The 57,306-nt window shown below is 52.6% G+C and carries 57 protein-coding genes (1 of these 57 only partly in view); 45 read left to right on the forward strand and 12 right to left on the reverse strand.

All coding sequences use genetic code 11. The features are described from left to right. From AB8516_RS00005 to AB8516_RS00050, 10 genes are all read left to right on the forward strand, one after another. The coding region (locus AB8516_RS00005) for an N-acetylmuramoyl-L-alanine amidase (protein WP_369156839.1) at positions 1–950 on the forward strand (950 nt) is incomplete at its 5' end. Between the two features lie 51 nt (positions 951–1,001). Then, positions 1,002–2,837: a DNA mismatch repair endonuclease MutL gene (gene mutL, locus AB8516_RS00010; RefSeq protein WP_369156841.1), complete on the forward strand. Its 1,836-nt coding sequence runs from the start codon at positions 1,002–1,004 to the stop codon at positions 2,835–2,837. 49 nt (positions 2,838–2,886) lie between these two features. Next, on the forward strand, positions 2,887–3,807 hold the full coding sequence (gene miaA / locus AB8516_RS00015; RefSeq protein ID WP_369163202.1) for a tRNA (adenosine(37)-N6)-dimethylallyltransferase MiaA: 921 nt from the start codon (positions 2,887–2,889) through the stop codon (positions 3,805–3,807). Between the two features lie 176 nt (positions 3,808–3,983). Next, on the forward strand, positions 3,984–4,256 hold the full coding sequence (hfq, locus tag AB8516_RS00020; RefSeq protein ID WP_369156843.1) for an RNA chaperone Hfq: 273 nt from the start codon (positions 3,984–3,986) through the stop codon (positions 4,254–4,256). Between the two features lie 111 nt (positions 4,257–4,367). Further along, entirely contained in the window at positions 4,368–5,651 is a 1,284-nt protein-coding gene (gene hflX, locus AB8516_RS00025; RefSeq protein WP_369156845.1) for a ribosome rescue GTPase HflX, read from the forward strand. A 170-nt stretch (positions 5,652–5,821) separates the two neighbouring features. Then, entirely contained in the window at positions 5,822–6,973 is a 1,152-nt protein-coding gene (gene hflK, locus AB8516_RS00030; RefSeq protein ID WP_369156847.1) for an FtsH protease activity modulator HflK, read from the forward strand. Next, positions 6,973–7,839 (forward strand): protease modulator HflC, encoded by an 867-nt coding sequence (hflC, locus tag AB8516_RS00035; protein WP_369156849.1) that lies wholly within the window; start codon positions 6,973–6,975, stop codon positions 7,837–7,839. The genes hflK and hflC overlap by 1 nt, the downstream gene beginning before the upstream one ends. A gap of 235 nt (positions 7,840–8,074) precedes the next feature. Next, positions 8,075–8,260 (forward strand): DUF2065 domain-containing protein, encoded by a 186-nt coding sequence (locus AB8516_RS00040; protein WP_369156851.1) that lies wholly within the window; start codon positions 8,075–8,077, stop codon positions 8,258–8,260. 11 nt (positions 8,261–8,271) lie between these two features. Beyond that, positions 8,272–9,453, forward strand: a complete 1,182-nt coding sequence (locus AB8516_RS00045) for an ATP phosphoribosyltransferase regulatory subunit (protein ID WP_369156853.1) — start codon at positions 8,272–8,274, stop codon at positions 9,451–9,453. Positions 9,454–9,536: 83 nt separating this feature from the next. Next, complete coding sequence (locus tag AB8516_RS00050) at positions 9,537–10,832, forward strand: adenylosuccinate synthase (protein ID WP_369156855.1); 1,296 nt, start codon at positions 9,537–9,539, stop codon at positions 10,830–10,832. A 186-nt stretch (positions 10,833–11,018) separates the two neighbouring features. Here AB8516_RS00050 and AB8516_RS00055 read toward each other — a convergent pair whose 3' ends face one another. After that, positions 11,019–11,459 carry an RDD family protein gene (locus AB8516_RS00055; protein WP_369156857.1) on the reverse strand — a complete coding sequence of 147 codons (441 nt, stop codon included), beginning with the start codon at positions 11,457–11,459 and terminating at the stop codon, positions 11,019–11,021. A gap of 156 nt (positions 11,460–11,615) precedes the next feature. Between AB8516_RS00055 and AB8516_RS00060 the strand changes: the two genes are divergently transcribed. The 9 genes from AB8516_RS00060 (at position 11,616) to AB8516_RS00100 (ending at position 22,387) form a co-directional block, all read left to right on the forward strand. Continuing rightward, positions 11,616–12,011: a PilZ domain-containing protein gene (locus AB8516_RS00060; protein WP_108292344.1), complete on the forward strand. Its 396-nt coding sequence runs from the start codon at positions 11,616–11,618 to the stop codon at positions 12,009–12,011. A gap of 346 nt (positions 12,012–12,357) precedes the next feature. Next, on the forward strand, positions 12,358–14,907 hold the full coding sequence (locus AB8516_RS00065; protein WP_369156860.1) for an ATP-binding protein: 2,550 nt from the start codon (positions 12,358–12,360) through the stop codon (positions 14,905–14,907). Between the two features lie 2 nt (positions 14,908–14,909). After that, a complete protein-coding gene (locus AB8516_RS00070) occupies positions 14,910–15,545 on the forward strand; it encodes a response regulator transcription factor (protein WP_108292340.1) in 636 nt (211 codons plus the stop codon). Between the two features lie 36 nt (positions 15,546–15,581). Further along, entirely contained in the window at positions 15,582–16,835 is a 1,254-nt protein-coding gene (locus AB8516_RS00075; RefSeq protein ID WP_369156863.1) for an MFS transporter, read from the forward strand. 49 nt (positions 16,836–16,884) lie between these two features. Next, positions 16,885–17,622, forward strand: coding sequence for a carboxy-S-adenosyl-L-methionine synthase CmoA (gene cmoA / locus AB8516_RS00080; protein ID WP_369156865.1), 738 nt, complete (start codon positions 16,885–16,887; stop codon positions 17,620–17,622). Further along, positions 17,619–18,593, forward strand: coding sequence for a tRNA 5-methoxyuridine(34)/uridine 5-oxyacetic acid(34) synthase CmoB (gene cmoB / locus AB8516_RS00085; protein WP_369156867.1), 975 nt, complete (start codon positions 17,619–17,621; stop codon positions 18,591–18,593). Before cmoA ends, cmoB begins: the two co-directional genes overlap by 4 nt. A 99-nt stretch (positions 18,594–18,692) precedes the next feature. Beyond that, the gene (locus AB8516_RS00090; protein WP_369156869.1) at positions 18,693–19,136 is read left to right on the forward strand and encodes a secondary thiamine-phosphate synthase enzyme YjbQ; all 444 of its coding nucleotides are present in this window, start codon (positions 18,693–18,695) and stop codon (positions 19,134–19,136) included. Positions 19,137–19,824: 688 nt separating this feature from the next. After that, positions 19,825–21,987 carry a catalase/peroxidase HPI gene (gene katG / locus AB8516_RS00095; protein WP_369156871.1) on the forward strand — a complete coding sequence of 721 codons (2,163 nt, stop codon included), beginning with the start codon at positions 19,825–19,827 and terminating at the stop codon, positions 21,985–21,987. Positions 21,988–22,237: 250 nt separating this feature from the next. Further along, positions 22,238–22,387, forward strand: a complete 150-nt coding sequence (locus tag AB8516_RS00100; protein WP_369156873.1) for a hypothetical protein — start codon at positions 22,238–22,240, stop codon at positions 22,385–22,387. Between the two features lie 507 nt (positions 22,388–22,894). Here AB8516_RS00100 and AB8516_RS00105 read toward each other — a convergent pair. After that, positions 22,895–23,083, reverse strand: coding sequence for a hypothetical protein (locus AB8516_RS00105; RefSeq protein WP_369156875.1), 189 nt, complete (start codon positions 23,081–23,083; stop codon positions 22,895–22,897). 51 nt (positions 23,084–23,134) lie between these two features. Here AB8516_RS00105 and AB8516_RS00110 point away from each other — a divergent pair, with 51 nt between their 5' ends. The 7 genes from AB8516_RS00110 to AB8516_RS00140 all read left to right on the forward strand — a co-directional run bounded on the left by AB8516_RS00110 (position 23,135) and on the right by AB8516_RS00140 (position 28,414). Next, the gene (locus AB8516_RS00110; protein ID WP_369156877.1) at positions 23,135–23,992 is read left to right on the forward strand and encodes a tyrosine-type recombinase/integrase; all 858 of its coding nucleotides are present in this window, start codon (positions 23,135–23,137) and stop codon (positions 23,990–23,992) included. Continuing rightward, positions 23,985–25,115 (forward strand): IS91 family transposase, encoded by a 1,131-nt coding sequence (locus AB8516_RS00115; RefSeq protein ID WP_369156879.1) that lies wholly within the window; start codon positions 23,985–23,987, stop codon positions 25,113–25,115. The genes AB8516_RS00110 and AB8516_RS00115 overlap by 8 nt, the downstream gene beginning before the upstream one ends. Positions 25,116–25,465: 350 nt before the next feature. Further along, entirely contained in the window at positions 25,466–26,122 is a 657-nt protein-coding gene (locus AB8516_RS00120; RefSeq protein WP_369156881.1) for a DUF5343 domain-containing protein, read from the forward strand. Beyond that, complete coding sequence (locus tag AB8516_RS00125; RefSeq protein ID WP_369156883.1) at positions 26,122–26,718, forward strand: Swt1 family HEPN domain-containing protein; 597 nt, start codon at positions 26,122–26,124, stop codon at positions 26,716–26,718. The genes AB8516_RS00120 and AB8516_RS00125 overlap by 1 nt, the downstream gene beginning before the upstream one ends. A 91-nt stretch (positions 26,719–26,809) precedes the next feature. Next, on the forward strand, positions 26,810–27,040 hold the full coding sequence (locus tag AB8516_RS00130) for a hypothetical protein (protein WP_369156885.1): 231 nt from the start codon (positions 26,810–26,812) through the stop codon (positions 27,038–27,040). Between the two features lie 39 nt (positions 27,041–27,079). Further along, positions 27,080–27,532, forward strand: a complete 453-nt coding sequence (locus AB8516_RS00135; protein ID WP_369156887.1) for a hypothetical protein — start codon at positions 27,080–27,082, stop codon at positions 27,530–27,532. A gap of 93 nt (positions 27,533–27,625) precedes the next feature. Then, the gene (locus tag AB8516_RS00140; RefSeq protein ID WP_369156890.1) at positions 27,626–28,414 is read left to right on the forward strand and encodes a hypothetical protein; all 789 of its coding nucleotides are present in this window, start codon (positions 27,626–27,628) and stop codon (positions 28,412–28,414) included. Between the two features lie 102 nt (positions 28,415–28,516). Here AB8516_RS00140 and AB8516_RS00145 read toward each other — a convergent pair whose 3' ends face one another. Then, a complete protein-coding gene (locus tag AB8516_RS00145) occupies positions 28,517–29,665 on the reverse strand; it encodes a GGDEF domain-containing protein (protein WP_369156892.1) in 1,149 nt (382 codons plus the stop codon). A 454-nt stretch (positions 29,666–30,119) separates the two neighbouring features. Between AB8516_RS00145 and AB8516_RS00150 the strand changes: the two genes are divergently transcribed. After that, on the forward strand, positions 30,120–30,491 hold the full coding sequence (locus AB8516_RS00150; RefSeq protein WP_108340947.1) for a hypothetical protein: 372 nt from the start codon (positions 30,120–30,122) through the stop codon (positions 30,489–30,491). 352 nt (positions 30,492–30,843) lie between these two features. Here the strand turns inward: AB8516_RS00150 and AB8516_RS00155 are convergent, their stop codons facing one another. The 3 genes from AB8516_RS00155 to AB8516_RS00165 form a co-directional block, all read right to left on the reverse strand. Next, positions 30,844–31,134, reverse strand: coding sequence for a GIY-YIG nuclease family protein (locus tag AB8516_RS00155; RefSeq protein WP_108292326.1), 291 nt, complete (start codon positions 31,132–31,134; stop codon positions 30,844–30,846). Between the two features lie 112 nt (positions 31,135–31,246). Then, positions 31,247–31,639 (reverse strand): OsmC family protein, encoded by a 393-nt coding sequence (locus AB8516_RS00160; RefSeq protein ID WP_369156895.1) that lies wholly within the window; start codon positions 31,637–31,639, stop codon positions 31,247–31,249. Between the two features lie 13 nt (positions 31,640–31,652). Continuing rightward, complete coding sequence (locus AB8516_RS00165) at positions 31,653–33,059, reverse strand: dihydrolipoyl dehydrogenase (protein WP_369156897.1); 1,407 nt, start codon at positions 33,057–33,059, stop codon at positions 31,653–31,655. A gap of 83 nt (positions 33,060–33,142) precedes the next feature. On the opposite strand from AB8516_RS00165, the gene AB8516_RS00170 reads away from it, so the two are divergent. Further along, positions 33,143–33,280 (forward strand): hypothetical protein, encoded by a 138-nt coding sequence (locus AB8516_RS00170; RefSeq protein ID WP_369156899.1) that lies wholly within the window; start codon positions 33,143–33,145, stop codon positions 33,278–33,280. 48 nt (positions 33,281–33,328) lie between these two features. Then, entirely contained in the window at positions 33,329–33,784 is a 456-nt protein-coding gene (locus AB8516_RS00175) for a hypothetical protein (RefSeq protein ID WP_369156901.1), read from the forward strand. 104 nt (positions 33,785–33,888) lie between these two features. Here AB8516_RS00175 and AB8516_RS00180 read toward each other — a convergent pair whose 3' ends face one another. The 3 genes from AB8516_RS00180 to AB8516_RS00190 all read right to left on the reverse strand — a co-directional run bounded on the left by AB8516_RS00180 (position 33,889) and on the right by AB8516_RS00190 (position 36,768). After that, on the reverse strand, positions 33,889–34,170 hold the full coding sequence (locus AB8516_RS00180; protein ID WP_369156903.1) for a hypothetical protein: 282 nt from the start codon (positions 34,168–34,170) through the stop codon (positions 33,889–33,891). Between the two features lie 73 nt (positions 34,171–34,243). After that, positions 34,244–35,311 carry a glycolate oxidase subunit GlcE gene (glcE, locus tag AB8516_RS00185; protein ID WP_369156905.1) on the reverse strand — a complete coding sequence of 356 codons (1,068 nt, stop codon included), beginning with the start codon at positions 35,309–35,311 and terminating at the stop codon, positions 34,244–34,246. Then, positions 35,311–36,768, reverse strand: coding sequence for an FAD-linked oxidase C-terminal domain-containing protein (locus AB8516_RS00190; RefSeq protein ID WP_369156907.1), 1,458 nt, complete (start codon positions 36,766–36,768; stop codon positions 35,311–35,313). The genes glcE and AB8516_RS00190 overlap by 1 nt, the downstream gene beginning before the upstream one ends. Before the next feature lie 321 nt (positions 36,769–37,089). Here AB8516_RS00190 and AB8516_RS00195 point away from each other — a divergent pair, with 321 nt between their 5' ends. The 9 genes from AB8516_RS00195 to AB8516_RS00235 all read left to right on the forward strand — a co-directional run bounded on the left by AB8516_RS00195 (position 37,090) and on the right by AB8516_RS00235 (position 46,353). Further along, positions 37,090–39,180, forward strand: coding sequence for a TonB-dependent copper receptor (locus AB8516_RS00195; protein ID WP_369156909.1), 2,091 nt, complete (start codon positions 37,090–37,092; stop codon positions 39,178–39,180). Between the two features lie 273 nt (positions 39,181–39,453). After that, positions 39,454–40,356, forward strand: coding sequence for a prenyltransferase (locus AB8516_RS00200; RefSeq protein ID WP_369156912.1), 903 nt, complete (start codon positions 39,454–39,456; stop codon positions 40,354–40,356). A gap of 77 nt (positions 40,357–40,433) precedes the next feature. Continuing rightward, on the forward strand, positions 40,434–40,937 hold the full coding sequence (locus AB8516_RS00205; RefSeq protein ID WP_369156914.1) for a hypothetical protein: 504 nt from the start codon (positions 40,434–40,436) through the stop codon (positions 40,935–40,937). Positions 40,938–41,337: 400 nt separating this feature from the next. Then, on the forward strand, positions 41,338–42,321 hold the full coding sequence (locus AB8516_RS00210; RefSeq protein ID WP_369156916.1) for a CoA ester lyase: 984 nt from the start codon (positions 41,338–41,340) through the stop codon (positions 42,319–42,321). After that, on the forward strand, positions 42,318–43,493 hold the full coding sequence (gene sucC, locus AB8516_RS00215) for an ADP-forming succinate--CoA ligase subunit beta (protein ID WP_108294394.1): 1,176 nt from the start codon (positions 42,318–42,320) through the stop codon (positions 43,491–43,493). The genes AB8516_RS00210 and sucC overlap by 4 nt, the downstream gene beginning before the upstream one ends. Next, positions 43,490–44,359 (forward strand): succinate--CoA ligase subunit alpha, encoded by an 870-nt coding sequence (sucD, locus tag AB8516_RS00220; RefSeq protein WP_108294396.1) that lies wholly within the window; start codon positions 43,490–43,492, stop codon positions 44,357–44,359. The genes sucC and sucD overlap by 4 nt, the downstream gene beginning before the upstream one ends. A 77-nt stretch (positions 44,360–44,436) precedes the next feature. After that, positions 44,437–44,928: a hypothetical protein gene (locus tag AB8516_RS00225; protein ID WP_369156919.1), complete on the forward strand. Its 492-nt coding sequence runs from the start codon at positions 44,437–44,439 to the stop codon at positions 44,926–44,928. 13 nt (positions 44,929–44,941) lie between these two features. Further along, positions 44,942–45,463 carry a TlpA family protein disulfide reductase gene (locus AB8516_RS00230; protein ID WP_369156921.1) on the forward strand — a complete coding sequence of 174 codons (522 nt, stop codon included), beginning with the start codon at positions 44,942–44,944 and terminating at the stop codon, positions 45,461–45,463. 179 nt (positions 45,464–45,642) lie between these two features. Next, positions 45,643–46,353, forward strand: a complete 711-nt coding sequence (locus AB8516_RS00235) for an AAA family ATPase (protein ID WP_369156923.1) — start codon at positions 45,643–45,645, stop codon at positions 46,351–46,353. A gap of 7 nt (positions 46,354–46,360) precedes the next feature. Here the strand turns inward: AB8516_RS00235 and ettA are convergent, their stop codons facing one another. From ettA to AB8516_RS00250, 3 genes are all read right to left on the reverse strand, one after another. Further along, positions 46,361–48,028 carry an energy-dependent translational throttle protein EttA gene (ettA, locus tag AB8516_RS00240; protein WP_369156925.1) on the reverse strand — a complete coding sequence of 556 codons (1,668 nt, stop codon included), beginning with the start codon at positions 48,026–48,028 and terminating at the stop codon, positions 46,361–46,363. Between the two features lie 580 nt (positions 48,029–48,608). Beyond that, positions 48,609–50,873, reverse strand: a complete 2,265-nt coding sequence (locus tag AB8516_RS00245) for an EAL domain-containing protein (RefSeq protein ID WP_369156927.1) — start codon at positions 50,871–50,873, stop codon at positions 48,609–48,611. A 15-nt stretch (positions 50,874–50,888) separates the two neighbouring features. Further along, positions 50,889–52,994, reverse strand: coding sequence for an HDOD domain-containing protein (locus AB8516_RS00250; protein WP_369156929.1), 2,106 nt, complete (start codon positions 52,992–52,994; stop codon positions 50,889–50,891). Between the two features lie 309 nt (positions 52,995–53,303). On the opposite strand from AB8516_RS00250, the gene fliL reads away from it, so the two are divergent. The 7 genes from fliL to fliR all read left to right on the forward strand — a co-directional run. Further along, positions 53,304–53,825 carry a flagellar basal body-associated protein FliL gene (fliL, locus tag AB8516_RS00255; protein WP_369156931.1) on the forward strand — a complete coding sequence of 174 codons (522 nt, stop codon included), beginning with the start codon at positions 53,304–53,306 and terminating at the stop codon, positions 53,823–53,825. Positions 53,826–53,830: 5 nt separating this feature from the next. Continuing rightward, on the forward strand, positions 53,831–54,871 hold the full coding sequence (gene fliM, locus AB8516_RS00260; RefSeq protein WP_369156933.1) for a flagellar motor switch protein FliM: 1,041 nt from the start codon (positions 53,831–53,833) through the stop codon (positions 54,869–54,871). A 67-nt stretch (positions 54,872–54,938) separates the two neighbouring features. Further along, positions 54,939–55,343 carry a flagellar motor switch protein FliN gene (gene fliN / locus AB8516_RS00265; RefSeq protein ID WP_108294416.1) on the forward strand — a complete coding sequence of 135 codons (405 nt, stop codon included), beginning with the start codon at positions 54,939–54,941 and terminating at the stop codon, positions 55,341–55,343. Further along, the gene (fliO, locus tag AB8516_RS00270; protein WP_108340272.1) at positions 55,343–55,747 is read left to right on the forward strand and encodes a flagellar biosynthetic protein FliO; all 405 of its coding nucleotides are present in this window, start codon (positions 55,343–55,345) and stop codon (positions 55,745–55,747) included. The genes fliN and fliO overlap by 1 nt, the downstream gene beginning before the upstream one ends. Continuing rightward, positions 55,744–56,478 carry a flagellar type III secretion system pore protein FliP gene (fliP, locus tag AB8516_RS00275; RefSeq protein ID WP_069128001.1) on the forward strand — a complete coding sequence of 245 codons (735 nt, stop codon included), beginning with the start codon at positions 55,744–55,746 and terminating at the stop codon, positions 56,476–56,478. Before fliO ends, fliP begins: the two co-directional genes overlap by 4 nt. 13 nt (positions 56,479–56,491) lie before the next feature. Next, the gene (gene fliQ, locus AB8516_RS00280) at positions 56,492–56,761 is read left to right on the forward strand and encodes a flagellar biosynthesis protein FliQ (protein ID WP_069127996.1); all 270 of its coding nucleotides are present in this window, start codon (positions 56,492–56,494) and stop codon (positions 56,759–56,761) included. 48 nt (positions 56,762–56,809) lie between these two features. Beyond that, positions 56,810–57,306 carry the 5' portion of a flagellar biosynthetic protein FliR gene (gene fliR / locus AB8516_RS00285; protein ID WP_108294422.1) on the forward strand. It continues 283 nt past the right edge of the window, so the window shows 497 of its 780 coding nt (coding positions 1–497); it begins with the start codon at positions 56,810–56,812; its stop codon lies off the right edge, out of view.

The following is a 57,306-nucleotide window of genomic DNA, read 5'->3' on the forward strand; positions in this document are numbered from 1 at the left end:
TGGTTGTCGATCTGTATGACGGCAAAGCCACCACCAGTCGGCGTTCACAACCGGTGAAGACGGCAAAGGCGCTGGGAAAACGGGATGTGGTGATAGCCGTGGATCCGGGGCACGGTGGCGAGGATCCGGGTGCACGCGGCCTCAAGGGGACTTATGAAAAGGACGTGGTGCTGGCGATTGCGCGTAAACTGGCCACTTCGATCAATAAGCAGGAGGGGATGCGGGCGGTACTGATTCGGGACGGTGACTATTATCTCGGCCTGCGTAAGCGTATCGCCAAGGCGAGAGAGCATCAGGCTGACCTGTTCGTGTCGATTCATGCCGATGCCTTTCACGATCCGAAGGTGCGTGGCTCATCCGTCTATACCCTGTCAAGAAGCGGGGCCTCCAATGAAGCTGCCCGTTGGCTGGCTGAAAGGGAGAACAGCGCGGATCTCGTCGGTGGCGTCTCTCTCGAGGATAAGGACGACATGCTTGCCTCGGTGCTGTTGGATCTCTCCCAGATCGGTACCCTGCAGGCAAGTTCAGGGGCCGCCAATAGGGTGTTGAAGCAGCTCAAAACGCTTGGAAAAACCCATAAGCGGAAGGTACAACAAGCGGGTTTTGTGGTATTGAAGTCACCGGATATCCCTTCCATGCTGGTGGAGACCGCCTTCATCTCCAACCCGGATGAAGAGCGCCGCCTGAGGAGCGTAAAACATCAGCAAAAGGTGGCTACCGCCTTGATGAAAGGCATTCGCACCTATTTCAAGTTCCAGCCGCCACCAGGTACTTTGCTTGCCTCCAACCTGGCTAAGAAGGCACCGCGAAAGCATGTGATCTCCCGCGGTGAAACACTGATCGCCATCGCCAATCGATATCAGGTGAGTGTCAGCCGTCTGCGCAACGCCAACGAATTGAAGAGCGATACCATCCGTATCGGCCAGGTACTGCAGATCCCTGGCGGCTGATCAATAAACCATCCTGCCTCTCCACCCACTTAGCCATGGCCCGCTTCCGGGATGGATGGCACAATACCCCATTCCCACAGCCTCTACCGACGACTGCGCCTGCTGACTATGCCGATTCGAATCCTGCCCCCTCAACTGATCAATCAGATTGCCGCCGGCGAAGTGGTGGAACGTCCGGCATCGGTGGTCAAGGAGTTGGTGGAGAACAGTCTTGACGCCGGGGCGAGAAAGATCGATATCGAGGTCGACCAGGGGGGTATCAAACGTATCCACATTCGTGACGATGGTGTCGGTATTGAACAGCGGGAGTTGACCATGGCATTGTCTCGACATGCCACCAGCAAGGTCATCCAATTCAAGGATTTGGAGTCATTGCAAAGCATGGGGTTCAGGGGCGAGGCGCTGCCCAGCATCAGTTCGGTCTCCCGACTCAGGCTGATCTCCCGCCATCAGGAAGCGGAGGAGGCTTGGGAGGTGACGGGAGATGGTTCAGATAATGTTACCGAACCCAAGCCGGCGGCACACCCACCAGGCACCAGTGTCGAGGTATGCGATCTCTTCTACAATACCCCGGCAAGGCGTAAGTTTCTGCGCACTGAAAAGACCGAGTTCAACCACATCAGCGCACTGTTCCAACGTTTTGCCCTGATGCATTTCGATGTGGGATTCTCTCTCCACCACAATCGCCGTCAGATCTTTGCCTTGCCGCCCTGCGGTGATCGCCAGGACAGAGAGGGGCGCATCCGGGACTTGCTTGGAGCTGGTTTTATGGATCAGGCGCTTGCCATTGAAGAGCAGGCGGGGGATATGATCCTGAGCGGGTGGGTGGCTAGACCAGGTTTCTCCCGCTCACAGGCGGATATGCAGTACTTTTATGTCAATCGGCGAATGGTCCGGGATAAACTGGTAACACATGCTATTCGACAGAGCTATCAGGATGTACTCTATCACGGCCGTCATCCGGCCTATTTGCTGTTCCTCGGTTTGGACCCCCGCAAGGTGGATGTCAATGTCCATCCGACAAAACATGAAGTACGCTTTCGCGATTCCCGCTCGGTGCACGATTTCATCTATCAGGGCCTGCACCGACTGTTGGCTCAGACCCGACCCCAGCATGGCCAGGAGCCGGTTGTTGAAACGATACCGTCAGTCAATGAGCCAACAGCATCCGGCTACAGCCGACAGCAGGGTATGGATTTGCGTGTGGCGCAGCGTCCTGCCGCCTATCGGGCGGCATTCACGGCTCAACAACCGGCGCATGCACAGGAATATTCAGAGGCGGAGCCTTCCCAGACGGAGCAGATACCGCCTTTGGGGTTTGCTCTGGGACAATTGCATGGTGTCTATATCCTGGCGCAAAACGAAGCCGGCCTGGTGCTGGTTGATATGCATGCGGCTCATGAGCGTATCACCTATGAACGCTTTAAGCTAACTTACCATGGTGACGGCATTACCAGTCAACCGTTGTTGGTGCCCGTGACGGTTGCGGTCAGTGCATCAGAGGCGGATTTGGTTGAGGAATATCAACCATTTTTAGATCGACTCGGCATCGAAGTCAGCCGTTTGGGTAAGAATTCCCTGGCGATCAGGACTATCCCTGCCCTGCTACGGGGTGCTGATGCGGAGAAACTGTTGCGTGATCTGCTCGCTGACCTCGCGGAGTACGGTCACACCGATCGTATGCAGGTCGAGATCGAAAAGGTATTGGCCACTATGGCCTGCCATGGCTCGGTAAGGGCGAATCGACGCCTTGAACTGGATGAGATGAACGCCTTACTGCGCGATATGGAAAGGACGGAACGGGCGGACCAGTGCAATCACGGCAGACCAACCTGGGTACAGATGTCCCTAAGTGAATTGGACCGGCTCTTCCTGCGGGGTCGCTGAAGTGGAGTTGAAGCAGCATCCTCAGTCACTACCACCCGCCATCTTTCTCATGGGGCCCACCGCATCAGGTAAGACCGCGCTGGCTGTGGAATTGGTTGAACGCCTGCCACTGGAGATCATCAGTGTGGATTCAGCGCTAATCTACCGGGGTATGGATATTGGCACAGCCAAGCCCGACCAGGCCACGTTGCGGATCGCGCCGCATCGGCTGATAGATATCAGGGATCCATCGGAGAGCTACTCGGCCGCCGCCTTTCGCGAGGACGCACTGACCGAGATGGCCGAAATAACCCGGGCTGGCAAAGTCCCCCTGTTGGTTGGCGGCACCATGCTCTATTTCAAGGCGCTGGAAGAGGGGCTTTCCGACTTGCCTGAAGCAGATCCAGGGATCAGGTCGCGCCTGGAGCAAGAGTTGGGCCGGCTCGGATTGGAAGCGTTGCATCAGCGCCTTTCATGTCTGGATCCCGCAGCAGGTGGACGTATTCATGCCAACGACCCTCAGCGGATCCTTCGTGCGCTTGAGGTGATTGAAATCAGCGGAAAAACCCTGACTGAACTTCAGCAGGGCAGTGTTGGTCATACATTTCCGTACAGTGTGTTGAAGCTGGTGCGTGCACCTCTGGAGCGAAGCCTGTTACATGCTCGAATAGAGCGGCGTTTCCACGAAATGCTGGCACAGGGTTTCGAGCGGGAGGTCAGGGCCCTGATGCGTCGGGGCGATCTCTCACCCGCAATGCCATCAATGAGGGCCGTCGGGTATCGTCAGATGCTCAGCTACCTGTTGGGCGAGTTATCGCGTGAAGAGATGATAGAAAGGGGCATAATTGCCACTCGTCAGCTTGCGAAACGTCAGTTTACCTGGTTGCGCAGCTGTAGAGGGTGTCACTGGCTGGATGATGAGGGGGATGTGATAAAACAGGCTCTGGGACTGATTTCAAGCCGGTTTAAGTCGTTTTTTATCCCTATCTAGCCTCTTCCCGTTGGTTCGGTTACTATTTTTTACTTAATTGCTATTTATGTTTTGTATGCGTGGACAAAAAAACATTGTGCTAAACTTCCGCCTGTGGCGTCGTTTTTACAGTTGCCAGCTTACATTATGCATTTGATATCACTGCCTATAATAGAAACACAATAAGGAGAAACTCCATGTCTAAAGGGCAAAGTCTACAAGACCCTTTTTTGAATGCACTGAGGAAGGAACGCGTACCAGTGTCGATTTTTCTTGTCAACGGTATCAAACTGCAGGGACAGATTGAATCCTTTGACCAATTTGTGGTGCTTTTAAAAAACAGTGTCAGTCAAATGGTCTACAAACACGCTATTTCGACGGTCGTTCCCGCACGGAATGTGCGTATTCAGCATGCAAACGGCCAGGGCGAAGAGCCAGCACCACCACCCTCCGGTACTGGTAACTTCTAGTTTTTCCAATCGATTCGCTATCGGGCCTGTCCCACTGAAGCCTGTTAACAGGCCCTGGTTTAGCCCGGTAGCATGACCTGATATTTTCCAGTCTGATCTATCCGATCCAATATGTTTGAACGTCCCAAAGCGGGTGAACGCGCTGTACTTGTCCATCTTGACCTGGGTATAACCAGGGACCGGGATGAGATCAACGAGTTTCGTGACTTGGCAATCTCTGCAGGTGCGGAGATCGTCACGCTTATCTATGGGAGTCGGCAGCAACCCGATCCCAAACTATTTATCGGACGTGGTAAGGCGGAAGAGATAAAGCATATTGTTGCCGAGGAGTGTGCCGATCTGGTGATTTTTGATCATACGCTCTCACCCAGCCAGGAGAGGAACCTGGAACGGGAATTCAAGTGTCGAGTCGTCGATCGTACCGGTTTGATTCTGGACATATTCAGTCAGCGGGCCCGATCATTTGAGGGTAAGCTCCAGGTGGAGCTGGCCCAGTTGCAACACCTCTCTACCCGTCTGGTGAGGGGATGGACCCATCTGGAACGGCAGAAAGGCGGTATTGGCCTGCGCGGACCGGGTGAGACGCAATTGGAGAGTGACCGTCGATTGTTGAACCAGCGAATCAATCAGATAAAACGGCGCCTCGAACGGGTGGATTCTCAGCGTGAACAGGGACGACGGGGGCGTGAAAGAGCTGATATCCCTACAGTTTCCCTGGTTGGCTATACCAATGCGGGTAAATCCACGCTTTTCAATAAACTGGTGGGCTCCAACGTATATGCCGCTGACCAGCTGTTCGCCACCCTTGATCCGACATTGAGGAGGCTGGAACTGAAGGGTGAGGGACCGATTGTACTGGCCGACACGGTTGGATTTATCAGCCATTTGCCACACGATCTGGTGGCCGCCTTCAAATCGACCTTGCAGGAGACCACGGATGCCTCTCTGTTACTGCATGTGGTTGATGCCTCCAGCCAGCAGAGGGCGACCTGTATAACGGAAGTCAACGATGTGCTGCGACAGATCGGTGCAGACAAGGTCCACCAGATAGAGATATTTAACAAAACGGATCTACTTGACAATGTTGAACCGAGAGTAGATCGGGACGGGAATGGTCAGATTACACGTATCTGGCTCTCCGCCATTACGGGAGAGGGAGCTGACTTGCTGCATCAGGCACTTGCTGAGTTCTTTAGAAAAAACCATGTACAGCAGCGGTTGCGCTTGAATCCGGGGGATGGTCGCTTGCACGCCCTGCTGTTTGAACGTGGTTCTGTGCTTAATGAGTCGAGTACAGACGAGGGGGGCTGGGAGATGGATATCGATATGCCGGAGCGGGAGTTCCTTAAATTATTGAAGGAAGAACCTGTACTGGAAAATTGCATTATCGGTTAGTGTGGAGTGTCACAGAACCGATCACGATGTACACTCGGTACCTGGGTGCTGATAGAATGGTGCCAGGTTGGAGTGTTATGGATTGAATTTGGCCTTAATCGAACCCATATACAAGTTTCGGTTGCTTGAGCCAAAGCGAATTAAACCAGTAACTATAGTTGGAGTGTTCAATGGCCTGGAATGAACCGGGTGGAAATGGTAAAGATCCTTGGAGCGGTAAAGGTGGCGATCAGGGTCCACCGGACCTCGATGAAGTGGTAAAAAAGCTTCAGGATAAATTCGGTGGAATATTCGGTGGCGGCAAGCCTTCCCGTGGCGGCTCATCGGTTGGTGGTGGATCAGGACCTGGTTCCAAATCGATTGGTGTAATCGTTGCAATCGGGTTGATTGTCTGGCTGGCCAGCGGCATCTACATCGTCGAACCCGCCGAGCGTGGTGTGGTGTTGCGTTTCGGCGCCTATTCCGAGACTACGCAACCCGGACCGCACTGGCATATCCCTTTTCCAGTCGAACGCCGGATCCTGGTCAACGTTGACCAGATCTCTTCATTTCGTCACAAGGCGCAGATGCTGACCCGTGATGAAAACATCGTCGATGTGGAGTTCACCATTCAGTCCCGTATTCAGGACGCGGCCGACTTCCTTTTTCAGGATCGGGATCCGAACAAGACCTTGCGCGATGCAACCGAGACCGCTGTACGCGAAATCATCGGTAAGAGCGATCTCGACTTTATCCTCACCCAGGGACGTGGCGCCATCGCGGATCGAATTATGCAGGGTGCCCAGGGTTTGATAGACGTATACAAGACCGGCCTCATTATCACCAGTGTGAACATGCAACCTGCCAAACCGCCCGAGCAGGTCAAGAGCGCTTTCGATGACGCCATCAAGGCGCGTGAGGATAAGGAGAAGCTGGAGAACCAGGCCGAAGCCTACGCCAATGAGGTTGTACCCAAGGCCCGTGGTGAGGCGGCACGCCGTACGGCGGATGCGAATGCCTACAGAGACCGGGTGATTGCCGAAGCGGAAGGTGATGTGAGCCGTTTTCTGGCGATTCTCAAAGAGTACCGTCGGGAACCCGAAGTCACCCGGGAACGCCTCTATCTGGACGCCATTGAGTCGATGCTGGGGCAGTCGAGCAAAGTGATGCTCGACACTCAGGACGGGAACAGCCTGATGTATCTGCCACTCGATAAACTGATTCAAGGTGATGAGAAGGGAAGAGCGGTGAGGGAGCAACAGTTTTCAACCAAAGAGACCTCACGCAGTCAGAGCGGTAGCGGTCAGATCCGCAATGTCGATCGTACAAGGGGGGTTCGCTGATGAGAGTGCCTAAATTGCTAATCCCTGTGGTCGCGATTGGGGCAATCGTGATCTACACTTCCGCCTTCGTTGTCAATCAGTGGGAGGTGGCGTTGAAGCTGCGTCTGGGTGAAATTGTCGCCACCGACTACAAACCGGGTCTCCACTGGTTGGTGCCGATACTCAATAATGTCCAGACCTTCGATGCCCGAATCCAGACCATGGATGCCCGTCCCGAACGCTTCCTGACCGCGGAGAAGAAGGATGTTATCGTCGACTATTTCGCCAAATGGCGTATCGCCAGCGTGGCACAGTATTACCGCTCTACCGGCGGCAGTCTCGACAAGACAGCCCGCCTGTTGCAGGAGCGTATCAATACCAGTCTGCGTGATGAGTTCGGTAAGCGCACGGTGCAGGAGGTTATCTCCGGCGAACGTACGGAGATCATGGACAAGCTGACTAAGGATTCCGATGCCAAGGCGGCAGAGCTAGGTGTCGAGATCCTCGACGTGAGGGTCAAACAGATCGATCTACCCCCCGAAGTGAGTGAGTCGGTCTATCAACGCATGCGCGCAGAACGTGAACGTGTAGCCAGGGACCTTCGAGCCAAGGGTGCCGAAGCGGCTGAGAAGATCCGCGCCAACGCCGATCGTGAGCGCGTGGTCATCGTGGCCTCCGCCTACCGGGAGGCCGAAAAATTACGTGGTGAGGGAGACGGCAAGGCTGCGGAGACGTATGCCAATGCCTATAAACAGGACAGCGAGTTTTACTCCTTTTATCGGAGCCTGAATGCCTATAAAAACAGCTTCCAGAATCGCTCCGATGTGATGGTTTTACAACCCGACTCCGATTTCTTCCGCTACTTGAAAAACCGCGAAGGTCAATAATAGGCTCAGATGACAAATCAGCTGCCGCCGCTCAGCGGGCGGCAGCTGATTGATATCCCTCCGATACAGTTTGATCATTCAGCTGTTTTTAGCGGTCATTTTCTCTAAATATCGGTTTTATTGACTCTGTCTGCATGGACAACAGCGTCCTGCTCTGAGAGAATGGCCGGCGGTCCTGGCGGACCGCATGCTCTCGACCGGGATGATCCCCGGTTTTTTTATGGGGAATTCATCAATGTGGCATGATTTGCTTGTGGCGCTGGCGCTATTGTTGGTGATCGAAGGCATCTGGCCCTTCCTCAGCCCCAATAGTATGCGGGAAGTCCTGTTGATGATTGTGCAGCAAGACAGCCGCTCACTGAGAATCAGCGGCCTTATCAGTATGGTTTCCGGGGTAATCCTGCTATATCTTGTGAATTGATTGTGGCTAAGATGGAAAACGAACGTTGGATACTGCCAGACGGTATCGATGAAGTGCTTCCTCCTGAAGCGGGTATTATCGAGCGCAAACGCCGTGAGTTGCTCGATCTATATAGCAGTTGGGGCTATGACTTTGTTATTCCGCCGTTTGTGGAGTTTCTCGACTCATTGCTGACCGGCACGGGCAGTGATCTGGATCTGAATACCTTCAAACTGACCGATCAGCTATCCGGCAGGCTGATGGGTATTCGCGCGGATATCACACCCCAGGCCGCGCGCATTGACGCTCATCACATACGCTCTCAAAGCCCAACTCGCCTGTGCTACCTGGGTACGGTGTTGCATACACGCTCCGATGGATTCGCCGGTACCCGCAGTCCGTTACAGATCGGTGCAGAACTGTATGGCCACAGCGGAGTTGAAAGTGACATCGAGGTGTTGCGTCTGATGATGGAGACCCTCAAGACCACCGGTGTTGAGGACGTCTATCTCGATCTTGGCCATGTTGGTGTCTACAAAGGTCTGGCCGAACAGGCCGGTCTCAACGAATATCAGGAACGCGAGCTGTTCGACGCTTTGCAGCGTAAGGCAATGTCCGAGGTCGACAGGCTCCTCGAAGCCTTTTCCATCGCCCCAGAGCATGCCGCCATGCTTGCCTGCTTGGGGGAGCTGAGTGGTGACAGGGCGCTGCAGGAGGCGAGAGATCTGTTGCAGAATGCTTCCGAGGTCGTGAAAGAGGCGCTGGATTACCTGCAGATGATGGCTGATCAGATCGCTGTCTGGCTGCCTGAGGTGCCGGTCCACTTCGATCTTGCTGAGTTGCGTGGATACCACTTCCATACAGGCGTGGTGTTTGCAGCTTTTGTACCCGGCAGCGGAAAAGAGATTGCCCGCGGCGGGCGCTACGATGCCATTGGCAGCGTGTTCGGCAGGTCGAGACCTGCGACCGGTTTTAGCAGTGACCTCAAGACACTGATTCGGGTGGCTCATTTACCGCAACGTACGGCGAGTCGCCCCACCATTTTTGCGCCTGCTTCGGATGATCCCGGACTACAAAAAGAGATCGCACGTTTGCGCTCCGAAGGACATAGGGTTGTCAGTGCGTTGCCTGGTCAACACGGCGATGCCGAAGAGATGGGATGTGAGCAACAGCTGGTATTGACGGATGGTCGGTGGCAGCTGACGGCTGTTTGATTCTGTAATGATTTCTGCAAGAATCGCTGACTTAACTTTAATCTAGATCCGACTCCGATCGGAAATAACAATTTGAGAGTGCCATGGGCAAGAATGTCGTAATAATCGGAACACAATGGGGAGACGAGGGTAAAGGCAAGGTTGTCGACCTTCTGACTGACAAGGCCTCAGCTGTGGTGAGATTTCAAGGTGGTCACAATGCCGGCCATACACTCGTCATCGATGGAGAGCAGACCGTATTGCATCTGATTCCCTCCGGGGTTTTACGCGAGGGCGTGCGTTGCCTGATCGGCAACGGTGTGGTGTTGGCACCTGACGCCCTGCTGGAAGAGATAGATACACTCGAGCAGAACGGGGTGCCTGCATCGAGTCGCATGGGCATTTCAGAATCCTGCCCTCTGATCCTCCCGTATCACATTGCGCTTGATGCAGCACGAGAAAAAGCGCGTGGAAAAAAGGCCATCGGCACCACCGGACGCGGTATCGGACCTGCTTACGAAGACAAGGTATCCCGGCGGGGTATCCGCCTGGGCGAGATATTTGATCAGAAGCACATCAGCGAACGACTGCGGGAGGTGATGGACTATCACAACTTCGCCCTCAAGCATCTGTTCGAATATGGAGAGGTCGACTATCAGCAGGTTCTGGATCAGTTGCTGGAACAGGCACAACGGCTGCAGCCGATGGTGGATGATGTAACCGGCACCCTCCATCAATTGAGGCGCGAGGGCAGGAATGTCATGTTCGAGGGTGCGCAAGGGGCGTTGCTCGATATCGATCACGGCACCTACCCTTACGTCACTTCATCCAATACCACCGCCGGGGGTGCGGCAACCGGTTCCGGTGTCGGCCCCCGCTATATCGACTATGTGTTGGGGATCGTCAAGGCCTATACAACCCGGGTCGGTGCAGGCCCGTTCCCCACGGAACTGTTTGACGAGGATGGCGACCATCTGGGTACCAAGGGTCATGAATTCGGTGCCACTACCGGGCGTAAGCGCCGCTGCGGCTGGTTGGACCTGGTCGCGCTGCGGCGTTCACTGGAGATCAACAGCGTCAGCGGCATGTGCATCACAAAGCTGGACGTCCTCGATGGTATGCAGAAGGTCAAGATCTGTGTCGCATACAAGTTGAACGGCCAGGAGGTCACATCGCCTCCCTCAGGCGCTGACCGTTTTGCGGAGTGTGAACCGGTTTATATCGAAATGCCGGGTTGGCAGGAGTCCACGGTCGGTCTGACCAGCTTCGATCAGCTGCCCCAGGCGGCTAAAGAGTATCTGAAAAAGATTGAGGAACTGTGTGACACGCCCATCGATATCATCTCGACCGGCCCGGACAGAATCGAGACAATTGTGCGGCGCCACCCGTTCGAAAGCTGAGTCTGCTCACCCGATATTCCGGTACGCTTACTCGACGCAAAAGAACCGATTGGATCAGTGTGAACAGGCGCCATGTTTAACGCCGGATAGCGATTAACAAATTGCTATCGGCGTCGCGCCTGCGCATCCTCACTCGCTCTGCCAACTGATCGAATCCACCAGTAGCGAAAATGTGATCTGCATCAACTATTCGACAATTATCAGTCGTGTCTTTGAAAGCCGGTCGTGCCAGGCTAGCTTTTGCGGATCGACCAGAATCCAGATAAATCCAAGCCCGAAAACCAGAACCGAAAAGAGGGCGGCGAGATGGCGTTTGAGGGCATCCGACCAACCGACATCCCCCCCGTCCATACGTATCAGTTTAAGTCGCCAGGCACGCATGCCAAGGGTTTGACCGCCTCGGGCCCAGAAGCCGGTAAAGAATATCAAGGGTATGATTTCAAAGATAAAAAACTGGAAAACAAGAAGCATCGTACCGCTGGGATTGCCGAACGGAAGCGTGACGATAGCTGTCGCTACAAACAATAGGGCGATTAACAGCAAGCTGTCGTAAAGGATGGCGGCCAGACGGCGGATGAGGCCTGGAATGAGGGCTGCTTCGGCTTCCGGGGCGCTATAAGTTGGCATCTGTCTACATACAATTGGGTAGTTAATAAGAGATCACGGAGACCTCAACCTAGGATAAACCCTAACATTCTGAGGCAATACTCCCGATTTGAAAAATCCGCACCAGGGTCCATACTTTTAAGTCCTGCTAATACAGCAATTATTTGGAGCGAAAGCATGGAACACAGACGTGACCATCGCAAGTTGCTATCCTTCGAAATCGTAATCAATGATCGTACTCACGGACAAGTACATGGAAAGGTAAGAAATATCAGCCTGAGTGGTATGCTAGTCGATATCGGTGACAGCTCACACCATCTTAATCCGATCGTTGATGTCTCATTTCCCGTCGAATCCTGCGGCGGTAAAAGCCAGTGCCAGGCTAAAGCATTTATCGTGCATCAGCAGCCCGGCTGTCTGGGATTGATGTTCAGTGAGCTGGATGCCGGTGTCAGGCAGATGTTGCGGAAGATGCTATATGGATATGCCACAGTAGCGGAGAGGGCATATATGCACACCGGCTACAGTGATACATCCCAAGCACTGCCTAACCGGGCCAGTGCCAACTATTGAACTGACCGAACCTCCTGAAAACTATAATACCTCCAGTTAGCTGGAATCCGGATTTGAAAAGACGCATTCTGCGTCTTTTTTTTGTTTTAGATTTTATATAATTCAATGTCGCTATCTCGATTTATCGCAGCGATATCCAACAGGGCCGGTTGGATAAGTTTCAACAGGCCCTGAGTTGAGCGTGCTCGTGATCTAACCGATTGTCAGATGAATTACCCAATAGACTGGAATAGTGACAACAACCAGGGTAAAAAGGGTGCGGTAGCCGTTTTTCCAAGTCTGCGTGTGACAGATTGCTTTATATATCAAACTATTTTTTTTACCGGCTACCCCGACTATCCGCAAAATGAGCACTAATTATTCACAAAAATGGCGGAACAGGCTGGTAAACCTTTCCCTGCCAACACTTTCACTTTTGGCCGGAATCTTTAGTGGATTGGTCGCCTGGTTGCTGTTAGATCCTATCCAGGGTAAACACCTTGAACAGCTCTTTCAAAATGAACTGGTAAGCCGGTTGGATATGCGTGCCGTGGAGACACGCCGCCGTTTCGAAGAGTTTATTAAAGAGTGGCAACTGCAGGGCCATGCGCTTTCCAATCACTGGCAGCTTATTACCTATCTCAACTCCTTTTCATGGCAGGAATCGGCGCAGCGGACCAAATACTACAATGAGTCGCCAAGTTGGTTGGAAATAGGTCACCCCAATGTCAGTTTGATAGAGCCTGGCCAAGTGGTCCTGATGGATATGCGTGGCAAGGCTCGTGAGATCTATCAAAGAAAATTGCTGCCATTCAACATAGACAGAATCTTAGAGTTATATCCAAAGCGTAATGATGCAGTCATCACATTGATCGAGGGTGCCCCCTACCTATTGGTCTGGTCGAACATTGCCTACCAGCAGGAAACAGATCCGGCGGTCATTCTTCTGATCGTCGATGTCGATGAATATTTTCTTGCCGAGTCACAAAAGATGGCACATGGTACGGATACGCTTATCGCATTGATCGATTCCAATGATCAGAGACTTCTGGCAAGCAGTGATCAGGATAAGATACCCCAAGGTTCCTACATACGGGATTGGCGCGACAGCTATCTGTTGACTTCCCAGGCCATCACACAGTATCAATCATTGGATCATGACCTGCTGTTTACCACTATGGTTTCGCGGGATGTAGTACAGCAGAACATCAAAAATATCTCCAAACTTGCTCAATTGGATCGTCTGCTTGCTGCGTTGGTCTATGTGGTTGTGTTCTCCTTCATCATCTTTTTGATATCCGCCAAGATCAATCAGGTTTTAAAGCGCATATCCCGTTACGGGCAACAAGCATTGGGTGTGCAGCAGCCGGTTATAGAAAAGGGTAACGTACTCCTGCAGCTGGAGGATTGGGTAAAGAAGTTTTTTCGTCAGTTGATCACCGCACGCGATACCCTGCACGACAGACAGGAGAAGCGAATTCGGGAAACCGAAGTTCTAAAGAGTGCGCTATTCGATAATTCCATGGTGTCGATTGTGACATTAGACGAGCAGGGCATTGTTGTGGAAGTCAACGGAACAGCGCTGCAGACTTTTGGTTTCTCAAGGAAACTGCTGATGGGCAGGAGGTTGGAGGAGATAGCGATCAAGCCGGATGATCGTAGCCGTTTCCGTGACATGTTGGGGCGATGTATCAAACGCAGTGTCGGACCCAGTTTCTGTCGTGATCAGCCGATGCTGGCGGAAACCGCCAACGGTGAAGAGAAGGCAATCGAGTGTTCCGTCATTCCGATTCATCTCCAAAATCAGACACTATTCAATGTCTATCTCCGTGATGTCAGCGGGCGCAGACAGGCCGAACGAGAGATTGCGAGTCTGGCCAAGCTTGCCAGTGAAAATCCCAATCCTGTGTTGCGTATCAATGATAAGGGGGTCATTGTCTATGCCAACGATGCCAGTGAGCCACTGCTGGCCTATTGGGATTGCGAGCGCGGCCAGACGCTGCCGCTCTATTGGCGCAACCTGGTTGCCAGTGTCCTCAAGGAGGGCGTCAACAAGGTCTATGAGATCAATCTTGAGGACCAGATCTATTCATTGCAACTGGCGCCCATCAGAGAGTTGGATTATGTCAATATCTACGGGCGCGACTTCACCCAAATGCGTCTGGCTGAGATGCAGAGCAGACAGCACCAGTCAGAACTTGTCCATGTCTGTCGCCTCAGTACAATGGGCGAGATGTCCACCGGTTTGGCTCATGAGCTGAACCAGCCGCTGTCGGCAATCATCAATTTTGCCAGTGGTTGTGTCAGACGTCTGCAAACCGGTAGCGGTGGTGAAGCCGAGTTGTTGGACGCCATGGCTCAGATCACTGTGCAAGCGGAGCGGGCGGGTGAGATTATCAAGCGATTGCGCTCACTGGTGGGAAAACGTCCCCAGGAGCGCGAGGCGGCTAATCTCAATCACATGGTGCTGGAAGTTGCCTCATTCATAGAGTTCGAGGCTGACCGGCAGAAGGTTGAGGTCTGCGTGGAATTGAGCGATGAGGTTCTTCCGGTTATGGTTGACCTGGTGCAGATTGAGCAGGTGTTGCTCAACCTGGTGAGAAACGCAATCGATGCCATGAAACAGGTCGATGTCTCCCAGCGCAGACTTCTGCTGAAGACAGAGAGAGTGAATAACAAGATGGTGCAGGTTCTTGTCAGGGATAGCGGTCCGGGTATGTCGCCGGAGACGCTGGAGCATCTCTTCGATGCGTTTTTTTCCACCAAGAAAGGTGGTATGGGAATGGGCTTGCGAATCAGTCAGAAAATCATGCAAGATCACCATGGCATGATTGAAGTCGTATCCGAAGTCGATGAAGGAACGACCTTTCACGTTATCCTGCCAACGGATCCCAAACTCGAACTACCAGGTTTTTAACCATGACCAAACCACCGACAGTATTTGTTGTAGATGATGATCAAGCCATGCGGAATTCATTGAAATGGCTTATAGAATCGGTTTCCATGCAGGTGGAGACATTCGAGTCGGCAGATGCCTTTATCAAGAGTTATTATCCCGGACGATCCGGCTGTCTGTTACTGGATGTGCGCATGCCGGGGATGAGCGGTCTGGAGTTACAGGAGTATCTGCGGGCCAACCAGATTGCCATACCGGTGATCATTATTACCGGTCACGGTGATGTGCCGATGGCCGTCAGGGCGATGAAATCGGGCGCGGTCGATTTCATCGAGAAACCCTTCAATGATGAAATGCTGCTCGAGAGCATCCGCCATGCCCTGGCATTGGATGTGAAGCAGCGGGATATGCAGAAACAGCGTGCGGAGATCGCCACCCGTCTGGCACGCCTGACACCGAGGGAACACGAAGTGATGGTCATGGTGACCAACGGCAAGGCAAACAAGGAGATTGCAAGCAGCCTGGGGGTCAGTGCCAAGACGGTCGAAGCACATCGGGCCAGGGTCATGGAGAAGATGCAGGCCAACTCCCTCGCCGAACTGGTCAGGATGGCGATCAGTGCCAATCTCACACTCTCCGAGTCAAAGAGCGAAGAGTAGTCTCAGTTGTCCAAGTCCTTGTTAAGGGAGCCTCGGGTGCTCGCGTGGAGTTTCTACGACTGGGCAAACTCCGCCTTCGCCACTACCGTGATGGCCGGTTTCTTTCCGATCTTCTTCAAACAGTACTGGAGCGCGGATGTTGCGGCCACCGAGAGCACCTTTCGCTTAGGCTTGGCCAATTCGGTGGCAAGCATCATCGTCGTATGTCTTGCCCCGCTATTGGGGGCGCTGGCTGACCAGGCCGGGGCGAAAAAGCGCTTTCTGCTCTTTTTTGCCGGTATGGGTATCGTCATGACCGGTGGGCTCTATCTGGTGGCGATGGGAAACTGGGCCATGGCACTGGTGCTGTACGGCCTGGGAGTCCTCGGTTTCTCCGGTGGCAATATCTTCTACGATTCTCTGATGGTGTCGGTGACGCAAAAGCAAAACTACGACAAGGTCTCCGCATACGGATTTGCCTTCGGCTATCTGGGCGGCGGAGTCTTGTTCACCTTCAATGTCCTGATGACCTTGTTCCCTGCATTTTTCGGTCTTGCCGATGCCGCACAGGCGGTGAGACTCTCATTCGTACTGGTTGCGTTGTGGTGGGCTCTGTTCTCCATTCCCCTGTTTCTGCTGGTGGAGGAACCATCGGTCGGGGCCCATGAAAAGGGCTGGATACTGGCAGGATTTCGCCAGTTGATCGGCACCTTCAGTAAACTGAAACAGCTGCGCATGGCATTCCTGTTTCTGGTCGCCTACTGGTGCTATATCGACGGTGTCGATACCATTGTCAGAATGGCGGTGGACTTCGGGCTCTCTATCGGATTCGATGCCAACAACCTGATGGTGGCCCTGCTGATTACCCAATTCGTCGGTTTCCCCGCCGCCATCGTATTCGGCGAGATCGGTAACAGGCGTGGTCCCAAGCAGGGCATCATGCTGGCTATCTTCTGTTACCTGATGATTCTGCTGTGGGCCTATCACATGGAGGCTGTGTGGGAGTTCTATCTGCTGGCCATCGCCATCGGCCTGGTACAGGGCGGCATTCAGGCACTCTCCCGTTCCCTCTATGCACGCCTGATTCCCCACGATCAGTCAGCGGAGTTCTTCGGTTTTTATAACATGCTGGGTAAGTTCGCCACGGTACTGGGACCGCTGTTGATGGGCTGGATCGGCGTGCTTACCGGCGATACCCGCCTCTCGATTCTCTCGATCAGCATCCTGTTTATCATTGGTGGTGTATTATTGAACTTCGTGGATGTAGAGGCCGGGGAACGGGCGGTGCAGGAAATGGGTGATCAACAATGATGAGCAGCCTGCAAACCGCGCGACAACTCACCTGATACCCTTTCGATCTATGGCAGACGATTCGAACAAAGACAGGCTCTATGCGGATGCCCACGAACTGGTTCCCGATTTTGTCTTCGACGACCGGGTGGCCCGTGTCTTCCCCGATATGATCAACCGGTCGGTTCCCGGCTATGGAACCATTATCAACATGATCGGTACCCTGGCTGCACAATATGTCAAGGACGGCTCATATTGCTACGATCTCGGCTGTTCGCTGGGCGCCGCCAGTATGGCGATTCACTCCGCCATCGACGCAGAGGATGTGGTCCTCGTCGGTGTCGACAACTCCCCAGCGATGTTGGCCAGGGCCAAGGCGAATCTGGCCCAATGCCGGCCGGATCCGGCGATTGAACTGATATGCGCCGATATCCGCGATGTGACGATTCAACAGGCGTCGATGGTGGTTTTGAACTTCACACTGCAGTTCCTGCCCGCCGGGGAGCGGACCACGATTCTGAAAAAGATCCATGACGGGATGTTGCCGGATGGCCTGTTGGTCCTCTCTGAAAAGATCCTGGTAGCCAACGATACAGCCCAGCAGCTTTTCACGCAGATGCATCATGGCTTCAAAAAGGCCCAGGGCTACTCCGATCTGGAGATCAGCCAGAAGCGATCCGCACTGGAGGATGTGCTGATCCCCGAGAGCCTGGCCTGCCACATCGAGCGCTTGAAGGGTGTGGGTTTTTCCACGGTCGAGGTCTGGTTTCAGTGTTTTAATTTTGTCTCTCTGCTGGCAATCAAATGACGGATCGATGGGCATGGCGACAACCCTTCATGGAGGGGCCGTTGGGGAAATGGTTTGAGCAACTGCCCCAGCAGATAGAGCGGGTATGGCAGGAAAAGACCCATGGGGATATGGAGGAATGGCGCCGGATCGTCTCCCGGCTGCCAACGCCAAAACTGTCATCCATCGACTTGAACAGTGCACGAATCAGGACAGGCGAGACAGGCGACTGTGACGAGACGATGCGCCGGCAACTGATCCAGCTTCTCTCAGGATTGCATCCCTGGCGTAAGGGGCCCTACGAAATATGCGGCCTGCATATCGATACCGAATGGCGCTCCGATTTCAAATGGGACAGGCTGCAATCCCATATTCAGCCGCTAAACAACAGGGTGGTGCTGGATGTGGGTTGCGGCAACGGCTATCATGCCTGGCGCATGCTGGGGGAGGGCGCAAGACTGGTCATCGGTATCGACCCCACCCAACTCTTCATCATGCAGTTCGAAGCCATCAAGCATTTCCTCGGCGAACACCATCCGGTTCATCTCTTTCCCCTCGGCATCGAGCACCTGCCGCCGGATATCAAGGGGTTCGACACCGTTTTCTCGATGGGTGTCTTCTATCATCGCCAGTCACCCTTCGCCCACCTGGCCGAACTGAAAGGGGCACTGCGCAACGGCGGTGAACTGGTACTGGAGACTTTGGTGATCGAAGGGGGTGCGAACCAGGTGCTGGTACCGCAGGGACGCTATGCCAAGATGCGCAATGTCTGGTTTATACCCAGCACGGAAACCCTGCACAAATGGCTGGAACGGGCCGGATTCAATCAGGTGAAACTGATCGATGTATCGGTAACCACCACCGAGGAACAGCGTGCTACGGAGTGGATGCGTTTTGAATCACTGGCGGACTATCTCGATCCGGCAGACAGGCGTTTGACCATCGAGGGCTATCCAGCGCCTCGCAGGGCAATATTTATTGCCAGGGGATAGCGGCTCGCATAGCTGTATTACCCATGCTTGAAAACCAATCCACATATTCATGCAATTACACGAAGCCAATTAGTAAGACTTAACACAGAGAGTTGCCGGATGTTGAATTTCTTCAATGAATTGAATTTTTCCACGAACAGATCATTCGAAGTATGTGATATCACCAAGCAAGTCGAAGGCGTGGTAAGAGAGTCGGGTGTATTGGAGGGAACGGTATCAATCACTTCGCTGCATACCACCTGCGCAATTTCCGTCAACGAAAACGAAGAGCGTCTATTCGAGGATATACGCAACTTCTTCTTGACCATTGCCTCGCCCGAGGGATCGTACAAGCATAACGACTTGCATCTGCGCATCAATATTCCGCCTGACGAACCTGAGAATGCACACGCCCACCTGATTGCCATGATGCTTGGAAACAGTGAAACGGTGCCGCTGCATGATGGCGCGCTGGTGCTTGGGCGTTACCAGTCCATCCTGTTGCTGGAGATGGACGGGCCGCGCGAGCGTACATGCGCAGTACAGGTGGTTGGCGTCAGTTGATCGCGAACGTTTTTTTAACGCCGTAGACAGCCAAAGCCAGATAAAGTGATAACAGGCCCTGGAGTATTCAGCTTCTGTTTGGCCTTTTAGCACCACCGTAATACATCATTGCAGGTTTAAGCTTCTCTGGGAAAAAGTATTTATCCTCAAAGTTTATAAAACCGAATATAGGTTCCCGAAAGCCCCACTATCCAGTCCAAGAGAAAATCCTTCTCTCACGGGATATTTCAATCCACCAATATTTTGCCTTTCAAAACCTCGCCGGTTTCGCTCACTGCCAGTGAGAGAAAGGGATCTGAGCCGAATGGTACTTACTCAAGACGAATTTCAGGATATTCGTCATTCTGGCGCAGGCCGGAATCCAGGAATACCGTCACCATCAAGCAATCTGGATCCCGGCCTGCGCCGGGATGACGGTGGTTCTTGGCTTAGATAAGCGCCATTCGGATCTGAGCCCTTTTTATTGCCCATCGTTCTATCCAGACCATGATCAAGTGATCCTACCAGGGATCCCACGGTTTTGGCTGTGTATCCGCTTAACAGATTTGCAGCAGCTGTAGAGAGATCAGCGATAGAAAATAACAAACAAAACAATAGTAACAATTGATTTTACAAATTAAATGAGAGCGCTAAAAATATAACTCAATGGCAATACATTCATGTCCGGAACACGAGAGGAGATAACACAATGTCTGAGAACAAATGCCCATTTCATCAAACGGCTGGAGGCGGTACGTCGAACCGGGACTGGTGGCCCAACCAGTTGCGGCTGGATATTCTGCGCCAACACTCATCCAAGTCCAATCCAATGGGTGAAGAGTTTAATTACGCCGAAGCGTTCAAGAGCCTGGACCTGGATGCCGTGAAGAAGGATCTCAATGAGTTGATGACCGATTCACAGGAGTGGTGGCCAGCCGACTTCGGCCACTACGGCCCTTTGTTCATTCGCATGGCCTGGCACAGTGCAGGGACTTATCGCACCAGCGACGGGCGTGGCGGCGGTGGAACCGGTAACCAGCGCTTTGCGCCGGTCAACAGTTGGCCCGACAACGTCAATCTCGACAAGGCGCGCAGGCTGCTGTGGCCGATCAAGCAGAAGTATGGGCGCAAAATCTCCTGGGCCGATCTGATGATCCTTACCGGCAATGTCGCACTGGAATCGATGGGTTTCAAGACCTTCGGCTTTGCCGGCGGGCGCGAGGATATTTGGGAGCCGGAGAAGGATATCTATTGGGGGACCGAGGAGAGCTGGCTGGATGACAGTCGCTTTGCGGGCGATCACGAGGAGCTCGAGAAGCCCCTCGCTGCGGTGCAGATGGGATTGATCTACGTAAACCCGGAAGGTCCTAACGGCAATCCCGATCCACTGGCCGCAGCCAAGGATATCCGCGAGACCTTCGCCCGTATGGCGATGAACGACGAAGAGACGGTTGCCCTGATCGCGGGCGGCCACACCTTCGGCAAAACCCACGGCGCCGGTGATGCGGCATTGGTGGGCTCCGAGCCGGAAGCGGCCGGCATCGAGGAGCAGGGCCTGGGCTGGAGCAGCGGTTTCGGCAGCGGCAAAGCCGGTGATACCATCACCAGCGGCCTGGAGGTCACCTGGACATCAACCCCGACCAAGTGGAGCAAAAACTTCTTCTGGAACCTGTTCGGATACGACTGGGAGCTGACCAAGAGCCCGGCCGGTGCGCATCAGTGGATACCGAAACATGGGGCGGGCGCCGATTCGGTACCCGACGCCCACGACCCGTCGAAGCGCCACCCGCCCACCATGCTGACCACGGACCTCGCCCTGCGCTTCGACCCTGCCTACGAGAAAATCTCCAGGCGCTTCTACGAGAACCCGGATGAGTTCGCCGACGCCTTTGCCCGTGCCTGGTTCAAGCTGACCCACCGCGACATGGGCCCGCGCGCCCGCTACCTGGGGCCGGAAGTGCCGGATGAAGAACTGATCTGGCAAGACCCGATCCCTCCGGTCGATCATGCCTTGATCGATGAGGATGACATTGCCGGCCTGAAGAGACAGATCCTCGATTCCGGGCTCTCCGTGGCCGAACTGGTATCGACCGCCTGGGCGTCCGCTTCAACCTTCCGCGGCTCCGACATGCGCGGTGGCGCAAACGGCGCACGCATCCGGCTGGCGCCGCAGAAGGATTGGGAGATCAACCAGCCGGAACAGCTGGCGAAGGTGTTGAATAGCCTCGAAGCTATCCAGAACGGGTTCGACAAGCCGGTCTCCATGGCTGATCTGATTGTATTGGCGGGTTGTGCCGGTGTTGAGCAGGCGGCAATCAATGCCGGCCATGATGTGACAGTACCGTTCACACCGGGCCGCATGGACGCCTCCCAGGAGCAGACCGACATCGAATCCGTTGCCGTCCTCGAACCGATTGCGGATGGGTTCCGTAACTACCAAAAGGCCAAATACACGGTATCGGCTGAAGAGCTGCTGGTGGACAGAGCACAACTGTTGACCCTGACGCCACCGGAAATGACGGTTCTCATAGGCGGTATGCGGGTCTTGAACGCAAATTATAGTGGTACGAAACACGGCGTATTCACCGACCGTCAGGAGACGTTGACCAATGACTTCTTCGTCAACCTGCTCAACATGGGCACAACGTGGAAGGCAACTTCGGCAGATGGAGATCTCTTTGAAGGCAGCGACCGCATAACCGGAGAACCCATTTGGACCGGTACCCGTGTAGACCTGATCTTCGGTTCCAACTCCGAACTGCGAGCTTTGGCGGAAGTCTATGCCACCGCGGATGCCGAAGAGAAGTTTATCCATGACTTCGTGGCAGCCTGGGACAAGGTAATGAACCTGGACCGCTTCGATATCGTCTGAACCGCGTGATCATGGCTACAGGGATGTGGCCATTTCAGCAAGAGAATCAAGACCCGGCATGGGAGGAAACATAATGAATGAAACAAATAAAGTGGTTAACAGTGTTGATTCTGCCCGATCTGGTAAGCAAGCGTATTGGATGGCTGTATTGGATCTGGGTGTCAGCACTGTGGAGATTCGGCCGAGTAGTAAGAAGCCCAGTGCCCGGCGAAGCTACGGTTTTATCTGTATGCCTTAGAGGAAGTGAACAATGAATAATCCAACAACTACCGCTATTCATGAAAATCCGACAAAAGCCTGGATGAAAAAGCTAGCTTGGGGCCTTCCCCTGTTTTTTCTGATCAAAGGATTATTATGGCTGGCAGTTCCTATTCTAATCGCGATGTATGGATTAAATTGATTAGGAATCCTCAGGATAAATCTGCGGAAACAGAGTCAACCAAGGAATTTTTTAGAACAAGTACTCTAAGATGCTAGCGTCACTCTTTTTCCTGGTGGGGGGCATAAATCGAGCAAATGGTTACAGGTGGGTAATAATGAAAAGGAAATTTACGATACTATCGCCTTACAAGACAACTCAAGCCAATGATGCCGCGATGGCATCGTGCGAATCAGGAGAAAGGAGTCTGATCCGAATGGCATTTATTTAAGCAAAGAACCACCGTCATCCCGGCGCAGGCCGGGATCCAGAATGCTTGATGGTGACGGTATTCCTGGATTCCGGCCTGCGCCGGAATGACGAAAATCCTGAAATTCGTCTTGAGTAAGTGCCATTCGAGTCTGATCCTATAGTGCGTACTCGTGCTATTGATCCTTCTATGGCGCAAATATCAGGAATTATGTTCTGCAGTATGCCTTACCTATTCAACAAGTCTCTGGTATTCTTTTGAATATATAGGGATTTGTGTCATCTGGCAGGATGCCCCTTCCAGTTGATCTCACTTCCATTAGTTTCTAAATGATAATTATTTACGATGCGGCATAATACAATATCTGGAGCCGGCGGCATAACACGATAAAAAGAGCCGGCAATATAATCACCTGTTGAACTAAACCGCTTCGCGGGGCCTTTCACAACCCACCCCTGAGTCATCATCAACCAGACTCCTAAAGGACCACTGTTGGTCTACCACACAGGAGTCAACCGATGACACAACTTCGCGAACAGATGATAGACGCCATGACCGTGCGTGGATTTTCGCCGCGTACCCACCAGAGCTATCTGATGGCGGTGAAGGATCTGGCCCGTTATTATCAGCGTCCCCCGGATCAACTCGGTGAGGATGAGTTGCAAGCTTACTTTCTGTATCTGGTCAAGGAACGGCACTTAAGCGATGCCAGTTGCCGGCTCTATCGCCATGCCATCCGTTTCTTCTATCTCGAAGTGCTCCAGCAAGCGTCGTTCGATGTGAAGATCCAGGTGCCCAAACGCAGGCAACGTATCCCGGAGTTACTCCAGCGATCGGAGATCGTACGCATGCTCAATGCCTGTTCCAACCGTAAGCACCATATGCTATTGCTGACCTGTTATGGCTGCGGCCTGCGGGTCAGTGAACTGGTCAAACTCGAGCTTCGGCATATCGATGGAGAACGCGGGTTGCTGCGCATCGATCAGGGCAAGGGTGGTAAGGACCGTTATGTGGGCTTGTCGCCGACGTTGCTCAAGCACCTGCGTGACTATTGGCACGTTGAGAAGCCTGTGCGCTGGCTGTTTCCCAATGAACAGCATCCCGATGAAGCGTTGTCGATCAGCACGCCGCAGAAGGTATTCCGACGGGCTAAGCGCCAGGCGGGCATCACCAAGGTGGGTGGCATCCACAGCTTGAGACACGCCTATGCTACCCATCAACTGCAGGCCGGCATGGCAGTGCAGCAGTTGCAGTATCAACTGGGCCACCGCAGCATCCAATCGACCTTGCGCTATGTACATTGGGTGTTCAATGATCGTCAGAGCGATCGCCGTGGCGCCGATTTGATTGCAGCGCTGGGGCTGCGCGATGGCTGAGGCCATCGACCTGCAAACCCTGCTCAAGCGCCACCTGCCCACCTACCGCCAACACCACCGTCTCGATCTGCGCCGCTGTCAGGTATTGTCACATCTGATGCAGTGCCGGACTGAAGCCATGGGTGGGGTACGCTTAGCCTGTGACCCTTGTCAGGCGCATCAAAACCACTACTATGCCTGTCGCGACCGTCACTGCCCGCACTGTCAGTGGCAAGCCTCGCGGCAGTGGGCGGACAAGCAGTTGCGTGCCCAATTGCCGGTAACCTATCATCACTTGGTGTTTACCCTGCCCGAGACCCTCAACGGTTGGATCGAACTGTATCCTCAGCTGATCACGACCTTGCTGTTTCAAACAACCTGGGAGACGCTACAGGCCTTCGCTGAAGACCCCAAGCGCTTGGGCGGGGGGTTGGGGATGACCGCGGTGTTGCACACCTGGGGCTCGACGTTGACACGCCATGTGCACCTGCACTGCCTGGTGCCGGGCGGCGCGCTGAGCCCGCAAGGCGAGTGGAAACCGAGCAAGAGCGATTATCTGTTTCCTGTGCGTGCGCTCTCAAGGCGCTTTCGCGGTCTGATGGTCAGCCGATTGCGGGCCTGTGCCCAAGGCGGGGAGCTCACACGCATCAGTCGTCCGGGCGAGATCGATCTCATCCTGGAGCGGTTGATGGGACAAGACTGGGTGGTCTACAGCAAGCCCTGTCTGCGCACCGAGCATGTCATCGACTATCTGGCCCGATACACCCACCGCACTGCCGTCAGCAACCGCCGACTCCTGGGCTTGGAGCAGGATCAGGTTGGCTTGCGCTACAAAGACTACCGGGACCGGCGCTGGAAGGTCATGCAGTTGTCTGTCGATGTGTTGATCCAGCGTTTTCTGCTGCATGTACTACCCAAGGGCCTGATGCGTATCCGCCATTACGGCTTCCTGGCCAATGCCTGCCGGGCCAGGCAGTTGCCCCGCATCCTTAAGGCGATCGCCGAGGCAGGCCTACAAGCGGTGGTTGAATCAGAAACAGAGAAGCAGGTGGCCCGTTGGTGTTTTGCCTGTCCCTGCTGTCAACGACCGATGCGTGTGGTCGCGCAACTAGCGCCGCAATGGCAACGCATGGAAGGCGGATGACGATGCCCTAGCCTGAGCGTCGGCGTCATCCAGACACTTGATCAGCTCAAGCGCTGAGGTCAAAGTGCGGCCAATCCTCTGAAAATAGGTTATTATCGGAGCAAAAGGGAGCCGCAAGCCGTGCTCGAACCACAGGGAGGTCGGTCAAAACCGCTCCCAACAGCCCTAGCGCAACGGAACGCTGTCACGCCAATCTCCCTCAGGTGCAAGGCGCCAAAAACAAATTCTTATTAATAGAGAGTGGGCAGCCACCCCAAGGTCGGCTTAGTCCAACAGGCGTTTATCCCGCATGCGGAAAACGCACGAGGGATAAACACTACACGGTTAGAAATTAAAAGGAGTTCCAAGTAATGGCAGAAAACCTACCTTATAGCACCTCCGTAGGAGTCTTGGAAAAAGTTTTAGAAAAAATCAAGACTGCTTCCGAGCCTGATAGGGTTACTCAAAATTTCTTACACACGAAACTTGGCTTAAAGGGCGGTGCCGCTAACGCAGCAATTCCGTTCATGAAGAAAATGGAGTTTGTCGGAAGCGATGGGATTCCAACAGATTTGTATCGTGAATTTAGAAATCCAAAACAATCTAGGATCGCAATTGGTACTGCCTTTCGAAAATTATACGCTCGCCTTTATGAAATGAATGAGTATATCCATGATGCTTCTGACGATGAAGTGTTGGGCTATATTGTTCAGTGCACAGGCGGAGAAAATGATTCAAGAGTTACACAGCAAACTCTTTCTACTTTTAACATGCTTCGGAAACTAGCGGATTTTGATGTTCAAGAAGAATATGACGCTCCTGAGTACATAGAGGTTACACCTGAAAGCGAGACGGTAACTCCTGCAGTTACACTTCCTCCAACGCAAGGTGGAGAACATCCTTCAACTTACAATGGTAAGTCTTTGAACCTTTCATACACAATAAATCTTAATCTTCCTGCTACAAAGGATATAGAGGTATTTAACGCAATATTTAAGAGCCTGAAAGAACATATCCTGGATAATTAATGATGGAATACGAAGATAAGGTTAAAGCCTTTGGTATGACCAATATGCTAATCGAAACCGAACTCGATAGCATCGAAAACCGATACGAGATAGAACTTCGAAATGATCAACCTCTAAGTGAGCAGTCCAAAGAAATAGAGGAAATATACTTTCCGCAGTTTGAACAGGGACTACGAAAAGAAGCAGCGTACATGTCTAGGAACTACGAGCTATTTTATTGCCTAGAGAAAACAATACGTCAGCAAATTTCAGAGTTGCTAGAATCAACAGAAGGTGATGCCTGGTGGAATGATACGGTCATACCTCAGCATATAGTTGGTGATGTGAAAAAGAGGATGCAGAGAGAACGCGAAGCAGGAATAACACCGCGTTCTCCTGACCCATTGGATTACACGAACTTCGGCGAACTAGGAGAAATTATCAAGAAGAATTGGCCTGTATTCGCTAGTATTTTTAACAATATCAAGGCAGTAGATAAAGTTATGTTTAACTTAAACACCTTGAGAAATCCTATTGCTCACTGCAGCTTACTCGCAGAGGACGAAAAGTTAAGGCTAGAATTAAGCCTAAGAGATTGGTTTAGGCTCACAGAATGATTTCTAACAAGAAAGTCATGCCGTTCACTGCGTTCACTCGGACGCGCTATCGCGCGCCGCATACTTAAGCGTTAGAAGCACAGGATAAATATTGAGATTTAAACATCAACATAAGAAAACTGAGCTGTTGGGATCGCTTAAAGGCTTTGATAAATTTCTAAGCCAGTGTGTTGTATGTCAGGAAATTGGTTATGATCCAGATAAGCTGAAGTTAAAACAAAACAGGCATTTTCAAAAGCGAGCTAGAGAAAATTTTAATCCAGTAAAGATTAACGATATAGGCGTCTGTGAGCAATGCCAGAAACATCTATCAAAAGACTGAGCGAAGATATGAGTAGACCGACTAGCATTGCTTCTAAAAATGTATAACGAGACAAGAGGTCTCGTTAATAAAGCTATTATGTTCGAAAAAATAATGGAGCCACCAAGATATTTACTTAACAGATTCGGTTATGTTATTTCCCGAATCGTATATTTAATAGCATGCGGCCAAGCGCGCATTGGCATTTCGAAAGAGTTTTGTTACACGCTAAGTGCCAGCAAAGCATTCGGAGAGGGTGGTCGTGCTTATGAAAGAGGCGATTATGAAGTTTGTTACGAGATACTTTCTCCTTATCTTGCAGCTGAGCAAGATGGAGTGCATGGAGGTATAAAATACCATCTCGGTTTATTGTTTTTTTATGGTAGAGGTGTAACCCTCAACAGAGGGCAAGCAAACAAGCTATTTGAAGAGGCCGCTTTACTTGGCTGGGAACAAGCGCAACAGTATTTGTCACAGTTTAAAGGTCGCAGCAGTGAGGAACATTACAATTAGCTCTAGTCGTTCGTCACTTCGTTCCTCACTGGGACGCCCGGCATTGCCGGCCGCCCCTAAGCATCAGCGTTATGAGTAAAAAGGAATTAGATAGTGTGGAATCCGTTTCGTAGCACACAGTTACTTACAGAAGAGGATTCATATTTCCAATTTGAATGCTTCAAATGGTTATTAACTCATTTCGGGGGTGATGACTTCTATAAAGGAATAGAGCTTGTGCTTCCAACTGAAGAGTACTTTCCTGCGGTGGTGGACTCGAGTGAGTCTGCTGCGCAGACAACATTCAATCAAGTGAAAATGTTTGCTGGGTTGGAAAAGTGGCCGGTAAAACTTGAGGAGCAAGAAGAAGACCCTAATATTCATATTGGGGATACACTGATCGTACAAAATGTAGATCCTAATCCGTTAGGAACATTCTCTTCTAATGTTAACGATGAAATAAAGATTACGTACAATCCAAAGATTGTATCTGACCCTCAACAAATGGTAGCTACATTTGCTCATGAGTTATCACACTATCTAACTGGCACAGCACATGAGCCTCCTCCTGGTGGATGGGAGAATTGGGAGTTTGCCACTGATATTGGAGCAACATTTCTAGGATTTGGCATTTTCATGGCAAATTCTGCTTTTAGCTTTCGCCAGTACTCAAGCGGTGGCATATCTGGTTGGCAAACTTCTGGCTCCGGATATTTATCGGAAGCAGAACATAGTTATTCTTTAGCTGTGTTTTTACGGCTTAAGGAAATACCACCAGAAAAAGCTATACCGTATTGTGATAGGAGTATTAACGCTTATGTGAAACAAGCTTTAAAAGAGATAGATAGTGGCAATATTATCCAAGAGTTACGAGGTATAAAGTATGTGCCACAAAACTCATAACAAAACGCAGCAGCACGTCGCTATCGCGGCTGGACGCAGCAGAGCTGCGCCGCTGTGCTAAAGCGTTACAACAAGCATTGATTCCCATTCAGAATAACAGTATCAATGAACTATCCCAGAAGTCGGCTCGACTGTATCCAGTTCGCCACCATCAACATGTAAAATCCCACCGCCCCCATGTTTCAGTTTGCTGCGGTACATCGCCTGATCGACACTTCTGATCACACTATCCAGGTCGTGGCCATGATCGGGGTATCTGCCCATGCCGATGGAGATGCTGAAGTCGATGCCGTTCTCTTTGGCGTAGTCGTCGATTGCCTGTCTCACGCGCTGGGCAACTGTCTCACCGCACTGTTTGGTGGCATGGGGCAGCAGTAGCAGGAACTCGTCTCCGCCGTAGCGTGCCACCAGGTCTTCGTCGCGTACTGTACTGGAGATGCTGTCTGCAACGCCTGCCAGCACGCGATCGCCAACATGGTGGCCATGTGTGTCGTTGACTTTCTTGAAGCCGTCCAGGTCTGCGAACAGGACAACCACGCTGTTCCCATTCTCCTGGCTCTGGAACAGGGATGACGAGCGTTCCACCAGGGCGCGCCGGTTGAGCAGCCCGGTGAGGGCGTCGATGTTACGCTCGTGGGCAAGTTTGGCGCGGCCGAGTTCTATCTTTGCAGTCAGGGTGTAGGAGTAAATGACGATGATCGCAAAGAAGACGAGAAAAAAGATTGCACTGACCGAAAACAGGTCCACATAGTCAAACAACCGCAGGCTGACGATCAATATGACTGCGCCAAGGCTGCCTATGACCGCTTCACCGAACAACCGCAGGCCGTAGCGCATGCCGTTGCCGAGAATAACCATCAGGTAGACCAGAAAACCGGGAGAACTGATGGTGGTATCCGCCAGTACCGCGAAGGAGGCCATGATGATGTCCACCCACATGGTCAGGCGTTGACGCCAGGGCGCGTGCGGTACCCGGGAAGCGTGCCGCATGAAGAACAGAATCTCGATGCCAAAGGCCAGGAAGAGCAGGTTGACCACCTGAAGGCTGGTCCAGTCGCGTACCTGTTCCTCGCCGCCGAAATTGAAGTAGAGGAGCGCCAGGCCGCAAAACAGCAGGCGTGTCCAGTACTGGGTGCGCTGGTCTTCCCAGGACATCCGGTGTTCGGATCCCTGTCCACCTGTCTGGTTTTTGCGGCGTTCTATACCGGAACGCCTGTCCGCTGTACGTCGACCGGAATTGATCTGATTCACCCGTTACCTTCTCTGGTTGTTCCGTGGGCCTTCGCGCGACACCCTAGCTTAATCCGACTGGCAGAAAAGTCCAGGCCATTACGATAGCAAATCCTGTTGAGTAGACCCACCAAATACCTTAGTCCATAACCACCAGGCAATAATGGTTTCAACAAGTTAGGGACAGGCACCTGATCATTCGCCGCTGATATGGATGACCAGGCTTCTTTTCTCGTGCCATGAGTGGCGTTTGATCAGAGACAACAAAACCACTTGGATGATTGCCAACAGGTCCTGGAGTGTGTGGATTCAGGGTCTACTCGGGGCTGCAGGGCGGCGAAGCAGCGGGTCGACGATGGTAAAAACTCCGCTAGACTGTTGTTGATGAGTGAGTGTCAAGATTTCTGAAACCGATTCGGCATTGCGTTGTATGATTGTCGTAATTTATCACCAAATTCGATCAAGGATTATTGCCATGCAAATGAAACCTGGACTCTATTTCTTGTCTGCCATGCTCAGTGTCGTCATCGCTGCCCCTATCAACGCATATGCTGAGTGCGCAAAAGACATCATAGGCAAGTGGCAGCAGTCACATGTCGAGTTTGCCGGTAATAGCATTAAAGACGATAGTCAATCCTGGGAGTTTATGAAAAACGGCACGGTCCGTTTTCTTAAATCCCGTCCGGCAATCGATAAGACAGGGGACTATAGCTGCGAGGGGGATATTATTCACATGAAGGGAGCACTACCCGGACGATTGAAGATCCTTGCATATGATGGCGGGACAATGGCACTGGAATCGTTGGATCATGGGGGTGGGATCGCCCATGTTGTAAAGATCAAATAGCCGGCATGTCACACTACAAATCCGCAAAACGGTCCTATGATAGCATTATGTTTCTCTCTTCCATGGAGTGATTCCAGCAAGTTAAGAGAAGAAAGCGATTGATAAAAAAATTGTCTCGTTAGAGTAATTTGTAGGTTGCTCTAATTAATAAGTGTCACTAATCTATTGAAAGACGAAAACAATATTGAAATCATCAGTAATATCTTTATTTAAGGGTCAGTTCTGACTACCTGACGCTGCCTAACTAACACACAAGCTAAGATCCTACGATCACGTCATTCCGGCGTATGCCGGAATCCAGATGCTCCACACGATTGTCGACCGTCTCTATTTCAGCAAAGAATATTGCTCGTCAAATCAGCTCCGGATACAAATCCAGCCAGTCTGGATTCATCGCTTCAATCGTCTTTAACTTCCACGCCCGCTTCCAATTCTTGATGGCTTTTTCCCGCTCAATAGCAGATGCCATCGTCTCATGCATCTCATACCAGACTAATGTATGCACACTGTATTGACTGGTAAAACCTTCAACTCGATTATTCTTATGTTCCCAAACCCGCTTTAGCAAGTTAGAAGTCACACCCGTGTATAGGGTTCCATTTCGTTTGCTGGCTAATAGATACACGCACGGTTGTCGCTTCATACCACCTCCCTGGCATTCTCTCTGGATTCCGGCCTACGCCGGAATGACGGGATCAGTGAAGTCTATCTACAATTTCTTCGGTGGATCCTAAATATTGGGCATCATTATCGGCTCACACAAGGTCAAATGAGAACCCGGGCGTATCCATCATGTGACGTTTCACGGCGCAGAGTTCCATTGCCCGGACGATGCCGCTATGGTACTTCTCAGGGAAACCGTCGGGAAGAGTGAGACGGAATATGACCTTGACGATCATCTTTTTCTTCTCATCGTTGACACAATCCATGCGCAGATCCATGCCTTCGGTTGAGAGTTTGCGTGATTCGCAGAAATTCCAGGCATAGATACCCGCGCAGGTGGCCAGCGAGGCGAGAAACAGATCGAAGGGGGCGGGGGCGCTGGCTTCACCGCCGTACTTAAGGGGCTGGTCTGTCTCTATGGTGTAATCGCCGACCTTGGCCTGAATACGTTTGCCACCTGTGAAACTGACCTGAATGGATTCCATCTTGATGTACCGCTTATAGGGGATAGAGCTCTTTGACCGGGCCTTGGTTTTTCACCTCGACCTGGGCATACAGGTTGTTGAGCGCCGCCTGTAACGCCTCTTCGATGACGGGATGGTAGAAAGGCATGCGCAGCAGGTCGCCGACAGTGAGTTGCTGGGAGATGGCCCAGTTGAGCAGATGGGCCAGGTTTTCGCCACGGGTGGTGATCATTTCGGCACCCAGGATCCTGCCGCTGGCTTTATCGCCGTAGACGCGGATGATGCCGCGGCTCTGGCCCATGATCTGGGCGCGTCCGACCGGGGCGAGCTTGACCTCGCCGATGGCAGCTTTCCCCAGATCCAGGGTTTGGTAGGTTTCGCCAACCAGACAGATGTTCGGGTCGCAAAAGTTGATCGCCAGGGGGACCTTGCGCTTGAATGCGGTGACTTCATCCTGGGCGGCGTTGTGACCGGCGATTTTACCCTCGTCACCGGCCTCGTGCAGGATAGGGCGTTCGCCATTCACATCGCCTGCGATGAAGATATGGGAATCGCCGCACTGCATGGTGTTCGGGTTATAGACAGGGATACCGCGATCGTCGACTTCGATGCCGGCGTTCTTCAATGCCAGGCCTTCCACGTTGGGCGTCCGCCCGAGACTTGCAAGGACCTTGTCGACGACCACTGAATGTTCACCCGCGGTGACGCGCAACTGCGCACCCTCTTCGCTGATCTCGACCGGTTCACCCAGGTAGATGGGGAACTCCCGTTGCATGGTCTCTAAGGCCATCTGCGAGACTTCCGGATCCGTGGCGCCGCCGATGGTCTGCGCCATATCGAAACCGTACACATCGATCTCCAGGCGGCTTAGGGATTGCCCCAGTTCCAGGCCGATCACGCCCAGGCCCACCACGGCCACCGATTTCGGCAGATCTTCCAGTTCGAAGAAGGTGTCGGTGGTCAGCACCTTGTCGCCGAAGGCCTCCCAGGCGGCCGGCACAACCGGGCGGGATCCCGTTGCGATAACGATCCTGTCCGCAACAACCCGGTCGCCGTTGTCGAGCTCGAGGGTGTGGGGATCGACGAATTTCGCATACGCCTCGATGAACTTGTCGCCCATATTGTCGGTACTGTTGGAGAGGACCCGGTCGACGAAGTTGTCGCGCAGATCCTGTACATGCTCCATGGCTTCGGGGAGATCGATGGTCAGTTCCGTATGGCCGTCCACACCGTAGCGATTGAGGTGGGTTCTGCGATGGTAGTCCTCGGCTACCTGGATCAAGGCCTTGGAGGGCATGCAGCCGACCCGCGCACAGGTGGTGCCGGGTTCGCCACCATTGATTAGGAGAAAGCTTTTACCGCTCGGTCCGACTCTGCTGGTTGCATTCAATCCCGCTGTTCCTGAGCCGAGGATAGCGACGTCAACTTTTTTCTCTGCCACGGAGGCCTCCTGCAATGGTTGTGCAGATCGGGATTCTAACGGCTCGTGTCGCAAAATACAGCCATCAGAATCAGGGTTAATGATTGACTTGGTCAATCCGCACCACCGATAGCGGGAGCGAGACGCCGCAATGGAAACGGATAGCCCGGGAATCTGCAGAAAAAACCACACCACCCGGATCCGAGACTGTTTCAACCACCTCGATTGCGGTATGGTCGTGATCTGAAATAACAAATCCGAAAACGACAGATAGCGTGAGGAGATTTTGCATGAAGTGGTGCCGATTATTATTGCTCTTGCCGTCACTGGCGCTGGCCCAACCGCCTGGCGGGCAAATAGACCAGCAGCAGTTCTTTGAACAGTCGAAGGAGAAGATGCTGCCGATGATGGCGAAGAGCATCCCCGCCATGAAGAAGACCAAGAGTTGCCTGGAAACGGCAAACGATCAGGCAGCGTTCGAGAAGTGTGCAGAGATCATGACCGCCATGGAGAAGGAGATAAAAGAACGGTTGGGGCCGGTGCCCGGCGTGCCGAAGGGACAGCAACAACCGACGAAAACCCCGAAGGACATCAAGTTTACGCCGGAAGCCAAAAAGAACATGATTAAATTCCTGGAACGATCGATCATGATCGGTACCTCCATGCAGAAGTGCTTCACTGAAAGCAGCACGGTGGATCAGATGCAGGGCTGTATGCAGGCGGCACGACCCAAGCCCAAGCAATAGGTGTCAGGCTTATCGCACACCTGATTCAGGGATTGATTTCAGGATACTGCGCTCCAGTATTGCTATTGCTGACGATAAGCCGTCGGTGTCTGCATCTCGGTTTGTCACTCCTGCGGCAGCGGTCTGAAGCGGTAACCCTGGATGATTACCGGCTTTTCCTCTGCAGGAGCGATTGCCGGTAGCGGCTGTGCCGCTTCAAGCTGTGACTGGTTGGTGACTGGTGGCGCAAGCAGCAGTGGCGGGGGAGGACGGTAATAGTGTTGTCGATATGCAGGATGAGATTTTGTCTTTCCGTGGCCGCCGAACGAAATGCAAAAAAAGGCCTGTGCAGGGTGAAGCCAGCAGAGCACCGTAAACATGAGGGTCGTTTTGAGAAGAGTGGGCATGAATCCTCATTGGGCTGGATAGAGGGCGGAAATATTTGCGTAATCCGACAGGCATGAGAAGGTACACGGCTCTTCAGTAGTCTTCATAGTGTCTGCCTGGATTGAATATCCCTTCCGGGTCAAAAACCTGTTTCAGCTGTTTCTGCATGACGGTGATCCGCGGATGGAGCGGATGAAACATTTCCCCTCTGCGATCTCCATTGCGAAAAAGTATGGCATGCCCAGACTCTTTTTCCACCAGCGAACGTATCTCCCGCGCAGGCCGGTCTGTGGCCAGCCAGCGTAAACCACCGGACCATTCGTACAGTATCCGGCCCTCGATATCGAGCTTTGCCGCAGGTGGCAGTGAGAGACGCCAGAGCGGGCTTTGCTGATTGAAGTAGTCGTGTTGCTGATCCCGCAGGCCCTGCCAAAATCCGCTTTGGGGCTTGTCACAGGGATCGAGTCCGTAACGGGTCTGAATCTCCTCCAGACGCTGCTCGGAGCAGGCAATTCGTACCTTGTGATTGTTGTCAAGGCTGTAGGTGGCGGTGATGGGTACACCCTCGATCAGCATCTTGTGCAGCAGTGCCCAGGCCGCGGGCTGCTCCGCCGAGAAAGCGAGGGTGTATTCTTGCATGGGTTTGGGCAATACCTTGATCGATACCTCCAGCAGGATACCCAGGGTTCCCATCGCCCCTGCCATCAGGCGCGAGAGATCGTAGCCAGCCACATTTTTCATCACCTGGCCGCCGAACTTCAGTATCTGGCCCTTTCCGTCGAGTAGCTTGATACCCAGCAGCTGATCCCTGGGTGATCCGCCCCAGGGACGACGCGGACCACCGAGCCCTGCAGCGATGGCGCCGCCGATGGTGCCTTTGCCATCGAAATGGGGTGGTTCGAAGGAGAGCATCTGTCCCTTTTCCAGTAACGCATCCTCAATCTCCTGCAAGGGTGTTCCGGCACGCGCCGTGATGACCAGTTCCGTGGGTTCGTAGCTGATGATACCGCGATGTTCCGCAAGCGACAGGGGCTCTCCGGCCAGCTCACGACCATAAAACGATTTGCTGCCGTGCCCCATCACTTGCAGGGGACGGACATCATGGGCGGCATCCTTGACAGCCGTTTGAAGCGATTGACTGCAGTCGCGGTCGTTGCTCATCAAAAGCGCTCCAGTTCGGGGAAACGCAGTTTTCCTGCGTGTACATGCATGGCGCCGAATTCGGCACATCGGTTCAAGGTTGGAATCGCTTTCCCCGGATTGAGCAGGGTAAGGGGGTCGAACACCCTTTTCACCGCATGGAAGGTCTCCAGCTCTTCATCCCGGAACTGGGCGCACATCTGATTGATCTTCTCCAGACCGACGCCATGCTCACCGGTGATGGTGCCGCCCACAGCGACACACAGCTCGAGTATCTCGCCGCCGAAGGCCTCTGCCTGTTCCAACTCACCCGGATTGTTGGCATCGTAGAGGATCAACGGGTGCAGATTGCCATCGCCTGCGTGGAACACATTGGCGCAGCGCAACCCGTAACGCTGCGACATCTCATCGATCATCTTCAACACCTTTCCCAATTGATGGCGGGGGATGGTGCCGTCCATGCAGTAGTAGTCGGGGGAGAGACGTCCCACGGCGGGGAAGGCATTCTTTCTTCCCGCCCAGAACCTGATCCGTTCCTGCTCGTCCATCGCCGTCCTTACTTCAGTGGCCCCTGACTGTTTCAGGATCTCTCTGACCCGCATGATCTCTTCCGAGACTTCGGCATCCACACCATCCACTTCGCACAGCAGGATCGCCGCCGCCTCAGTGGGATAACCGGCATGGACAAAATCCTCCGAGGCGCGAATCGACAGATTGTCCATCATCTCAAGTCCGGCGGGGAGAATCCCCTTGGCGATGACCTGCGCCACCGCATTGCCCGCGGTCTCGATGTCATCGAAAGCGGCGAGTACGACCTGTTGCCGCTCAGGTATCGGCAGCAGCTTCACCAGGACCTCCACCACCACACCCAGCATCCCTTCCGAGCCGGTGATCAGGGTCAGCAGGTCGAGACCGGGTGCATCGAGGCTGCCGGCGCCCAGGGTGATCCTTTCGCCATCGATGGTGATGAGGGTGACCTGTAATACATTGTGCAGGGTCAGGCCATATTTCAGGCAGTGCACACCACCGGCATTTTCCGCCACATTGCCGCCGATGGAACAGGCGATCTGCGAGGAGGGGTCGGGGGCGTAGTAGAGGCCGTAGGGTTTGGCCGTTTCGCTGACCGCAAGATTGCGTACTCCGGGCTGCACCCGCGCCTGCATATTATCGCTGTCGATCTCCAGGATCCGGTTGAGTCTGGCGAGGCTTAGCAATACGCCCTCTTCGTGAGGCAGGGCGCCGCCCGAGAGTCCGGTGCCCGCTCCCCGAGCCACCACGGGAATCTGTTGCCGGTGGCAGAATCTAAGAATCTCCTCGACCTGCTCGGCGGTATAGGGCAGCAACACGATCAAGGGCACCTTACGATAGGCGGAGAGGCCATCGCACTCATAGGGGATCAGCTCCTCCTCGCGATAGATGATGCACTCTGCGGGCAGCATCTTTTGAAATTCCCCGGCCAGGGTCAGACGATCATGCATTGGGTTACCTCGGATGGATGCAGCTTATAGGTTACACCAGATGAGAAAAACATGGATCTTGTAAGTGTAAATGTCAGTGCGCGCCTGAAGGCTGTGCATGGCAATTGGGGATAAAGCGTGCAAACAGGACTTCAAATATATCCCGGTCAGCGCCAGATTCGTCTACGGCATATACCATAGTGTGTGCGTCATATCCCCTGATTTAGTCTTAAGAATCCCAGTTCGATCTCCTTCTTCATTTTATAAATCAATCTGTTAGCTCAATGGACCGATATTTGCTGTCCTCAACTGGATTTGATAACTAAAAAATGAGGTAAATCGATGCGACTCAGAGCTCTATCCTTAGCAATCGGCTCCCTGTTGGCAACATCCTGCCTGCATGCTGAAGAGCAGGTGGAAAAACTCGGCGAAATTTATGTTGAAGGTAAAGCCGAAACGACGCCTGCTGTGACCAGGACACCGGTGGACGACAGTTCACAGGGGCTGCCAGCGGATGGTGGTGATTTTCTGCGTGATATCAATGGTGTTTCAGGTATTCGTATGGGGGGGCACGGCATCGATCCGGTGATTCGCGGTCAGAGCCAAAATCGACTCAACATCATCCTCGACGGCGCCTACATCCATGGCGGTTGTCCCAACCGCATGGATCCACCGACAGCCTATTCCGCCTTGGAGAGCTATGACAGTGTGACTGTGATCAAAGGTTCTCAGACGGTGATCTACGGCGGTGGCGGCAGTGGCGGTACGGTACTGTTCGAACGCCAGCCGCCCCGCTTCAAAGATGGCAAGTCTTATGTGGGCGAGGTGGATGCCGGTTACAAGGGCAATTCAAAGACCAAGGAGTTCTCTGCCGACATCGCCGCGGGTTCTGAAACCGGCTATATACGGGGTGTGCTCGGTTATAAGGATGCCGACAATTATGAGGATGGTGACGGCAACGAGGTGCGCTCCGCCTACGAAAACCGAAGCGGAAATCTGATATTGGGTTATATGCCCGATCAGGACAAACGCCTGGAACTCAATTTCGAGGCGACCCGGGAAGACGATACCCTGTTTGCTGGCGCGGGTATGGATTCACCCAAGAGCGATGCCGACAACATCCGTTTCAAATACCAGCAGAGCGATGGCTTGGGACCCTTTGCCGGGATCAAGGCCGAGATCTATTCAAGCCAGGTGGACCACTTGATGGACAACTTCTCGCTGCGTGAATTGAGCGCACCCATGCTCATGGAGGTGCCGGCTACGTCGGACACCGCGGGTGGGCGCCTCTATGGCGATATCATGTTGGGCGGCAGTAACCTCACCATCGGTATCGACTACCAAAACAACGAGCGCGATGCGGACCGCTTCTCCGGCATGCCGATGATGGCGGAGCCGACCACTTTGCAATCGATAATGTGGCCAGGCGCAGAACTTGAACAGACAGGGTTGTTTGCAGAACTGGCCATGCCGGTGGGGGAAGAGAATCTGCTGAAGCTCGGTTTACGCTATGACCGGGTCGATGCCTCGATCTCACGGGGGGATGAAAAGCCCGATCTGGGCCCGAGTCCGACACCCAATGACCTCTATGCTGCCTACTATGCCGAGACATCGGACGAGCAGGCGGAAGACAATGTGGGTGGATTTATCCACTATGAACACATGCTGGGTGACGGTTCGCTTTTCGCCGGTTTCAGCCGCAGTGTCAGAACTGCGGATGCGACAGAACGCTATCTTGCCAGTTTCTCACGCAACATGATGACCGGTATGGATTTCAGCTGGGTCGGTAATCCCGAGCTGGAAGCGGAAAAACATCATCAGCTTGAAGTAGGCTACAAGTGGCAGAACGCAGGACTCGATACCGATATCACGCTCTATTACAACGATGTCTCTGACTATATCCTGAGGGACAAGGCCAGAGGTCAGGACGGCATCCTGGTTGCGAATGGCACCGCAAATATCTATCGCAATGTGGATGCTGAGTTCTACGGTGTCGAATGGCAAGCAGGGTATCGTCTCTCCAATAGTCTGAAAACCAGTGCGAGCCTGGCCTATGTCAGAGCGGATAACAGCACTGACGACAGACCCATTGCTCAAATAGCACCCCTCGAGGCGACCGTCAGTCTGGACTACGCCAGTGGCGATTGGGAGCTGGGGGGTAGTGTGCGGGCAAATGCGAAACAGACACGCGCCGATCTCGAGAACGGCAGTGGACAGGACGTACAGGAGACCCCGGGCTGGGGTGTGATCGACCTGCATGGCAGATATGCGTTGTCGAACAACAGCTCAATCCGCTTTGGTGTCGACAACCTGTTGGACAAGCGTTTCGCCTATCACGTCAACAGGGCCAATGTGGATCCCTTCAATCCGGAAGCCATCCAGGTCAACGAGCCTGGCCGCGAAGTTTGGCTGAGAGGTTCGGTGAAGTTCTGATCGTGTGGTGTGCGACCGGGGAGTGCTGACCACATGTCGGTTCCAGACATATTGCCCCGCAGGCCTGCAATCAGGCCCCAACGGCAGGGACCTGCTGTTGGGGCCTGGATCTCGCCAGGTCAACCTTGTTGCCGGGTTAGTGGTTGATCGGATTTCATTCGTGCCGCGATTATCGGCTATCCTGGGATATTTGCGGTTTTATTGCTTCACTGTTTTACAGTAGTCTGTGTGGCTCGACAGCTTATATCTTAAGAACAGGCCCTAGGACAACCGATGATACCGTTTCCCGTAATTGGCGTTGCCAGACCCAATTTTCTGATTCTGACACCCATCTGTGTCTCACTTGGTTTGGCTAGCGTCCTGTTGAGTGAACACGGTGTGACATGGGGCTTGTTTGCTGTCGTGCTGCTGGGTGCCTTAATGGCACATATCAGTGTCAATGCGCTCAATGAATATACGGATTTTCAGTCGGGACTCGACTTCAAGACGGATCGCACACCATTCAGTGGCGGCAGTGGGACCTTGGTGATTCAGCCCCGCCTGGCGCCCTATGCGCTGGGTATCGGCTTGGTATCTCTTTTTGTAACCCTGATCTGTGGCATATACCTTCTGCAGCATGTAGGTTGGGGGCTGGTCCCGATAGGTGTTCTCGGCATGCTGATCATCGTTACCTATACCAGTTGGATCAATCGCAACAGAGTGCTGGTACTGGTTGCGCCAGGTTTGGGATTCGGGCCTTTGATGGTGATCGGTACTTACTATGCTTTGACGGCTGAATACAGTTCCACCGCATTGTTGCTGTCTATGATTCCATTCTTTCTGGTCAACAATCTACTGCTTCTCAACCAGCTACCCGATGTGGATGCTGACCGCAGTGTGGGTCGCGACAACTTTGCCATCGCCTGGAGTACGGAAAAGAGTGCATGGTTGTTCCTGATATTCTGTATCCTGGCCTACCTGATGATTATTATGGGAGTGGTGCTGGGCCGCCTGCCTTTTACGGCGCTCATTGGTTTGGTCACAGCCGGATTCGCCTATCAAGTCTTTAAAGGCATAAGAGCGTATAGGGGTGAGATCAAACAATTGATACCTTATTTGGGTAAAAACGTCGTACTCACCCTGGTCACTCCGCTTTTGATTTTTCTCGGCATACTGGCCGATATAATAATTATTTGAATTACGTATCTTGGAGTATGTAATCAATATCTCTGGTCAAAAAATCTTATATAAACCTGCCTGGTGGGAAACGACAATTGCAGCTCTCCGACAATCACAATTCGCTTTTATGGGCTCTCCTGGGGTTGCTATTTGCAGCTATCTGTCTAGTCGCGCTCTACAAGACATGGCCGATACTATTTCCCGATACGGTACTGAAGACGGCTGTCGATCCGGCTTGCGATCTGCGCGCCGGAGCCTGTATGACCCAACTGAATGAGGGTGGCAGCATCACCTTCTCCATTGAACCGAGAGAAATCCCGGTTGTGAAACCCCTGCAGCTGCAGGTCAACCTTGCAGGCATCCGTGCAAAGAGTATCGAAGTGGATTTCAGTGGTGTGGATATGAATATGGGCTTCAATCGATCCAAGTTGAGCCGTGTTGCCGATGGCGTTTTCAGCGGACAGGCAATGTTACCTGTGTGTGTCTGGGACGCCATGGAGTGGGAAGCCCAAGTCTTGATCGACACTCAAAAGGGATTGATTTCGGTACCGTATCGCTTCATTACAGTCCGCCCGGGGGTTCCCCTGCCGGATTCCTAGTGCCAGTTGACCGGGCGGCTCATTCCTTATCGTTAATCCCCGGGGCAACCATTGCCTGATTAGGGGTGTAATATAAAATATCATTGATAAACAGTTATTTACATGAATGTATAAACAACTTTATCTGTCATTTATTCTCCTCCTGTGGTAAATACTTGCCCTGTTTGTGGAAATCTTTATCCACACTCGGGCAGAAATAGATAAAAAAGTAAAAACCTGAAACCGTGGATTCAGAGGGAAATCCACGTACAAGGTGTTGATTAGTAAAGCATAAAAAAATCATAGCCAAACACTTTGGCTGAGTGAGATTTTCTAGTGCTCAACTGATCAGACGCTTGTGCGCGCTCCCGACTGGATTATGGATTCAGGATAAGTACAACAATCACGGAGGTATTCCCATATGGCCTATAAGAATCGCTTGCATCGGAGCGAACTGGCTGTGCCAGGCAGTAACATGCGGATGATTGAAAAGGCGCCGCATGCCGGAGCTGATCTGGTGTTTCTCGATTTGGAAGATGCTGTCGCCATTTCCGACAAGGAGCAGGCACGGCGGAATGTCATTCATGCACTCAACAGCCTCGATTGGTCGAAGTGCTCCGTATCCGTAAGGATCAATGGCTTGGACTCACACTTTTGCTATCGCGATATCGTCGATGTGGTGGAGCAGGCGGGGGACAAGCTGGATACCCTCTTGGTACCGAAAGTCGGTCAACCGTCGGATCTGCAGTTTGTCGCCCTGTTGCTGGAGCAGATTGAGGCGGCGAAGGGATTCAAGCCGATTAATCTGCATGCCTTGATCGAAACCGCCATGGGTATGGCGAATGTGGAAGCGATTGCGCAAAGCTGTCCCGATCGCCTTGAGGCACTGGTGTTCGGTGTCGCTGATTATGCCGCTTCAACGCAGGCCAGAACCATCAGTATGGGCGGGGTGAATCCCGACTATCATGTGCTCAGTGATCCCAATGACCAGGGACAGCGTAAGACCTATCTGGGCAACCAGTGGCATTTCGCCATGTCGCGCTTGATCGTTGCCTGTCGCGCCTATGGACTCAGACCCATCGACGGACCGTTCGGTGACATCAGCGATCCTGATGGCTATCTCGCTGTGGCAAAATCATTCGCCGCCCTTGGGGGGGAGGGAAAGTGGGCCATACACCCCTCACAGGTTCCGCTTGCCAATCAGATTTTTTCCCCTGATGAGGAGGAGATCGAACGGGCAAGAAGAGTTTTGGACGCAATGGAAAAAGCGGCAGCCGAAGGATTGGGTGCGGTCAGTCTCGATGGCCGCATGATCGATGCCGCATCCATTCGCCAGGCCGAGGTGATCATTGAAAAGATGAACCAGATAGAGGGCAAGGCCGTCAGCAAGGAGGCCGTTGCATGAACATACATGAGTATCAGACAAAGGAGCTGTTTCGCAGCTACAAGATACCCGTACCGGAGGGACGCATGGCCCATTCGGCCAACCAGGCCCTCTCAATGGCGGAACAGCTGGGTGGTGACGGTTGGGTCGTCAAGGCGCAGATCCATGCCGGCGGTCGGGGTAAGGCCGGTGGTGTTCAACTGGCGACGAGCCTCGAAGAGGTGCAGGAGCATGCTGAGAACCTGATAGGCAGGCGCCTGGTGACCAGGCAGACCGGAGAAGTCGGGCGTTTGGTCAACCGGGTATTGGTTGAACAGGTTCATCAGATCGATACGGAATACTACCTCGGCCTGGTGATCGATCGCGGTAGCCAGCGGATTACCCTGATTGCTTCCGCCGCCGGTGGAATGGAGATTGAAGAGGTGGCCAGGGCAACACCGGAAAAAGTGATCCGGGAAGTGGTCGATCCGGCGGTGGGCCTGCAGGATTTTCAGTGTCGCAAAGTGGCCGCCGGCATCGGTCTCAGTGGTAAAAATATTGTTAAAGCGGCACGTATCATGAAGAGTCTTTATCGCTGCTTTCGTGATAAGGATGCCCTGATGGTCGAAATCAATCCACTGGTGATGACCACAGATGGTGAGTTTCTGGCCCTGGACGCAAAAATGTCCTTTGATGGTAATGCCCTGTTCAGGCATTCGGAAATTACCGATCTTCGTGATTTTGATGAGGAGGATCCAAAAGAGGTTGAGGCCTCGGGCCATGATCTCAACTATATTGCCCTGGATGGCAGTGTCGGCTGTATCGTCAATGGCGCCGGACTGGCCATGGCGACGATGGATGCCATCAGTCTGTATGGCGGGAAACCGGCTAATTTTCTCGATGTCGGCGGTGGCGCTTCACCGGAGAAGATCGCCAATGCCTTCCGTATCGTGCTGGAGGACCCAAACGTCAAGGTTGTCATGCTGAATATCTATGCCGGAATCAACCGCTGCGACTGGATTGCGGAAGGTATCGTCAAGGCGATGGCGGAGCTCTCGGTCGAGGTGCCGGTCGTGGTGAGATTGGCAGGCACCAACCTGGAAGCGGGCAGAGAGATACTGGCAAACTCGGGACTCGACTACATACATGCCGACCGGTTGAGTGATGCCGCGGAAAAGTCGGTACAGGCAGTCAATCAGGGGGTGGCGGCATGAGTATCCTCGTCAATAAGGATTCACGAGTCATTTTTCAGGGCTTTACCGGGCAACATGCCACGTTTCATGCCGAGGAAGCAATCCGGATGGGAACTCAGGTTGTGGGTGGCGTCACACCGGGCAAAGGCGGTCAAATCCATATCGACAGGCCGGTATTCGATACCGTGAGGGATGCGGTAGTCCAGGCCGGCGCCGATGTCAGTGTGGTCTTTGTACCGCCGCCTTTCAGTGCCGATGCCGTGATGGAAGCCATCGAAGCGGGGATCAAGGTAATCGTTGTGATCACCGACGGTGTACCGGTGCAGGATATGGTCAGGGTGAAGCGCTACCTGATCGGTCACGATGCCATCATCGTCGGTCCCAACACGGCAGGGGTGATCACTCCGGAAGAGTGTAAGGTCGGGATCATGCCGGCCCATATCTACCCGAAGGGACGTGTTGGGATCGTTTCTCGTTCGGGCACCCTGAACTATGAAGCGGTGGAGCAGATGAGTGAACTGGGACTGGGGGTCTCAACCAGTGTCAGTATCGGTGGCGATCCTGTGAATGGTTGTGATTTTCTGACCCTGCTGGAGAAGTTTGCCGATGACGACGAGACCGAGGCGGTACTGATGATCGGCGAGATCGGTGGCGCCCAAGAGGTCGAGGCGGCTGCCTGGGCCAGGGATCACCTGAACAAGCCCCTGATCGGTTTCATTGCCGGTGCGACGGCACCGCCGGGGCGCAGAATGGGACATGCCGGAGCGATTATCTCCGGAGAGGGGGATACTGCCCAGGCTAAAATGCAGCGTCTGGCAGAATTGGGTGTCCATGTCGTGCAGAATGCCGCGGAAATCGGCAAGACGGTTCACCACAGCTTTAAATGAGGCGAATCAAGGGCCAAGCTTTCATCCTATGGCTCTGTTTGCCCCTTTTCAGTGGAAGCGTGGTGGCGCAGAATCGGATGACCGATCCTGTTACGGGTGTTGTCACATGGGAGACAACCACACATGGGGTGACACTATCGTTGACCCAGATGCTGCCGGATCAGGCCCGTGCCTTCTATCTCAATCGCGGACTGTCGGCCGAAGCCACCGAGGCCTATGCCAAGGCCTGTGTCTATAGTGTGGTGTTACGAAATGACACCGCTCCCGGAGTGGTTCATTTCAGATTGGCCGATTGGTCCGTAGTGAGTGAGGGTGAATCCAAGCCTCTGCCGAGCGTGGAGGGATGGCTCAGTCGTTTCGAGGAATATGAACACCCGAAATCTGCGACAATTGCATTCAGATGGGCTCAATTTCCGCCGCAACAAGCCTATCAGCCCGGAGGTGACTGGAATCAGGGAATGCTCGCTACCGGACTCCCGGTCGGTAGTGAATTCGATCTGGTGGCCCGCTGGGAAGTGGCCGGACAACCCTATCAAGGTGTGTTGAACAATGTGCGTTGTGCCCGCTGAGTACATAAGATGGATGGGAATATGGTTGTGTCTGGGACTTGCCCCGGCGCAGGCGGAACTCCCTCCGTTGACCCATGACCTGATACCGGTCTCGGAATCACGATCGGCGCCCGATCTGCGATTACCCGATATGGATGATGAGATAGTCGATATACGATCGCTGAAGGGCAAGGTTGTCGTCGTCAACTTCTGGGCAACCTGGTGCCCCCCCTGCAGGCGTGAGATGCCATCTCTGGAACAGCTCTATCAGGCGACAAAAGAGCGGGGTGTCGTGGTGTTGGCTGTCAATATCGGTGAGGACGTCGATGCCATCTTTCCCTTTCTCGGCAGAGTGGAGCCCTCGCCCAGCTTCCCGATCCTGCTCGACAGTGACTCCTCAAGCCCGTCAGCTTGGAAGGTGAGGGGGTTGCCTACTACGTTCGTGGTTGCCCCTGACGGTAAACTGGCCTTTCAGGCAGTGGGTGGTCGCGAATTCAGTCATCCCGATCTGATCAACCAGCTGATGAGCCTGTTTGAGGAAGGGAACATTAAATGACACAGCACTCGATCGAGCAGGGTATTCTTTTCAGATTGGGTATCCCGGCAGCCATTGTAAACTCAAAATGGTATCGGAAAGCCCTTAAGTTGCCTCTCTCTCATGTCTGTTACCGCTTGTAATTGTTCCTCAATAGGAGGAATATTCCCCCATCAGACCACAGGAATAGGTTCCGTGCGATGAAAAGGCTTTTGATCCTCAACAGCAAGGGAGGCTGTGGAAAGACAACGATAGCGACAAATCTGGCGGGTTTTTATGCCGCTTCAGGGACGTCGACAGCACTCTTCGATTACGATCCTCAGGGATCCAGCAAGCGTTGGTTGGAGCTGCGTCCAGACCAATTTCCAGACATCAGTGGTGTGTTTGCCGCCAAGACCACTCAAGGAAGTGTCACACGTTCCTTTGCCCTACGGGTCCCCCCGGATACGCAACGCATCATTGTGGATACCCCCGCATCGATGAAACGTCTGGAAATGATGGAGATGCTGCGCTCGGCAACAGCGGTTGTGGTGCCTGTACTCCCATCCGGAATCGATTGTCATGTCACTTTGGATTTTCTCAAGCAGCTTGGTGACCTGGTCCGTCAGATGGGGCTCAATCTTCCGATAGGTATCGTTGCCAACCGGGTGCGCCTCAATACACGTGCGTTCAAGAAGCTTAAAGCGTCGTTGGAGGATCTGGATGTGCCTCTGGTGGCCTTTCTGAGAGAGTCGCAAAACTATGTTTATGCGGCCGAGTCGGGATGTGCGGTAGTCGACTTGAAACAACCTGCATTTAAAAAAGACAATCAACAATGGTCGATACTGATCAACTGGCTGGAGACAGGTGAGCTTCTGTCATCCATCCCTCCCAGCAACAACGAATCGCAACACGCACTCAATCTGTGCTAGTCGTATCTCAACTGCTCAGGCGCTTGTATCTGATTCGATGCGGTTGATCGGCCTCAGCGCCGAGACGCTGTTTGCGATCGGCCTCATAGTCGGCATAGTTGCCTTCAAACCACACCACGCCTGAATCCCCCTCGAAGGCGAGTATATGGGTGGCGATGCGGTCGAGGAACCAGCGGTCATGGCTGATGATGACCGCACAACCGGGGAAGGAGAGCAGGGCCTCTTCCAGGGCGCGCAGTGTCTCCACATCGAGATCATTGGTCGGTTCATCGAGGAGCAACAGATTTCCGCCGCTTTTTAACAACTTCGCCAGGTGCACCCGGTTGCGTTCACCGCCGGAGAGATCGCCGATACGTTTCTGCTGATCGGAACCCTTGAAGTTGAAGCGGCTGACATAGGCTCGGGATTGCATCTGAAAGCGGTCTACGGTGATGATATCCTGGGAGTCCGAGATCTCCTCCCAAACCGTCTTGTTTGCGTCCAGGGCATCACGGCTCTGGTCCACATAGGCGATTTCCACGGTCTCACCGATGCGCATCTCTCCGGCGTCGGGCTTCTCCTGGTCGGTGATGATGCGAAACAACGTTGTTTTTCCCGCACCATTGGGGCCTATGATGCCGACAATGCCACCTTTGGGTAGGTTGAAGGTGAGGTCGTCGTATAGCATACGATCGCCGAAGGATTTTCTGAGGCCTACTGTGTCGATTACCAGATCGCCCAGCCGCGGTCCCGGGGGAATATAGAGTTCATTGGTCTCATTACGTTTCTGAAACTCCTGAGACTGCAACTCTTCAAAACGCTGTAGACGGGCCTTGCTTTTTGCATGGCGTCCTTTGGGATTGGAGCGAACCCAATCCAACTCCGCCTTCATGCTCTTGATATGGGCCGCTTCCTCGTGGGACTCCTGTTCCAGGCGTTGCTCCTTCTGTTCCAGCCAGGAAGAGTAGTTACCCTCCCATGGGATGCCATAACCACGGTCCAGTTCAAGAATCCAGCCGGCAACATTGTCGAGAAAATAGCGGTCATGGGTGACCGCAACCACTGTGCCGCTGTATTCATGGAGAAATCGTTCCAACCAGGCCACCGATTCCGCATCCAGATGGTTGGTGGGTTCGTCGAGCAGCAGCATATCGGGTTTTTCAAGCAGTAATCTACACAGAGCCACACGACGCCTTTCACCACCCGATAGGGTTTTAACATCGGCATCCCAGGGCGGCAGACGCAGGGCATCAGCGGCAATTTCCAGTTGGCGCTCGATATTGTGTCCATCAGTGGCCTGGATAATATTTTCGAGTTCAGCCTGCTCCTTCGCCAGGGCGTCGAAATCGGCATCCGCCTCTGCATAAGCGGCGTAGACCTCGTCTAAGCGGTCCAGGGCCTGTTTTACATCGCCCAACGCGGCTTCCACATTACCACGCACATCAGTGGTTTCGTCCAATTGTGGTTCCTGGGACAGGTAGCCGATGCGGATGCCTGGCTGCGGTCGTGCTTCTCCTTCAATGTCAGTATCGACACCCGCCATAATACGTAACAGGGTTGATTTGCCGGCGCCATTGAGACCCAGCACACCGATCTTGGCGCCGGGGAAAAAGGAGAGTGATATATCGCGTAATATCGGTTTCTTAGGTGGGACGATCTTGCCCACCCTGTTCATCGTGTAAATGTACTGGGCCATGGATAGTTGACAATTGTTGGATTGGGATGGCGCTTAGGGGCCATTTGATCCCGGTATAATAACATGTGATTCCTGAAATCTGATAGTAAATGTCGGTTTTATATGAGCATGGGAAATAAATAACTGGGGAGCTTGATATAACCCAAATGTCAATTACACTTATTATTGTCTCCAGCGAATTTTGGCCAATGCCAGCTGGTTATGAGTGTTCAACCAATGCCATAATCTGTATGCAGATGGGCTGGAGATGATGTCGGTCATAATGCTGTCCGCACTAAGCGGTTCTCAGCATGGTGTGCATGACCCCCATCTTGGGTATCTTGTAAACTTCTACAGAGGAGACTGGGTATTCAACTTGATGGAATCGCATGATTCAGGGTTGACAGGCTTGGCTAAAACATACGTATGAGAAGAGTGCGTTTTGATAGATAAATCGCAATTGAATCTAAAGCAAGCGTATTGGAGTCCGGCCGTTTCAATCTAAGATCGAGGTTCCGTATTCATCAATAGAGCCAACAGAACCCCGCTTAGGCGGGGTTTCTCATTTCGTACGCCTCTTTTGTGTTAACAGGCCCTGGCATCACTGATAAGACGGATCGTGATCAGAGGACACTATCGTGTCCGCGCTGTCTTGGCCATTGGTGTTGCCTTTTGACTTTATAAATTTGAGCAACTCGTCCTCAGGCACAGGGTGAGAGTAGAAGAATCCTTGCGCCAAACCGCAACCAGCCCTGCTGAGATGATCGATTTGGGTCTGGTTTTCCACACCCTCGGCGATCAGGTTCAGGTTGAGTCCCTTGGCCATGGCGATAATCGCATCGATGATAGAGTTATCTTCGGAGGTTTTGATGCCTTGAACAAACGAGCGGTCGATCTTCAAGGTATTGATTGGCAAATTCTGTAGATAGCCCAATGATGAGTAGCCGGTACCGAAATCATCGATGGCGATGCGTATGCCTTTATGGGATAACTTGGTCAAGGCATCTATCGCTTTCTCCATATCCTGCATAATGGCATGTTCGGTGATTTCCAGTTCCAAAGTGTTTTTCGGTAATTGATGTCGTTTGATGATCTTGAGTGCTTTATTTACAAACTGATCCATCTCAAGTTGTTGCATTGAGATGTTTACCGAAAGTTGTAATGTGATACCTTCGTGTTCCATCCAGCGTTTTATGTCCGTGCACGCCCTTCGCAGCACCCATTCACCAAGGGGTATGATCAGGCCGGATTCTTCTGCGACACTGATAAATTCATTGGGTTGGATTGTACCTTTTTCAGGATGTTTCCAACGAACCAGTGCCTCAACACCCCTCATATAACCGTTGTTGATATCAAATTGTGGTTGATAGTAGAGACATAGTTCATTGGTTGAGATCGCTTTGCGTAAGCCATTCTCAATATCCAGGGATTGCGAGAAGTGAGCCTTCATCTTCTCGGAATAGAAGGCATAGCCGTTCTTTCCGGCATTCTTCACTTTATACATCGCAATATCGGCATGTTTGATTAATGAGTCCTTGGTGTCACCATCACTGGGATAGATGGAGATGCCGATGCTGAAGCTGATGAAAATCTCCTCGTTTTTTATGATAAAGGGTTCCAACGTCAGTCGGAGAATCTTTTCCGCCAGGTTTCTTGCATCCTGTATATCATTGATTTCGGGTACAAGCAGATTGAATTCGTCACCACCGACGCGGGCGAGGGTATCGGCTTCTCTCAACTCACTGCGGAGCCGCTGGCCAACCATTTTCAGTAACTCATCACCCACATAGTGACCGAGTGAGTCATTGATGATCTTGAAACGGTCCATGTCCAGATACATGATTGCCAATTTTTTACCCGAGCGCTTGGATTGCGCCATGGCCATGTTTAACCGATCGCGGAACAAGCTGCGATTAGGTAGATTGGTCAACAAATCGTGGTAGAGCTGATATTTGATGAGTTCTTCGGCCTGTTTCCGTTCGGAGATATCCCGTGCAACACCATAGGTGCCTATGAATGACTTGGTTTTATCATCATTCGTTGTGTATATGCCGATCGAACTCAACTCGACCGGTACGGTGCCGGAATCGAAAAAACGGCTGCCATTATTGTTCTTACTGCTCAACTTCAGTTCTGCGCTACGGGTGGCGCGTTCCCCGGCACGGCGCTCATTGAATGTGAAATGGGCTCGTTCTATATCTTCAGTGTGAATAAGTTTGCTGAAATGCTCACCGATGATTTCTTTCTGGTCGTAGCCCAGAAGTGACTTTACGCGCTCATTTATGAAGGCGAATCTGCCCTCATGATCCAGCAGATAGATCATATCGGGTGAGTTGTTGACGATAAACTTGTGAAGGGACTCGGACTCCTGAAGCCGCAGTTGTATTGACTGATTTGATGCCTTCAACTGACGACGTTCAAGAACGTTGGCGACAGATCGCAACAGCTCGTCCGGCGCATAGGGTTTACGCAGAAAGTCCTGAGCCCCTTTGCGTAGTGCCATGGTCGCATGGTCAAATGTGGTTTCGCCGCTAACGACGATGATATCGCAATTCAGCTGATAAGAATCGATATGCTCCATCACTTTGTGTCCATGGAGATCAGGCATATTCAGGTCGAGCAGTATCAAGTCGAAAGTTCCGCTATTAAGTAGATCGATCGCCTCACGGCCGCATTCCGCCAGTGTTGTCTCATAACCCGTGAAGCGCAGGATTTCCTTCAGGCTGGCTCGCGCCCTTGGCTCATCATCAGCGATCAATATCCGCGCGTTATAGCTTCGCTTTGGACGATTAGTATTAATGTCTGTTGGAAGGGATTCGAAGTTGCCTTCAATACCTCGCCATGGTGCCGGATAGTATGGGTGCATATTGAGTTCCTTATACTAGCCGATCCTGGGCAGGTAGATCTGAAATCGCGAGCCCACCCCGCTATTCGATGTACAGTTAATGGAACCGGAAAGCTCATCAATGAGATTTTTAACGATAGTAAGCCCCAATCCGGAGTGGGAATTGTCTTTGGTGGTTGTAACCGGGGTGAATAACTGGTCCATAATCTCTTTGTCTATTCCTGGGCCATCGTCAGTAATCTGAATTTCAATGTGTTCTTTGCCATTTATATAGGCATTGGCGCGGGTTTCAATACCCAGTTTTCCCCCTTCTGGCATAGCTTCGACTGCATTTTTTATCAAATTGGTCAGTATCTGCTTGATATGACCCCGCTGCGTGTCAAGATGGGGCAGGTTCGAGTCAAGATCAAGTTCGGTGGAGATATTGTGCATGGGAAACAGCGAGGATTGAAATAATTTGTACAGATCCTGTATGAGTTGGTTGATGTCGACGCTTTTTGTCTGTTGCTCGAGTTCATCGGGAATATCACGAATACGCAGTATGATCTTGCCGACCCTTGCAATTTCTTCCTTGATAATATTCAGTTCTTCGGTTGCTTCATGATCCTCGCCAAGTTTCATGCCGAGAATGTGCAGGTAGTTGTTGATGATTCCGAGTGGGTTGTTCGCCTCATGTACGACTTTCCGCGCCTCGAGATGAAAAGTGGCCCGCTCGTCTTCAATCATCTGCTGTTGATGGGAGAGCATGTTCTGCTGCCGCTGGAGCATTTCTGCCGCCTCCCCGGCAAAGAGTGTGAGTAGCTGCTGTTGCCCGTCCAGTTCTTCCCACTGGTTTTGGTTGATGCCGATGGCGATCAATCCAATCCGGGATTGGTGGGTGCTCAACGGCAGGTAGAGCAGGGCTTCGTTGTTCAGAAAGCGCGCCAATTGGCGATCCACGACACTTACCAGCGGCAGATTCTCATCACCCTGTGAATAGCGGGAGCTTTTTTGATTGAAGGCAGTGGCGGCCAGACTGCGATCGGATTCAACGGAAATCGTAATTTCTTCCAACAGTGCATTGTTATGGGCTGTAGGGCTGATCGGGCTTAGCGTCTTCCCATCCTGATTCAGTATCAGGTAGCAGACCTGTTGAATGCCGAAGAGCAGATCGAGGTCGCGCTGAATCTGTTGCATCGTGGCGATCACGTCCGGTGTTTCCGGTATAGCTTCCAAACCACCGCCGAATAGGGCCGCCTGTTTGATGCGTTCTGCCAATGCCTGCTGATGATCTTGTGCCTGTTTTTCGGTTTTCTGTCTAGGCAGGGTAATGCCAAGACTTCGTGCCGCATTGGCTGCCTTATCCCTGGCATCCTGGATTAACTCTTCCACGATTGTCTGATTCAGCCCGAACAGGGTATCGGCACGCGCCAGGACCTCGTTTTCCAGTTTGTCGCTGCTGTCGGAGAGGTGGCTTGCAAGATTGACCAGTTTTACCAAGTGCGAGCAGTCGAGAATATTATCTGCAGGTTCGTGCTGGTAGAGCACTGCGTCAGCCAGGAAGGATTGCAGGTCCCAGCTTTCTATCATGTGTGATCCGATCTGCGGCGATGAAAAGTCGAATTTCTCAATCTCCGCCTTGACCAGTGACTCCCCTGTCAAATCCTGTTCAAGTATGGCCCCGTACTCATCGGGAGAGGCCTGCAGTAAAGCCAGCTGTCCCAGTCGATGCAGGAGTCCCGCAAGATAGGCCTCATCGGGTGACCGGTATGTGGTCAGGTCCGCCAAGGCCTTTGCTGTTTGTGCGCATATCAGTGACTGAAACCAGATTTCGTCAAGGGCTTGTCCAGCCTGTTTACTGAGCTGGTTGAAAAATTGCTGGACTGCGCTGTTGATGGCGATTGTTCTGACGCTGCGAATACCAAGAACCACCAACAGTCGCTGTATATCGCTGATCTCCTGCCATTGACGATAGAAAGGTGAGTTGGCTGCCGTGATGACCTTGGAAGAGACTCCAGCGTCTTTCTCTATCGTTTCGGCCAGATGCTTGAAACTCACGTCGGAGTTGTTGCAGCTATCGATGAGCTCGATAAGGATTGCTGGCGGGCTGGGAAGATTGCTGAATCTTCCGATGAGTCGCTTATGCTCCGATTGAGTAGGCACGGAAATCCTAAAAATATTATTTATTAACAGCTGGTTATCGGGGTAATTAATAGCACTTAATTAGTTACTGTTAAAGCTATTTTACTAAAAAGTCCTTAATTCATGTATGGATTTCTGTCTCGGATGACGCCCATATGCCGAAACCGGGCATGTCGAATTTTTGCCTTGAGCAGGATTTCTGGCGAGTCAATATTTTGTCTCTATTTAAAGATCTATTTATAACTATATGAATAAAAAGGAATTAATTTATTTATATCGAGTGGCATTTATATTGCATTCAAATAGGATGTAAATCTTGAGGGTGGCATTATGGCAGACGAACAAGCAGCAGAAGAACTCGATTTAGGCGAAGAGAAATCAGGTAAGTCCAAGCTCATTATCATCATTGCAATCGTTGCCGTTTTACTGATTGGTGGCGGTGTTGCCGCCTATTTTCTTCTGATGGGGGACGATGAATCGGTCGATGAGGAGGATCCGGCGTCGTCTGAGCAAGCGGCCGAAACTGAAGAGCCGCTGAGTCCTGCCCAGTACATTGAGATGAAGCCACCCTTTGTCGTCAATCTGCCGGGTCGTCCAAGTCTGCTGCAGATCGGAGTCAGTGTCAGGGTCCGATCCGACGAGATGGTCGAATTTATCAAACACAATGATCCAATGATTCGCCACAACCTTCTAAACCTGCTCTCGGGTGCGGATGCCAAAGCCCTCAAGGCGCGTGAGACAAAGGAGAGCCTGCAGAGGGAGATGCTCAGGGAACTCAATCGGGTTGTCACTGAGTTAAAGGGGCCCGGGGAAGTTGAAGCCCTCTATTTCACCAGTTTTGTAATGCAATAATCATCATGAGCGCCAACGACTTACTTTCACAAGAAGAGATCGACGCCCTGTTGCACGGGGTTGATAACGGTGATGTCGCGACAGAAACGGATGTGGCCGATGCCGGTGGTGTCAACTCCTATGACTTCACCAGCCAGGACCGTATCGTTCGCGGACGTCTGCCTACGTTGGAGATGATCAATGAACGATTTGCGCGTCTGTTCCGAACCAGCCTTTTCAATATGCTTCGACGCACGGCTGATCTTTCCGTATCCGGGATCCAGATGCAGAAGTTTTCCGAGTTTGTGCATAGCCTGTTTGTCCCGACCAGTCTGAATATGATCCGGGTACCGCCATTGCGGGGAAAAGGGCTGTTCGTGATCGATCCCAAATTGGTATTCAGTGTCGTGGATAACTATTTTGGCGGATCCGGGCGATTCCATACCAAGATCGAAGGACGCGACTTCACACCGACGGAAAACCGGGTCATTCAACTCCTTTTGAACAGGGCTTTCGAGGATCTGGAAGTCGCCTGGAAACCTGTGTTCCGGGTTAAATTCGAGTACAGCGGATCAGAGGTCAACCCTCAATTCGCCAACATCGTGAGTCCGTCAGAAGTGGTGGTTGTCACATCATTTCACGTCGATCTGGAGAGTGGCGGTGGTGATTTTCATGTCTGCATGCCGTACTCGATGCTCGAACCGATACGTGAATTGCTCGATGCGGGCGTTCAGAGTGATCGAGGTGAAAGGGACGAACGGTGGGAACGTTCCCTCAAGGAGGAGATCCTGGCTGCGAAGATTGAACTCTCCAGCATTCTCACCGAGGTGCAGATAAGTGTCAAAGAACTGGCTGAGTTGAAAGAGGGGGACATCATCCCCATCGAGATGCCGGAAGAGGTTGAGGTTGAAGCCGCCGATGTTCCTGTCTTCAAAGCCAAATTGGGCGTTGCCGATGGCAACTACGCCTTGAAGATCAACAACTGGATTCAACAGAATCGGCGCAAAGGTCTGCACGATTATCTGGAAATGGAAAGAAAAGCGGTGCAGAACGCGAATGGCGAATAAGTGGATAGCCGATACGGTGAATCAGTTGTGAATGACAGCAGAATGGTACCCCAAGAGGGCGTAAAAAATGAGTGAAGAGAAAACGAGTGATCCGAACGAAGCATTGGCGGATGAATGGGCCGCTGCACTGGACGAACAGGTCGATAGCGAAAGTGATGATAAGGCTGCCGCAGCCTCTTTCGATGAACTGCAGGATGAGTCCGGTAACGATGCCGTGAATATGGATGCGATCCTGGATGTGCCGGTTACCATCTCAATGGAGATTGGCCGCACCAAGATCAATATCCGCAACTTGCTGCAATTGAATCAGGGTTCTGTCGTCGAATTGGATCGATTGGCGGGTGAGCCAATGGACGTGTTGGTCAACGGTACGCTGATCGCCCAGGGCGAGGTTGTTGTAGTGAACGAGAAGTTCGGTCTCAGGTTGACCGATATCATCAGTCCCTCAGAGCGGGTGAAGAGGATCAGTTGATGTGCCGTTGGCCGTTCATCACCCTTCTGTTCAGCCATTCACTATACGCGGCCGATACTGCGCAGAAACAACTTGGTGTCAATGTCTCCCCCTTGGGTGCCGACAGCCTGCTGAGTACCGTCGGCGGTCTGTTATTGGTGCTCGGAATCATCATTGGCGGGGCCTGGCTGTTCAAGCGCTATGCGCAAATGCCAATGGGCGGAAAGGGAATGGTGCGAGTCGTTGGAGGGGCTTCGGTAGGAACCCGTGAACGGGTGATCGTTGTGGAGGTCGATAATCAGCGGTTGCTGCTTGGCGTGGCGCCGGGTCAAGTGCGTACTCTACATATCCTGCAAGGATCAGGGCAGGGTTTTCAAAACTATTTGGATAATGAAAAGGGCAGCGGTCAGGAGCGGAAGCAATGAGGGCCTGGCTGTTAATCATCGGCCTTTTAAGCAGTACCTTGCTGCAAGCAGCGCCGGGTGTCGATGCGTTTACGGTGGCATCGGATGGCGAGGGCGGTCAAACCTATACCCTGACTATCCAGATCCTGCTCTTCATGACCGCACTGACGCTGTTGCCGGGCGCCTTGATGATGATGACCTCTTTTGCCCGGATCATCATTGTCCTGGCCATACTCAGGCAGGCACTGGGTACCCAGAACACACCCTCGAATCAGATACTCATCGGATTGGCCCTGTTTCTTACCCTGTTTATCATGATGCCGGTCTTCACCGAGGTGAATGAGGTGGCGTTACAACCCTATCTGGCGGAAGAGATGAATGCCACCCAGGCACTGCAGGCCGCCTCCGAGCCGGTGAAATCATTCATGATCGCGCAGACGCGTGAGGATGACCTGGCACTGTTTGCGCGCATCGGTGATTTCAGTGAGCTCGCGGAGCCCGACGATGTGCCATTCAGTCTGCTGCTTCCCTCGTTTGCCACCAGTGAATTGAAAACCGGCTTCCAGATCGGTTTTCTGCTGTTTATACCGTTCCTGATCATCGACATTGTGGTAGCCAGTATATTGATGTCGATGGGCATGATGATGCTGTCACCCATGATTATATCCCTGCCGTTCAAGATTATGCTGTTTGTGCTGATCGATGGGTGGGCATTGGTATTTGGCACCTTGGCGGCGAGTTTCCAACTCTAAGTGGAGAGGGTATATGAGTCCGGATACCGTAATGTCGATTGGACAAAATGCACTTGAGGTGATTGGCATACTGGCCGGATTGGTTTTACTGCCTGCGCTGGCGGTAGGTTTGATTATCGCCATGTTTCAGGCCGCAACCCAGATCAACGAGATGACATTGACCTTCATTCCCAAGCTGGTGGTTGTGGGCGTGGTGCTGATGTTCGCGGGCAACTGGATGTTGCACCTACTGATGAATTTTTCCATGAATCTGATTGAGAGCATACCTGAACTGCTTTTTTAAGCCTTGAATAGCAAAAAAACGTATTTATGAGGCACTTTTGGAAACATCATGATCTTCAACGAAGCGCAGTTCAATACCTGGTTGGCGGCCTATTTTTGGCCGATGGTGCGCATCAGCGCCATGCTGGTGGCGATACCGCTGTTCAGTTCGCGACAGATACCGGCACGGTTTCGACTCTTTATGATGATCCTGATTACCTTGCTGATTGCACCGACACTGCCACCCCAACCCCAGGCGGATGTGCTGAGTCATACGGGTTTTATCATTTTGTTGCAGCAGATTCTGATTGGCGTGATGATGGGATTTATCCTGCAGATGGTATTCGGTGCGCTGGTATTCGGGGGCCAAGTGATCGCCTATAGCATGGGCCTGGGCTTCGCCTCCATGGTCGATCCGGCAAATGGGGTGCAGGTCCCGGTGGTGGCCCAATTCTATCTGATACTCGCAACTCTGCTGTTCCTGATATTCAACGGACATCTTCTTTCGATAGAGTTGATCGCCGACAGTTTTGACACCATGCCGGTTGCGATGGATGGCCTCTCCCG

This window comes from Candidatus Thiodiazotropha sp. LNASS1 (assembly GCF_964212655.1).
Classification (GTDB): domain Bacteria; phylum Pseudomonadota; class Gammaproteobacteria; order Chromatiales; family Chromatiaceae; genus Thiodiazotropha.

What these genes read in the sequence shown, in the direction of transcription:
- AB8516_RS00040 (WP_369156851.1), top strand. Translation starts at nt 8,075, where the DNA reads ATGTGGCATGATTTGCTTGTGGCGCTGGCGCTATTGTTGGTGATCGAA.
- AB8516_RS00120 (WP_369156881.1), top strand. Translation starts at nt 25,466, where the DNA reads ATGGCAGAAAACCTACCTTATAGCACCTCCGTAGGAGTCTTGGAAAAA.
- glcE (WP_369156905.1), bottom strand. Translation starts at nt 35,311, where the DNA reads ATGAGCAACGACCGCGACTGCAGTCAATCGCTTCAAACGGCTGTCAAG.
- AB8516_RS00100 (WP_369156873.1), top strand. Translation starts at nt 22,238, where the DNA reads ATGAATAATCCAACAACTACCGCTATTCATGAAAATCCGACAAAAGCC.
- fliO (WP_108340272.1), top strand. Translation starts at nt 55,343, where the DNA reads ATGTGCCGTTGGCCGTTCATCACCCTTCTGTTCAGCCATTCACTATAC.
- AB8516_RS00055 (WP_369156857.1), bottom strand. Translation starts at nt 11,459, where the DNA reads ATGCCAACTTATAGCGCCCCGGAAGCCGAAGCAGCCCTCATTCCAGGC.
- hflC (WP_369156849.1), top strand. Translation starts at nt 6,973, where the DNA reads ATGAGAGTGCCTAAATTGCTAATCCCTGTGGTCGCGATTGGGGCAATC.
- AB8516_RS00060 (WP_108292344.1), top strand. Translation starts at nt 11,616, where the DNA reads ATGGAACACAGACGTGACCATCGCAAGTTGCTATCCTTCGAAATCGTA.
- hfq (WP_369156843.1), top strand. Translation starts at nt 3,984, where the DNA reads ATGTCTAAAGGGCAAAGTCTACAAGACCCTTTTTTGAATGCACTGAGG.
- AB8516_RS00200 (WP_369156912.1), top strand. Translation starts at nt 39,454, where the DNA reads ATGATACCGTTTCCCGTAATTGGCGTTGCCAGACCCAATTTTCTGATT.
- AB8516_RS00155 (WP_108292326.1), bottom strand. Translation starts at nt 31,134, where the DNA reads ATGAAGCGACAACCGTGCGTGTATCTATTAGCCAGCAAACGAAATGGA.
- hflK (WP_369156847.1), top strand. Translation starts at nt 5,822, where the DNA reads ATGGCCTGGAATGAACCGGGTGGAAATGGTAAAGATCCTTGGAGCGGT.
- AB8516_RS00180 (WP_369156903.1), bottom strand. Translation starts at nt 34,170, where the DNA reads ATGCCCACTCTTCTCAAAACGACCCTCATGTTTACGGTGCTCTGCTGG.
- sucC (WP_108294394.1), top strand. Translation starts at nt 42,318, where the DNA reads ATGAACATACATGAGTATCAGACAAAGGAGCTGTTTCGCAGCTACAAG.
- mutL (WP_369156841.1), top strand. Translation starts at nt 1,002, where the DNA reads ATGGATGGCACAATACCCCATTCCCACAGCCTCTACCGACGACTGCGC.
- AB8516_RS00175 (WP_369156901.1), top strand. Translation starts at nt 33,329, where the DNA reads ATGAAGTGGTGCCGATTATTATTGCTCTTGCCGTCACTGGCGCTGGCC.
- AB8516_RS00135 (WP_369156887.1), top strand. Translation starts at nt 27,080, where the DNA reads ATGTATAACGAGACAAGAGGTCTCGTTAATAAAGCTATTATGTTCGAA.
- AB8516_RS00110 (WP_369156877.1), top strand. Translation starts at nt 23,135, where the DNA reads ATGACACAACTTCGCGAACAGATGATAGACGCCATGACCGTGCGTGGA.
- AB8516_RS00050 (WP_369156855.1), top strand. Translation starts at nt 9,537, where the DNA reads ATGGGCAAGAATGTCGTAATAATCGGAACACAATGGGGAGACGAGGGT.
- AB8516_RS00115 (WP_369156879.1), top strand. Translation starts at nt 23,985, where the DNA reads ATGGCTGAGGCCATCGACCTGCAAACCCTGCTCAAGCGCCACCTGCCC.
- ettA (WP_369156925.1), bottom strand. Translation starts at nt 48,028, where the DNA reads ATGGCCCAGTACATTTACACGATGAACAGGGTGGGCAAGATCGTCCCA.
- AB8516_RS00070 (WP_108292340.1), top strand. Translation starts at nt 14,910, where the DNA reads ATGACCAAACCACCGACAGTATTTGTTGTAGATGATGATCAAGCCATG.
- AB8516_RS00105 (WP_369156875.1), bottom strand. Translation starts at nt 23,083, where the DNA reads ATGATGACTCAGGGGTGGGTTGTGAAAGGCCCCGCGAAGCGGTTTAGT.
- AB8516_RS00230 (WP_369156921.1), top strand. Translation starts at nt 44,942, where the DNA reads ATGGGAATATGGTTGTGTCTGGGACTTGCCCCGGCGCAGGCGGAACTC.
- AB8516_RS00125 (WP_369156883.1), top strand. Translation starts at nt 26,122, where the DNA reads ATGATGGAATACGAAGATAAGGTTAAAGCCTTTGGTATGACCAATATG.
- AB8516_RS00245 (WP_369156927.1), bottom strand. Translation starts at nt 50,873, where the DNA reads ATGCACCCATACTATCCGGCACCATGGCGAGGTATTGAAGGCAACTTC.
- AB8516_RS00195 (WP_369156909.1), top strand. Translation starts at nt 37,090, where the DNA reads ATGCGACTCAGAGCTCTATCCTTAGCAATCGGCTCCCTGTTGGCAACA.
- miaA (WP_369163202.1), top strand. Translation starts at nt 2,887, where the DNA reads ATGGGGCCCACCGCATCAGGTAAGACCGCGCTGGCTGTGGAATTGGTT.
- AB8516_RS00160 (WP_369156895.1), bottom strand. Translation starts at nt 31,639, where the DNA reads ATGGAATCCATTCAGGTCAGTTTCACAGGTGGCAAACGTATTCAGGCC.
- AB8516_RS00190 (WP_369156907.1), bottom strand. Translation starts at nt 36,768, where the DNA reads ATGCATGATCGTCTGACCCTGGCCGGGGAATTTCAAAAGATGCTGCCC.
- AB8516_RS00045 (WP_369156853.1), top strand. Translation starts at nt 8,272, where the DNA reads ATGGAAAACGAACGTTGGATACTGCCAGACGGTATCGATGAAGTGCTT.
- katG (WP_369156871.1), top strand. Translation starts at nt 19,825, where the DNA reads ATGTCTGAGAACAAATGCCCATTTCATCAAACGGCTGGAGGCGGTACG.
- AB8516_RS00210 (WP_369156916.1), top strand. Translation starts at nt 41,338, where the DNA reads ATGGCCTATAAGAATCGCTTGCATCGGAGCGAACTGGCTGTGCCAGGC.
- AB8516_RS00150 (WP_108340947.1), top strand. Translation starts at nt 30,120, where the DNA reads ATGCAAATGAAACCTGGACTCTATTTCTTGTCTGCCATGCTCAGTGTC.
- sucD (WP_108294396.1), top strand. Translation starts at nt 43,490, where the DNA reads ATGAGTATCCTCGTCAATAAGGATTCACGAGTCATTTTTCAGGGCTTT.
- hflX (WP_369156845.1), top strand. Translation starts at nt 4,368, where the DNA reads ATGTTTGAACGTCCCAAAGCGGGTGAACGCGCTGTACTTGTCCATCTT.
- AB8516_RS00225 (WP_369156919.1), top strand. Translation starts at nt 44,437, where the DNA reads ATGACCGATCCTGTTACGGGTGTTGTCACATGGGAGACAACCACACAT.
- AB8516_RS00090 (WP_369156869.1), top strand. Translation starts at nt 18,693, where the DNA reads ATGTTGAATTTCTTCAATGAATTGAATTTTTCCACGAACAGATCATTC.
- fliP (WP_069128001.1), top strand. Translation starts at nt 55,744, where the DNA reads ATGAGGGCCTGGCTGTTAATCATCGGCCTTTTAAGCAGTACCTTGCTG.
- fliL (WP_369156931.1), top strand. Translation starts at nt 53,304, where the DNA reads ATGGCAGACGAACAAGCAGCAGAAGAACTCGATTTAGGCGAAGAGAAA.
- cmoA (WP_369156865.1), top strand. Translation starts at nt 16,885, where the DNA reads ATGGCAGACGATTCGAACAAAGACAGGCTCTATGCGGATGCCCACGAA.
- fliM (WP_369156933.1), top strand. Translation starts at nt 53,831, where the DNA reads ATGAGCGCCAACGACTTACTTTCACAAGAAGAGATCGACGCCCTGTTG.
- AB8516_RS00065 (WP_369156860.1), top strand. Translation starts at nt 12,358, where the DNA reads ATGAGCACTAATTATTCACAAAAATGGCGGAACAGGCTGGTAAACCTT.
- fliN (WP_108294416.1), top strand. Translation starts at nt 54,939, where the DNA reads ATGAGTGAAGAGAAAACGAGTGATCCGAACGAAGCATTGGCGGATGAA.
- fliQ (WP_069127996.1), top strand. Translation starts at nt 56,492, where the DNA reads ATGAGTCCGGATACCGTAATGTCGATTGGACAAAATGCACTTGAGGTG.
- cmoB (WP_369156867.1), top strand. Translation starts at nt 17,619, where the DNA reads ATGACGGATCGATGGGCATGGCGACAACCCTTCATGGAGGGGCCGTTG.
- AB8516_RS00235 (WP_369156923.1), top strand. Translation starts at nt 45,643, where the DNA reads ATGAAAAGGCTTTTGATCCTCAACAGCAAGGGAGGCTGTGGAAAGACA.